At 41.0% G+C, this 57,671-nt stretch carries 46 protein-coding genes and 1 tRNA gene (1 of these 47 running past the window's edge); 33 read left to right on the top strand and 14 right to left on the bottom strand.

The genetic code is table 11. The annotated features are described in order from the left end of the window. Positions 1 to 142: 142 nt before the first annotated feature. The gene (gene lexA, locus B5F08_RS04145) at positions 143 to 736 is read right to left on the bottom strand and encodes a transcriptional repressor LexA (RefSeq protein WP_242968267.1); all 594 of its coding nucleotides are present in this window, start codon (positions 734 to 736) and stop codon (positions 143 to 145) included. A gap of 259 nt (positions 737 to 995) precedes the next feature. On the opposite strand from lexA, the gene B5F08_RS04150 reads away from it, so the two are divergent. The 7 genes from B5F08_RS04150 to B5F08_RS04180 all read left to right on the top strand — a co-directional run bounded on the left by B5F08_RS04150 (position 996) and on the right by B5F08_RS04180 (position 8,015). Continuing rightward, complete coding sequence (locus tag B5F08_RS04150; protein ID WP_087376668.1) at positions 996 to 1,286, top strand: DUF2325 domain-containing protein; 291 nt, start codon at positions 996 to 998, stop codon at positions 1,284 to 1,286. Continuing rightward, complete coding sequence (locus B5F08_RS04155; protein WP_087376670.1) at positions 1,283 to 1,840, top strand: DUF3793 family protein; 558 nt, start codon at positions 1,283 to 1,285, stop codon at positions 1,838 to 1,840. The genes B5F08_RS04150 and B5F08_RS04155 overlap by 4 nt, the downstream gene beginning before the upstream one ends. A 114-nt stretch (positions 1,841 to 1,954) precedes the next feature. After that, positions 1,955 to 2,302 carry a phenylpyruvate tautomerase MIF-related protein gene (locus tag B5F08_RS04160; protein WP_158096212.1) on the top strand — a complete coding sequence of 116 codons (348 nt, stop codon included), beginning with the start codon at positions 1,955 to 1,957 and terminating at the stop codon, positions 2,300 to 2,302. A gap of 13 nt (positions 2,303 to 2,315) precedes the next feature. Then, positions 2,316 to 2,870 carry a phosphodiesterase gene (gene yfcE / locus B5F08_RS04165; protein WP_087376673.1) on the top strand — a complete coding sequence of 185 codons (555 nt, stop codon included), beginning with the start codon at positions 2,316 to 2,318 and terminating at the stop codon, positions 2,868 to 2,870. A gap of 67 nt (positions 2,871 to 2,937) precedes the next feature. Continuing rightward, complete coding sequence (locus tag B5F08_RS04170; RefSeq protein ID WP_087376675.1) at positions 2,938 to 3,390, top strand: methylated-DNA--[protein]-cysteine S-methyltransferase; 453 nt, start codon at positions 2,938 to 2,940, stop codon at positions 3,388 to 3,390. 97 nt (positions 3,391 to 3,487) lie between these two features. Next, positions 3,488 to 4,105 (top strand): TetR/AcrR family transcriptional regulator, encoded by a 618-nt coding sequence (locus tag B5F08_RS04175; RefSeq protein WP_087376677.1) that lies wholly within the window; start codon positions 3,488 to 3,490, stop codon positions 4,103 to 4,105. Then, on the top strand, positions 4,098 to 8,015 hold the full coding sequence (locus tag B5F08_RS04180) for an efflux RND transporter permease subunit (protein WP_087376679.1): 3,918 nt from the start codon (positions 4,098 to 4,100) through the stop codon (positions 8,013 to 8,015). Before B5F08_RS04175 ends, B5F08_RS04180 begins: the two co-directional genes overlap by 8 nt. Positions 8,016 to 8,348: 333 nt before the next feature. Here B5F08_RS04180 and B5F08_RS04185 read toward each other — a convergent pair whose 3' ends face one another. Further along, entirely contained in the window at positions 8,349 to 9,722 is a 1,374-nt protein-coding gene (locus tag B5F08_RS04185; protein ID WP_087376681.1) for a glycine--tRNA ligase, read from the bottom strand. 224 nt (positions 9,723 to 9,946) lie between these two features. Here B5F08_RS04185 and B5F08_RS04190 point away from each other — a divergent pair, with 224 nt between their 5' ends. From B5F08_RS04190 to B5F08_RS04215, 6 genes are all read left to right on the top strand, one after another. Next, a complete protein-coding gene (locus B5F08_RS04190) occupies positions 9,947 to 10,537 on the top strand; it encodes a cyclase family protein (RefSeq protein WP_087376683.1) in 591 nt (196 codons plus the stop codon). Between the two features lie 48 nt (positions 10,538 to 10,585). Next, positions 10,586 to 12,535, top strand: coding sequence for a hypothetical protein (locus B5F08_RS04195; protein WP_087376685.1), 1,950 nt, complete (start codon positions 10,586 to 10,588; stop codon positions 12,533 to 12,535). A 101-nt stretch (positions 12,536 to 12,636) separates the two neighbouring features. Beyond that, entirely contained in the window at positions 12,637 to 13,290 is a 654-nt protein-coding gene (locus tag B5F08_RS04200) for an HAD family hydrolase (RefSeq protein ID WP_087376686.1), read from the top strand. A gap of 16 nt (positions 13,291 to 13,306) precedes the next feature. Beyond that, on the top strand, positions 13,307 to 13,957 hold the full coding sequence (locus tag B5F08_RS04205) for an epoxyqueuosine reductase QueH (protein WP_087376688.1): 651 nt from the start codon (positions 13,307 to 13,309) through the stop codon (positions 13,955 to 13,957). A gap of 352 nt (positions 13,958 to 14,309) precedes the next feature. Then, positions 14,310 to 18,281: an alpha-L-fucosidase gene (locus tag B5F08_RS04210; protein ID WP_087376690.1), complete on the top strand. Its 3,972-nt coding sequence runs from the start codon at positions 14,310 to 14,312 to the stop codon at positions 18,279 to 18,281. Positions 18,282 to 18,542: 261 nt separating this feature from the next. After that, a complete protein-coding gene (locus B5F08_RS04215) occupies positions 18,543 to 19,016 on the top strand; it encodes a DUF2798 domain-containing protein (RefSeq protein WP_087376692.1) in 474 nt (157 codons plus the stop codon). Positions 19,017 to 19,267: 251 nt separating this feature from the next. Here B5F08_RS04215 and B5F08_RS04220 read toward each other — a convergent pair whose 3' ends face one another. The 4 genes from B5F08_RS04220 to B5F08_RS04235 form a co-directional block, all read right to left on the bottom strand. Beyond that, positions 19,268 to 20,383 (bottom strand): ABC transporter ATP-binding protein, encoded by a 1,116-nt coding sequence (locus tag B5F08_RS04220; RefSeq protein ID WP_087376694.1) that lies wholly within the window; start codon positions 20,381 to 20,383, stop codon positions 19,268 to 19,270. Between the two features lie 136 nt (positions 20,384 to 20,519). Continuing rightward, positions 20,520 to 21,296 (bottom strand): pseudouridine synthase, encoded by a 777-nt coding sequence (locus tag B5F08_RS04225; RefSeq protein ID WP_204245156.1) that lies wholly within the window; start codon positions 21,294 to 21,296, stop codon positions 20,520 to 20,522. Positions 21,297 to 21,310: 14 nt separating this feature from the next. Then, complete coding sequence (locus B5F08_RS04230; protein WP_158096213.1) at positions 21,311 to 21,793, bottom strand: DUF4830 domain-containing protein; 483 nt, start codon at positions 21,791 to 21,793, stop codon at positions 21,311 to 21,313. A gap of 66 nt (positions 21,794 to 21,859) precedes the next feature. After that, positions 21,860 to 22,534: an HAD-IA family hydrolase gene (locus B5F08_RS04235; protein WP_087376700.1), complete on the bottom strand. Its 675-nt coding sequence runs from the start codon at positions 22,532 to 22,534 to the stop codon at positions 21,860 to 21,862. Between the two features lie 219 nt (positions 22,535 to 22,753). Here B5F08_RS04235 and ychF point away from each other — a divergent pair, with 219 nt between their 5' ends. The 14 genes from ychF (at position 22,754) to B5F08_RS04305 (ending at position 38,755) form a co-directional block, all read left to right on the top strand. Further along, on the top strand, positions 22,754 to 23,848 hold the full coding sequence (gene ychF / locus B5F08_RS04240) for a redox-regulated ATPase YchF (RefSeq protein WP_087376702.1): 1,095 nt from the start codon (positions 22,754 to 22,756) through the stop codon (positions 23,846 to 23,848). A 685-nt stretch (positions 23,849 to 24,533) separates the two neighbouring features. Next, entirely contained in the window at positions 24,534 to 26,378 is a 1,845-nt protein-coding gene (locus B5F08_RS04245) for a polysaccharide biosynthesis protein (RefSeq protein ID WP_242968269.1), read from the top strand. Between the two features lie 70 nt (positions 26,379 to 26,448). After that, positions 26,449 to 27,654 carry a DegT/DnrJ/EryC1/StrS family aminotransferase gene (locus B5F08_RS04250; RefSeq protein ID WP_087376706.1) on the top strand — a complete coding sequence of 402 codons (1,206 nt, stop codon included), beginning with the start codon at positions 26,449 to 26,451 and terminating at the stop codon, positions 27,652 to 27,654. Next, entirely contained in the window at positions 27,651 to 28,337 is a 687-nt protein-coding gene (locus B5F08_RS04255) for a sugar transferase (RefSeq protein WP_442856056.1), read from the top strand. The genes B5F08_RS04250 and B5F08_RS04255 overlap by 4 nt, the downstream gene beginning before the upstream one ends. A 31-nt stretch (positions 28,338 to 28,368) precedes the next feature. Further along, positions 28,369 to 29,226, top strand: coding sequence for a glycosyltransferase (locus B5F08_RS04260; RefSeq protein WP_087376884.1), 858 nt, complete (start codon positions 28,369 to 28,371; stop codon positions 29,224 to 29,226). Between the two features lie 73 nt (positions 29,227 to 29,299). Then, complete coding sequence (locus tag B5F08_RS04265; protein WP_087376708.1) at positions 29,300 to 30,832, top strand: lipopolysaccharide biosynthesis protein; 1,533 nt, start codon at positions 29,300 to 29,302, stop codon at positions 30,830 to 30,832. Beyond that, complete coding sequence (locus B5F08_RS04270; RefSeq protein WP_087376710.1) at positions 30,829 to 31,926, top strand: glycosyltransferase; 1,098 nt, start codon at positions 30,829 to 30,831, stop codon at positions 31,924 to 31,926. Before B5F08_RS04265 ends, B5F08_RS04270 begins: the two co-directional genes overlap by 4 nt. Next, positions 31,923 to 32,873, top strand: a complete 951-nt coding sequence (locus tag B5F08_RS04275) for a glycosyltransferase family 2 protein (protein ID WP_087376712.1) — start codon at positions 31,923 to 31,925, stop codon at positions 32,871 to 32,873. Before B5F08_RS04270 ends, B5F08_RS04275 begins: the two co-directional genes overlap by 4 nt. 31 nt (positions 32,874 to 32,904) lie before the next feature. Next, complete coding sequence (locus B5F08_RS04280) at positions 32,905 to 33,738, top strand: LicD family protein (protein ID WP_158096214.1); 834 nt, start codon at positions 32,905 to 32,907, stop codon at positions 33,736 to 33,738. Beyond that, complete coding sequence (locus B5F08_RS04285; protein ID WP_158096215.1) at positions 33,735 to 34,586, top strand: hypothetical protein; 852 nt, start codon at positions 33,735 to 33,737, stop codon at positions 34,584 to 34,586. Before B5F08_RS04280 ends, B5F08_RS04285 begins: the two co-directional genes overlap by 4 nt. An 11-nt stretch (positions 34,587 to 34,597) precedes the next feature. Further along, positions 34,598 to 36,079, top strand: coding sequence for an O-antigen polysaccharide polymerase Wzy family protein (locus B5F08_RS04290; RefSeq protein WP_087376718.1), 1,482 nt, complete (start codon positions 34,598 to 34,600; stop codon positions 36,077 to 36,079). Positions 36,080 to 36,165: 86 nt separating this feature from the next. Further along, positions 36,166 to 37,029, top strand: a complete 864-nt coding sequence (locus B5F08_RS04295; protein ID WP_087376720.1) for a LicD family protein — start codon at positions 36,166 to 36,168, stop codon at positions 37,027 to 37,029. 3 nt (positions 37,030 to 37,032) lie between these two features. Continuing rightward, a complete protein-coding gene (locus tag B5F08_RS04300; RefSeq protein ID WP_087376722.1) occupies positions 37,033 to 37,746 on the top strand; it encodes an IspD/TarI family cytidylyltransferase in 714 nt (237 codons plus the stop codon). Beyond that, positions 37,739 to 38,755 (top strand): alcohol dehydrogenase catalytic domain-containing protein, encoded by a 1,017-nt coding sequence (locus B5F08_RS04305; RefSeq protein ID WP_087376724.1) that lies wholly within the window; start codon positions 37,739 to 37,741, stop codon positions 38,753 to 38,755. Before B5F08_RS04300 ends, B5F08_RS04305 begins: the two co-directional genes overlap by 8 nt. A gap of 61 nt (positions 38,756 to 38,816) precedes the next feature. On the opposite strand, the gene B5F08_RS04310 is transcribed toward B5F08_RS04305, so the two are convergent. Next, complete coding sequence (locus B5F08_RS04310; RefSeq protein WP_087376727.1) at positions 38,817 to 40,301, bottom strand: sodium:solute symporter family protein; 1,485 nt, start codon at positions 40,299 to 40,301, stop codon at positions 38,817 to 38,819. 285 nt (positions 40,302 to 40,586) lie between these two features. Here B5F08_RS04310 and B5F08_RS04315 point away from each other — a divergent pair. Continuing rightward, a tRNA-Trp gene (locus B5F08_RS04315) sits at positions 40,587 to 40,662 on the top strand. A 604-nt stretch (positions 40,663 to 41,266) separates the two neighbouring features. Here B5F08_RS04315 and B5F08_RS04320 read toward each other — a convergent pair. The 3 genes from B5F08_RS04320 to B5F08_RS04330 form a co-directional block, all read right to left on the bottom strand. Next, positions 41,267 to 41,806 (bottom strand): hypothetical protein, encoded by a 540-nt coding sequence (locus B5F08_RS04320; protein WP_087376729.1) that lies wholly within the window; start codon positions 41,804 to 41,806, stop codon positions 41,267 to 41,269. Positions 41,807 to 42,009: 203 nt separating this feature from the next. After that, the gene (locus tag B5F08_RS04325) at positions 42,010 to 42,951 is read right to left on the bottom strand and encodes a DUF6304 family protein (protein ID WP_087376731.1); all 942 of its coding nucleotides are present in this window, start codon (positions 42,949 to 42,951) and stop codon (positions 42,010 to 42,012) included. Positions 42,952 to 43,108: 157 nt separating this feature from the next. After that, positions 43,109 to 44,140, bottom strand: coding sequence for an NAD-dependent epimerase/dehydratase family protein (locus B5F08_RS04330; RefSeq protein WP_087376733.1), 1,032 nt, complete (start codon positions 44,138 to 44,140; stop codon positions 43,109 to 43,111). A 157-nt stretch (positions 44,141 to 44,297) separates the two neighbouring features. On the opposite strand from B5F08_RS04330, the gene B5F08_RS04335 reads away from it, so the two are divergent. Then, positions 44,298 to 44,900, top strand: coding sequence for a TetR/AcrR family transcriptional regulator (locus tag B5F08_RS04335; protein WP_087376735.1), 603 nt, complete (start codon positions 44,298 to 44,300; stop codon positions 44,898 to 44,900). A gap of 62 nt (positions 44,901 to 44,962) precedes the next feature. Here B5F08_RS04335 and B5F08_RS04340 read toward each other — a convergent pair whose 3' ends face one another. Next, positions 44,963 to 47,071, bottom strand: a complete 2,109-nt coding sequence (locus B5F08_RS04340) for a glutamine synthetase III family protein (protein WP_087376737.1) — start codon at positions 47,069 to 47,071, stop codon at positions 44,963 to 44,965. A 381-nt stretch (positions 47,072 to 47,452) separates the two neighbouring features. Between B5F08_RS04340 and B5F08_RS04345 the strand changes: the two genes are divergently transcribed. Next, the gene (locus B5F08_RS04345) at positions 47,453 to 48,514 is read left to right on the top strand and encodes a carbamoyl phosphate synthase small subunit (protein ID WP_087376739.1); all 1,062 of its coding nucleotides are present in this window, start codon (positions 47,453 to 47,455) and stop codon (positions 48,512 to 48,514) included. A 56-nt stretch (positions 48,515 to 48,570) separates the two neighbouring features. After that, on the top strand, positions 48,571 to 52,623 hold the full coding sequence (carB, locus tag B5F08_RS04350) for a carbamoyl-phosphate synthase large subunit (RefSeq protein WP_087376741.1): 4,053 nt from the start codon (positions 48,571 to 48,573) through the stop codon (positions 52,621 to 52,623). Between the two features lie 153 nt (positions 52,624 to 52,776). On the opposite strand, the gene B5F08_RS04355 is transcribed toward carB, so the two are convergent. The 3 genes from B5F08_RS04355 to B5F08_RS04365 all read right to left on the bottom strand — a co-directional run bounded on the left by B5F08_RS04355 (position 52,777) and on the right by B5F08_RS04365 (position 54,601). Continuing rightward, positions 52,777 to 53,469: a cytochrome c biogenesis protein CcdA gene (locus B5F08_RS04355; RefSeq protein ID WP_087376743.1), complete on the bottom strand. Its 693-nt coding sequence runs from the start codon at positions 53,467 to 53,469 to the stop codon at positions 52,777 to 52,779. Further along, positions 53,466 to 54,011 carry a thioredoxin family protein gene (locus B5F08_RS04360; RefSeq protein WP_087376745.1) on the bottom strand — a complete coding sequence of 182 codons (546 nt, stop codon included), beginning with the start codon at positions 54,009 to 54,011 and terminating at the stop codon, positions 53,466 to 53,468. The genes B5F08_RS04355 and B5F08_RS04360 overlap by 4 nt, the downstream gene beginning before the upstream one ends. 80 nt (positions 54,012 to 54,091) lie before the next feature. Next, the gene (locus B5F08_RS04365; RefSeq protein WP_087376747.1) at positions 54,092 to 54,601 is read right to left on the bottom strand and encodes a flavin reductase family protein; all 510 of its coding nucleotides are present in this window, start codon (positions 54,599 to 54,601) and stop codon (positions 54,092 to 54,094) included. Positions 54,602 to 55,010: 409 nt separating this feature from the next. Between B5F08_RS04365 and B5F08_RS04370 the strand changes: the two genes are divergently transcribed. After that, positions 55,011 to 56,231 carry an argininosuccinate synthase gene (locus B5F08_RS04370; protein ID WP_087376749.1) on the top strand — a complete coding sequence of 407 codons (1,221 nt, stop codon included), beginning with the start codon at positions 55,011 to 55,013 and terminating at the stop codon, positions 56,229 to 56,231. Positions 56,232 to 56,305: 74 nt separating this feature from the next. Continuing rightward, on the top strand, positions 56,306 to 57,671 hold the 5' portion of the coding sequence (gene argH / locus B5F08_RS04375) for an argininosuccinate lyase (protein WP_087376751.1). It continues 5 nt past the right edge of the window; 1,366 of the gene's 1,371 nt are visible here — the first part of the coding sequence; it begins with the start codon at positions 56,306 to 56,308; the stop codon falls past the right edge of the window.

The raw sequence follows: 57,671 nt of genomic DNA on the forward strand, positions 1-57,671 counted from the left end.
CTCTGTTTTTTCTGTTTTTCTCTATCATTTTTATCACCTGCTTCTATTTTACCACTTTTATCGAAAAAAGCCCAGCGAAAGCTGAGCTTTTTCGACAGGCTGAAGCCGTGTTTTTAAACACGGCTTTTTTGTTTGTTCTGTATCAGTAGTAGCGAAGAAGAGATACTATCTTTCCCAAAATAGTCAAGTTGTCTGTTATAATCGGTTCAAAGGCATCATTTTCCGGCTGAAGACGGAAACGACCGTCCTCTTTGAAAAATCTTTTTACAGTGGCTTCCTCGTCAATTAAAGCAACAACGATGTCGCCGTTTTCTGCGGTATTTGACTGATTTACAATTACAATGTCGCCGTCATAAATTCCGGCATTTTTCATGCTTTCTCCCACAACACGCAGAGCGAAAAGATTTCTGCCACGGCGGAAGCTTTCGCTTATAGGAATGTATGTTTCAACTTCTTCAATGGCAAGGATAGGGAGTCCGGCGGTAACTTTGCCAACGAGAGGGACTTGTGCGGTTGCTCCTATTTTGTTAATTTTAATACATCTGTTGCAGCCTTTTTCCCTTTCGATAAGACCTTTGCTTTCAAGGGTCTTGAGATGGGCGTGTACCGTGGAGGTAGAGTGCAGACCGGTAGCTTCACAAATTTCCCTTACAGAAGGAACTCTTCCTTGTGAATTGCAGGACAAAAGGTAATCGTATACAAGTTTACAACTGTTTCCTAATTGTTTCATTATCATAACCTCCAATCTTATATACATATTATAACATATACTTTTACAAAAATCAAACATTTGTTTTTCGATTTCTTGAATTTTTTGAAAAAAATTTGTGAAAAATTTTTGCTTTTTGTTTTTTTCTGATTGACAGAGGTGAAGAAATGTGATATTATCACTTTAGTTAGACGTAACTAACTAATAGAGCGGTTAATTTTTTAAATGAAATAATATATTTAGACAGTTGAGTTAGCTTAAACAAACCTAAAGGAGGAAAGATTTAATGAGTATCGTTATAGTAGGCGGAAACGAGTGTATGACATGTCAGTATGAAAATATATGTAAAAATTACGGCTGCAAGGCTAAGGTGTTTACTAAAGAAAAAGGAATGTTAAAGAAAAAATTGGGAAAACCGGACCTTATGGTGCTTTTCACCTCAACGGTGTCCCATAAAATGGCACTTTCCGCCTGTAAGGAAGCCAAAAGGTGCAACATTCCTTTGTGCAGATGCAGTGGAAGCAGTGCCTCTGCTCTTCACGATTTGCTGTGCCGCCATGTGGGAGTAAAATCATGAGTGAGATGCTTTTAATAGAACACTGTGCCCCGACCTTGGCGAGAATAAAAACCGCCAATCTTTTTAGCTGTACCTACAGTGACACAAAGACGCTGATATATTTTTTGATATATTGGAATAAAAATCTCAATCCCAAAGGTGTATATTTAAAGCTGATGAAGGCGGCGGGAAACAGGGCTTTGATTTATGTTTTCAGAAAAATGGGACTTGAAAAGGATTTAAAGGATGAACAGGCAAACCGCTATTTAAAAAAATTAGGCTATAACACGGACAGTACAGATGAGGTTCTTAATTTTCTGAAAAAAAGAATTTGCACACAGGATGATTTTCCACACGAAATAGGCTTCTTTTTGGGATATCCCCCGGAGGATGTTGTGGGGTTTATAGAAAATAACGGTAAAAATTTTAAATTCTGCGGCTGCTGGAAGGTGTACAGCGATGTAAACGAGGCGGAAAAAAGATTTCATATGTACAGAAAGTGCAAAGACGTTTACAAAAAGATTTACAACTGCGGAAAGTCGGTAAATATGCTAACTGTTCCTGTAAAAGGCTGAAAATTTCCCAAAATTTACAGGTTTTTGTTGTAAGTAAAAGTGGAATATGTTATTATCTTATTGATATGGTTTTAAAGTCATATGAAGTTTTACTTTGAAAAGGGAGATGTAAATATGCCTTATATTCAGACAAAAACAAATATTCCAATAACAGAGGAACAGGAAATTAAGCTTAAATCAGAGATGGGAAAGCTTATCGAGCTTTATCCGGGAAAAACAGAAAGCAGACTTATGCTGGGCTTTGAGGATAACTGCCGTCTTTGGTTCGGCGGTAAGAACGATACACCTATTGCCTTTGTTCAGGTTATGCTTTTCGGCAACGAGGTAAACAGAGAGGGTGCGGATAAGCTCACTTCGGCAATCTCAAAGCTTTTAAAAGACGTGCTCAATATAGAAAGCAATAAGATTTATATAAATTACAGTGCATTTGCCAACTGGGGCAGCAACGGCGCTAATTTCTGATTGAGGTAAAATTATGAAATATTTTATCGCATCGGATATACACGGCTCATCATTTTACTGTGAGAAAATGCTCAAGGCCTTTGAAATGGAAAAGGCGGATAAAATTCTTTTGCTGGGCGATATTCTCTATCACGGCCCAAGAAACGACCTGCCGAAAAATTATGCTCCAAAAGAGGTTATTGCAATGCTTAATCCTCTCAAGGATAAAATTTTCTGCGTAAGAGGAAACTGCGACACAGAGGTTGACCAGATGGTTCTTGATTTCCCGATTTTGGCGGAATACTGCCTGCTGTGTGAAAAAGGCAAAATGATTTTTGCAACCCACGGTCATAAATTCAATTTGCAGAACAAGCCAAACCTTGAAAAAGGTTCTGTGCTTCTCCACGGACACACCCACGTTCCCGCATGTGTGGAAACAGAAACCTTCACATATATTAACCCGGGTTCTGTGTCAATCCCAAAGGAAAACAGCCGCCACAGCTACATGACGCTGGAGGACGGAGTTTTTCTGTGGAAATCTTTGGAGGATGATTCCTTCGGAGAAATCGAAAAAGAATTTAGATTGTAATTGAAGTAAGAAACATAGATAGAGTTTTTCTGTCTGTGTTTCTTTGTTTTTTGGAAAGGTGATAATAATGATTAAAACTGAATACGGGTATTTTTATTCCTGCTGGGAGGGGGAATATCTTTCGGAGCTTAAATATTTTAGAAATAATGAAACGGGCAATGACTGTGAGCCTATGGATGCAAGGGAAAAAGAGCTGGAAAAACAGCTTAGGGAATATATGAACGGAGAAAGAAAAAGCTTTTCGATTCCTTTAAACCCTAACGGCACACCGTTTCAAAAAAAGGTCTGGAATGAGCTTTTGAAAATCCCTTACGGAGAGGTTAGAACCTACGGAGAAATCGCCAAGGCTGTGGGATGTCCCAAAGGAGCCAGGGCGGTGGGTTTAGCCTGCAACAAAAATCCCATAATAATATTGATACCATGTCATAGAGTGGTTGGAAAAAGCGGCAGGCTTACGGGCTATGCCTGCGGAATAGATGTAAAGGAAAAATTTCTTTCTTTGGAAAATGCAAAGCTTTAAAGAGGGTTGACAAGGATAAACTGTGATATTATAATGGTGACATAATGTCATATGACAGATTGTCGCATGATGTAGAAAAAGGGAAAGGCGGTCAATAATGATAAAGAAAACTTTTTTAAATCTTCCCACGGAAAAAAGGGACAGAATTATCCGTGAAGTAAAAAGGGAATTTGCGGATCATCCTGTGGATAAAATCTCCATAAACAGAATTATCCAAAGGGCTAAAATTTCCAGAGGCAGTTTTTATCAGTACTTTGACGATAAGATGGACTTAATAACCGTTGTCACCGGGGAATTTTCCAATCATATGTATGAAATCATTGCAAATTCAATGAAGGAAAGCGGAGAAAATGTTTTTCAGCTTCCTATTGATATGTTTAACGGAACAATGGAATTTGTACAGCGTGGAAATAATTTTGAAATTTATAAAAATCTTTTTGCCAACATCAAGGCAAACGGAGATGATTTGAGCGAGTATTTTTCCTGTCTTAGCAAGGAAAAGCTTCAGGAATTGTCTGAGATAGTGAACAGAACACAGAAAAATATGGATCAAAAGGAATCTAAAGCCTTGAGAGAAATTCTGTTTTTGGTGTTGAGAGGCGCAATATTTGACGTTTTTGCAAGAGGAAAGGATATAAAGGAAGTCGGAGAATCCCTTGAGATGAAAATAAATCTTATTAAAAAATGTGTCGGGGAGGAAAATCCTAATGGTTAAATTCAGTGTAAAAAAGCCGCTTACTGTTTTTGTGGCGGTTATTCTTGTGCTGGTTTTGGGATTTACCGCATATTTTGAGATGACGCCGGATTTGCTTCCGAACCTTGATTTTCCATATGCGGTTGTCATAACAACTTACCCGGGAGCAAGCCCGGAGCAGGTGGAAACAACTGTGACAAAGCCGCTGGAGCAATCCATGGCTACATTGGATAAGATAAAAAATATAACCTCCACATCCTCTGAAAACTATTCAATGGTTATGATGGAGTTTTCAGAAGATGCAAACATGGACAGCATAACAGTTGATATCCGTGGAAACATCGATAAGGTAAAAGGCTATTGGCCGGAGGAGGTTTCAACTCCTATACTTATGAAGATAAACCCCAATATGCTTCCGGTAACTGTTGCGGCGGTAAGCTATGAGGGCAAGGACACGGCGGAGCTTTCAAACTTTATAAACGACAGCATAATGAACAACCTTGAGGGAGTTGAGGGCGTGGCCTCGGTGAGCGCCTCGGGACTTTTGGAACAGGGCGTAAACGTGGTGATTTCTCAGGAAAAAATCGACGGCGTTAACCAAAAGATACAGGACGCCATAGAGGGAAAGTTTGACGAAGCCAGAGAAGAAATAGACAGCGCAAAAACAGAGATAGACAGCGGACTTGCTCAGGCTCAAAGCGGTCAGCAGGAGCTTGTATACAGCAAGGAACAGCTTGAACAAAAGGAGCAGGAGGCGCAGTCACAGCTTTCACAGGCGGAAAGCGAGCTGGACGCAAAAGCTCAGGAGCTTGCACAAGCCAAATTGCAGCTGATAGAGGGAATAAACCAGATTGAAAGTCAGAAAGAAAGTTTAAACGCAGTTTATTCCCAGGTATTGCAGATAGTTGAATCAAAAGATGAGCTGTTGGCTGCAAGAGAGGAGCTTGCCCAGCAACTTGAGAAGCTGGAAAGCGAGGGCTTAGGTGACAGCGAGGAAGCTGTCGAAATAAAAAATAAGATAGCGGAAATTGACAGCACCTTTGATGCGATAAACGCTATATTGGAACCGCTGGGATATTCAGTAGATACAATAGACGAGGCTGCAACATACCTTGAACAGCAGATAGAAAGTCTGAATACAGCGGAAAAGGAATTGCAGGATAAGCTTGCCCTTACAGAACAGGGGGAAGTTTCCTTACAGCAGGCACAGGATGAGCTGGAAGCTCAGAAAAACAATGTTAATTCCCAGATTCAGTCGGGAAAGAACCAGATTTCCGGAGCGGAAAGCCAGCTCAATTCAACTATTGACCAGCTTAATCAGGCGAAGAGCCAGCTTGACGCATCTTCTGCGGAAATTGATGAGCAGGAACAGCAGGCTCTTGATGGTGCAGACATAAGCGAAACAATAACAATGGATATGGTTTCCTCAATTCTCACAGCTCAGAACTTTTCAATGCCCTCGGGCTATGTAAACGATACAGAGGGAACACAGTACCTTGTGAGGGTTGGAGACGAGTTTTCCGATATAACGGAAATGGAAAATCTCCAGCTTTTCGATATGGGAATTGAGGGGCTTGACCCGATAAAGCTTTCCGATGTGGCAGATGTATTTATAACGGATAATTCCGACGAAATTTTTGCAAAGATAAACGGAGCGGACGGCGTGCTTTTGAGCTTTACAAAGCAGTCAAACTACGCCACAGCCGATGTTTCCGACAATATATCCGAAAGATTTAAGGAGCTTTCGGAGAAATATCCGGGACTTGAATTTATTTCACTTATGAGTCAGGGCGATTATATTCACCTGATTATAGACGGCGTTATAAACAATATGATATTGGGCGCAGTCTTTGCCATTATAGTGCTTTTGTTCTTCTTAAAAGACGTAAAGCCAACCTTGGTTATTGCAGTTTCAATACCTATAAGCGTGATTTTTGCCATTGTGCTTATGTATTTCAGCGGAGTTACACTTAATATGATTTCACTGTCAGGACTTGCAATAGGCGTGGGTATGCTGGTTGATAACTCGGTTGTTGTAATTGAAAATATTTACAGACTGAGAAATTTGGGAGTTCCTGCCCATGCGGCGGCTGTAAAGGGAGCAAAGGAGATGGCGGCTGCCATAACCTCTTCAACTCTCACAACGGTTTGTGTTTTCCTGCCTATTGTGTTTATACAGGGAATTACAAAACAGCTTTTTGTGGATATGGCTCTAACAATAGCCTATTCACTGCTTGCAAGCTTGATTGTGGCTTTGACACTTGTTCCGGCTTTGAGCAGTACGGCTTTAAAGAAAACAACCACAAAAGAGCACAAGTGGTTAGATAAAGCCTTAAAGGCTTACGAAAAATCAATACAGTTTACCCTGCGCCACAGAGGACTTGCACTGCTCGCCGCATTTTTGCTTTTGGTGGGAAGCACCGTGGGCGCATTGGCAAGAGGTTTCAGCTTTATGCCGGACATGAGCAGTAACCAGATTTCAATAACTGCAACTTTGCCTTATGACAGCTCCTATGAGGACACAGAGCAGACGGCGCAGGCTATTTTGGATGTTATGGAAAGCTATCCGCAGTTTGAAACAACCGCTTCAATGGCAGGAAATATGAGTTCTGTTATGGGAATGGCGGGAACTTCCGACAACACAGGAAGCGTAACAGCCTACGGAGTTTTAAAGGACGAATACGCCAAGGACAGCTCCGAGATTTCAAAAAGTCTTGAAAAGGATTTGGAAAATATAAATGCTGAAATAACAGTAAGCGGCGGTTCTTCCATGTCCTCTATGTCAACCCTTATGGGGGGAACAGGCGTTACCGTAAATATTTACGGCGACGATTTGGACACAATGAAGCAGACCGCCGAAAGCGTTGCAGAAACCCTTTCCCAGATAGAGGGAATAGGCGAGGTTGACAGCGGAACAAAGGAAACAACACCGGTTATTAAAATCACCGTTGACAAGGAAAAAGCCTCGGAAAACGGCTTGACAGTGGCTCAGGTTTACGCAGCAGTTAACGAACAGCTTAGCTGGTCAAAAACCGCAACCTCACTTAAAAACAGCGACGGTTCATCCCTGGACGTTATTGTAATTGATGAGAACAAGGAGAATACAACTTCAGATGATATTTCCAATATGACATTGACGGTTACAGGAATGGACGGAGAGGAAAAAGAAATACAGCTTGCTGAGGTTGCCTCCGTATCAGAGCAAACCTCACCTGATTCAATTTCAAGGGATAATCAGAGAAGATATGTTACAGTTACCGCAGAGGTTAAGGACGGCTATATTTTAAGTCAGGTTTCCTCAGAGGTTGAAACAAAGCTGGAAAGCTTTGAAATGCCTGCGGGCTTCTCCTATGAGATTTCCGGAGAAAACGCCTCCACCATGGAAGCTATATGGCAGGTGCTTAAAATGCTTGCCCTTGCCATTGTGTTTATCTACCTTATAATGGTTGCCCAGTTCCAGAACTTCAAGTCGCCGTTTATAGTTATGTTCACAATTCCTCTTGTGTTCACCGGAGGATTTTTGGCACTGCTCATCACCGGCAACGACGTCAGCGTTATGTCACTTTTGGGATTTGTAATGCTCAGCGGTATCATAGTAAACAACGGTATTGTGCTTATTGACTGCATAAACAGACTGCAAATCGACGAGGGCATGACAAAGAAAGAAGCTATTGTAAAGGCAGGAGTTATAAGAATGAGACCTATTCTTATGACAGCCCTTACCACAGTTTTAGGCTTGTCGGTTATGGCTTTGGGAATAGGCACAGGCTCTGAGATGATGCAGCCTGTAGCCATAGTCTGCATAGGCGGACTTATATACGCCACATTTATGACACTGTATATAGTGCCTGTAATGTACGACCTTATGAATAAAAAGCCCCCAAAAGCCGTTAAGGATGAGGACTTGGAATTTGAGATAGAAAATATTTAAAACAATAAGAACCGTGGTTCATAAATTTGAGCCACGGTTTTGTTCTGTAAAAGAATTTTTTGAAATTAGTGATAATAAAATACAACATATAATTCCATAAAAGAAAAAACCGCCACGACTATAAATAACCGTGGCGGTAAAATTATAATTTAAAAATGAAACCCAATCGAGAGCGAGCCATTCCAAAAATTAAGGAAAACGTCTCGCTCGACCTGTGCATAGGCTAATTCCAAATGTTAAGTCATGCAGGTCGGAAATAAAATACAAGGTCTCGCCCGACCTGAAACGGGAGTTAATTTTTAAATCCGCCCTTTGCAGATCGGAAATAAAAAATTAAAATTCGAGTTTTTTCTCGATGTAGGAAACGAGGTCGGAGATTGCTATTCTTTCCTGTGCCATTGTGTCTCTGTCACGTACTGTTACACAGCCGTCCTCAAGGGACTCAAAGTCATAGGTGATGCAGAATGGTGTTCCGATTTCGTCCTGTCTGCGGTAACGCTTACCGATTGAACCTGCGTCGTCGTACTCAACCATGAAGTGCTTGGAAAGCATTTCTCTTACTTCGTCTGCCTTGTCGCCAAGCTTCTTGGAAAGCGGGAGAATTGCTGCCTTGTAAGGAGCAAGTGCAGGATGGAGACGGAGAACAACTCTTGTGTCCTTTTCGTCGATTTCTTCCTCGTCGTATGCGTCGCAGAGGAATGCCAAAGCTACACGGTCAGCACCCAGAGACGGCTCAACAACGTATGGAACATAACGTGTGTTGTCTGTTGGGTCAAAGTAGTCGAGGCTCTTGCCTGAATGGTTGATGTGCTGTGTGAGGTCGTAGTCTGTTCTGTCAGCAATACCCCAAAGCTCGCCCCAACCGAATGGGAAGAGGAACTCGATGTCTGTTGTAGCCTTTGAATAGAAAGAAAGCTCTTCCTTTTCGTGGTCTCTGAGACGGATGTTCTCTTCTCTCAAACCCAGGTTCAAAAGCCAGTTCTTGCAGAAGTCCTTCCAGTAGTAGAACCACTCAAGGTCTGTGTCAGGCTTGCAGAAGAACTCAAGCTCCATCTGCTCAAACTCTCTTGTTCTGAAAGTGAAGTTTCCCGGAGTGATTTCGTTTCTGAAAGACTTACCAATCTGAGCAACACCGAATGGGATTTTCTTTCTTGTTGTTCTTGCGATGTTTGCAAAGTTTACGAAAATACCCTGAGCTGTTTCAGGTCTCAAGTAAAGCTCGTTTTTAGCGTCTTCTGTAACACCCTGGAAAGTTTTGAACATAAGGTTAAACTTTCTGATGTCTGTAAAGTTTGTGCCGCCGCAGTCAGGGCATGCGATTTTGTTTTCTTTGATGAAATCAGCCATTTGCTCCAAAGTCATGCCGTTTGGATCTGCGCCGAAGTCCTCGATGAGCTTGTCAGCACGGTGACGGGTTTTGCAGTCCTTACAGTCCATAAGAGGGTCAGAGAAACCGCCTACGTGACCGGAAGCTACCCATGTCTGAGGATTCATAAGGATAGCTGAGTCAAGTCCTACATTGTACTTGCTTTCCTGTACGAATTTCTTAAGCCATGCCTTTTTTACGTTATTTTTGAATTCAACACCGAGAGGGCCGTAGTCCCAAGTGTTGGAAAGTCCGCCGTAAATTTCAGAGCCTGAGTAAACATAGCCTCTGTTTTTGCATAAAGCAACAATTTTTTCCATAGTCTTCTTACTGTTATCCATTGCCTATTCCTCCATAAGTTATTATAACAGATGTATACCTTTTAATAGTACATTTTCATTCCCTTAATGTCAAGGAGAATTTTATATTTTTATGGAATATAGTGACGGTTTCAACGGAAAAAATATAAAAAGCACCTTGTTGTTTTATGAAAATATGTTATAATTATTATGAATACAACTATAGTATCTTTGAAATTATGAGATACATATGAGGGGGCTTTCAGATGATAATTCATGATATTTCAAGGGACCTCAACGGATGCGAGGTTTATCCGGGCGATCCTGAAACCCAGATTCGATTTCTGAAACATCTTGACAACGGGGATGAGTATACACTTTCTGTTATAGGAACTTGCTCTCATGCGGCTACCCATATAGACGCACCAAGTCATTTTTATGCAGACGGACGTACCCTTGACCAGCTTCCTCTTTCTACTTTTTACGGTAAATGTACGGTGATTACAATAAGCGGAGTTTTGACCGGCGCAGATATGGAAAAGCTTTTGCCCTACTGCAAAAATAAAATTTTGCTTCACGGACAGGGAAAGGCATATATTTCCTCAAGCGCCGCCATTGTGCTTTCTGAAAGCAATGTGAGCCTTATAGGCACTGATGCTCTTTCAATAGCTCCGGAATTTGACGAGGAAAAAACACATCTTGAGCTTGCAAAAAGCTCTATTGCTGTTTTGGAGGGTCTTGACCTTGAGGGAATTGAGGACGGAGAATATGTGCTCAGCGCATTTCCTATAAGAATTTCAAAGGTTGAAGCCGCACCGTGCAGGGCTATTCTTTTTCAGCAGGAAAAAGGATTTTAAACTGAAAACAGACGGAACTTTATTTTACGGTTATGGAAGGTGATATAATTGAAAAAAGTCATATCAATATCTGTAGCGCTGGTTATCCTGTTATCTACAGTATTTCTGTTTTCGGGATGTAACTGGGGAGGCTTGCAGGTAACCTCAAAGCTTACTATTGACGAAAATTTTAGCGGAAGCAGAACGGTTACTTTTGCTGTTCCGGAGTCTGTGTATTCGGAAAATCTTGACAGTAATATAAAAGAGGCGGCACCTGTAACTGAGGACGGCACGGTTACTTTGGGATATTCCGATTTGGAAGAGGGCGGAACAGAATATACACTCTCAATATATTTCAGCTCTCAAAGCGATTATGTTTCAAGAATGGAAAGTCTTTTGGGAAGAGATGTTTCCGTAAATCTTGCCCAGCCCGATAACATTATGGCTAAAGGTGTGAGATATACCGAAAATTTCAACACAACAGAGCTTTTGGCATGGCTGGAACCGGTGCTTGAAGAGGACGACAAGGCTTTTGGAATGTCCCTTGAATGTAAGGGTACAGTAGCAGAGATAGAGGGCTTGGAGTACGAAACAAAGCCTACAATGGATATAAACACCATTGAGGGTCAGCCTTTGCAGTCAATAAAGGTGTATACAAAAAACAATAAAGACGGAACCTACGACAGAACATTTACAATACTTATGGATTCCAACCTGTATAAAACAGTGGGAAATCAGATAAACTTCTACTTTGAAGCGGCAACCGATACGGAAATAGCAGACAGCCTCCGCTGGACAGAGGTTGATAAAAGCCAGCAGTATCAGGTTGTTTATACAGGTCTTGATATGCAGCAGCTTATAAGCGTCACCAACAGAATGTTTTCTGTAAACGATATAACAATATCCTACGGCGACACAGATAACAGCAGTACCCCGTTTATTGAGGGTCTTGCCTTTGACGAGAAAATCAATCTCAACGCCTATGTGGGAGATAAAAACGGAAATGTTCCAATAAGCTATGAATATGTTCTTCCTGAGGAAACAACCCACGGAACAGCAACTGTTTTAAATACAGGCATTTGGGAGGAACAGGGCGAATGGAGCGGCAACCTTTATTCCTTGCAGTATGAGGGAAACTGTGTTGACATATCCATAAAAGACGGTATCGAATTTCCTGTAGAGAAAATTCAGTACACACTCCAGAGAATAGGCGACGACAACTACCGCAGAGTTACCGAGATATACTATAAAAAAGATGAGGAAAGCCAGTTCTCCGGTGCGGAATACGCCTGCGATTACTTTACAAACAAGGGCGCAGACGCACAGACAAGAACGGAAGATGAATTCGAGGTTTGCAGCCTTTCAATAAAGGGTTCTGCAATAGAACTGAGCATAGCGGAAGCCCAGCTTTTCGGTGGCGGAAACTATTTCAGCCAGACCGTAAGCAATCCGGCTTTGGACATAAGGACAATGACGGAGATCAGAGATTATGTATATATAGCTCCGCTGCTTACAGAGATGAATAAGGAAATTCCTGTTTACTACACAGTATTGCCAAGCGATGATTACAAGGTAAATTATCTTACCGGAACCGACAGCGGCAATGCGGTGAAGAACGAGGACGGAAGCATGACAATCACAATAAAGAACGGTATTTCCGATATCTATGTGGTTCAGTCAACGCCTCATGTGGGAAAAATAATAATCTATATTGTCATTTCAGTTTTGATTACTGCGGCATCTCTGTATATTTTGAGAAAGCTTTATTACAAGAATAAACGTCTGGAAATTCTCGCAAAGAAAAAAGGAGAAGAGGAAAGCTCAGAGTTTATAAAGCTTTCCGACCTGTCTTCATTCCAAAAGGGTCAGAAGATACTGAAAAGCACAGGAAAGAAGATTAAAAAACAGGGAAAAGCTTTTTCCGACTCACGAAAGAAAAAACAGGAAGAGAGAATAAAGAAAAGGGATTTGGAGTTCTTTAACGACGAACTTTACGATGATGACCTTGACGACTTTTGATTTTTCTATAAAAATGTGATATTATAAGAAAAACACCGGCATATGCTCAGCAAGGCTTTATATGCCGGTGTGGTTTTTAAAATGAAAAGAGGACATTTTAAATGTATAAGATAGTTGTTTTTGATTTGGACGGAACTTTGGTAAATTCAATTACAGACCTTGCGCAAAGCGTAAACAAGGGCCTTGTAAAATGCGGACTTCCCGCTCATTCCGTGGAGGAGTACAGATATTTTGTGGGAAACGGCAGAGAGGTTATGCTGAAAAAAGCCATGGGTGAAGAAAACTACAACGACGCCAACAAAGCCGACATAGTGAGAAGTACTTTTGACACGGAGTACGCCGCCCACAGCCTTGACAATACGAAACCATATGAGGGTTGTCTCGAGCTTCTTTCAGAGCTTGACAAAATGGGTATAAAAACAGCGGTTTTGTCAAATAAGCCCGACGAGTTTGTAAGCCGTTTGGTATGCACTCTCTTTCCTAACCATAAATTTGACGCCGCATGGGGTCAGAAGAAAGAGTACAAGAGAAAGCCCAGCGGAGAGGGTCTTTGCGCAATGCTTGAAAAGCTTGGACTTGAGAAAAAAGACTGCTTCTATGTGGGCGACAGCGACGTTGATGTTTTTACGGCTCTTGACGCAGGAGTTGATATGTGCGGAGCTGAATGGGGCTTTCGTGATAAAGAGGAGCTTATAAAAGCCGGCGCAAAAATCACATGCAAAACCCCTTTGGAACTTTTGAACTTTATTAAATAAGAAAGAGGCTTTATATATGAACCCACAGGAAACAAAAAATGTTCCAAAAAGAAATTTTCAGAGGGAAATGGATAAGCTTCTGGAAAATATGAAAAATTCGGGACAGGTAAAAAAATTGTTTTTACACTGCTGCTGTGCTCCTTGCAGCAGCTATGTGCTGGAATATCTGTCAAACTATTTTCAGATAACCGCTTTCTTTTATAATCCAAATATAGATACGGACGAGGAATACTCCTACCGTCAAAGGGAATTGATAAGATTTATAAAGGAAAAAAACTTTGAAAACCCTGTTGAAATAGTCTGCGGCGATTACCGGCCGGAAAAGTTTGAAGACATAGCCAAAGGGTATGAGGACTGCAAAGAGGGCGGAGCAAGATGTATGCGTTGTTTTGACCTTCGACTCAGGGAAACCGCAAAGCTTGCAAAGGAATACAATGCGGACTTTTTTGCCACAACACTTACCGTAAGTCCCTTGAAAAATGCCCAGGCAATAAACGCAATAGGGGAGAAAATAGGAAAGGAATTTGAAATAGAGTATTTGCCCTCTGATTTCAAAAAGAAAAACGGCTACAAAAGAACAATAGAGCTTTCCAGAGAATTTGATTTGTACAGGCAAAATTTCTGTGGGTGCTCCTATTCAAAAAACCAGCAGGAAAAGATTGATTGAAAAATTTAGATTATAAAAAAAGGAAAAACACCCTTTTTAGAACGGCTAACCTTAATATAAGGTGAGCCGTTTTTATTTTTAGTTTTTGCAAATGGAATTTTGATAAGTATATTTGTTTTATATTGTTTAACCTAACAAAAAATCATACCAATTTAAGGGATTTGTAAAAAAATACAGATAATAAAATAATAAAAATAAAATTTAACGTCAAATACAACAAATTATTTGATTGATATTTGTAGAATGTGTCTATTGCAGAAAAATTGGGCTTGGTGTAATATGGTATTGAAGAAAATTATATACCGCAGTATATATAAAATCAGCAGACATTTAGAAAAGGAGTGTTTTAAAGATGAAGAAAAAGAAAATGCTTAGTGTTCTCATGTGCGGCTGTATGCTCATGGGCAGCATTGTTCCTTTGGCAGGAGCATCAGCAGCAGAAACCTATGCATATGACGGTTATGTGGATGATTCAGCGGCAACAGGAGCATCTGCCGACATACCGTCATGGGGAGCTTTGCCAAATGACGCACAGCTTAAATATCACAAGGACGGTCTTGCAGTATTCTGTCATTTCGGCCCGAACACATTCAACGGTATTGAATGGGGCGAAAACTACGGTACAAAAACACCAAATGAAATTTTTACATTTGCCCAAGACGCGGATTTTGACGCTGAAACAATTGTCAAAACAGCAAAAGAGGCCGGTGCCGACAGACTTATGATAACTGCCAAGCACCATGACGGATTCTGTATCTGGGATTCTGAGACCACAAATTATGATATTGCGGAAACAGACTACTTTAAATACCACCAGGAGCTTGATGACGGCAACGGAGATATTCTTAAAGAAATTTCCGATGCCTGCACAAAGTACAATCTCGACATGGGTCTTTATCTTTCACCTTGGGATATTCATGAGCAGAACTACGGCTGTTTTGGCGACCAAAATAATAACCCGAGTGATAACGGTGCATACACAGATTATAACGAACTGTATCAGGCACAGATAAGAGAAATCTGCACAGCCAAAAACGATGACGGAACATACAAGTACGGAAACAACAACCCGAACCGCTCAGGCGACAGATTTGTAGAGTGGTGGATGGACGGCGCAACAGGAAGCGGTGCATACTATCAGACATATGACTGGGAGGGAATTTTCTCTGCTATAAGAGAGACAAACCCGGATTGTCAGATATTCGGTACTCATAAGGCCGGACCAGAGCTTGGAAGTACAGGCGGTATCCACTGGATTGGAAACGAAGCCGGTATTGCTGCAATAGAAACATGGGCAAAGGTTAACAAGGGCGAAAGTTATGAAGATAAAGAGCTGTATCCGAGAGGCGAAGGCGGAGCTATTATCGGTAAGGCAGAGGGAAACAAGTGGAGCGTTCCTGAAGCTGACGCAAAGCTTTTGAATGCCGGATGGTTCTGGAGTCAGTCAAAGCAAAGCTCATTGCTTTCTATGGAAAAGCTTGGAAACATGTACTTTAACACAATCGGCAGAGGTGCTGTTTTGCTTCTCAACGTATCACCGAACAGCTCAGGTACTCTTGATGAGAACCAAAAAAACCGTCTTCTTGAATTCGGTCAGTCCGTAAAAGATATATTCACAACAGATTTGACAGAGGCAGATGGCGTAACAGTATATGCAGATTCAATCTATAAGAATTCCGAAACATACAAGCCTTCAAACCTTATCGACGAATACACACTCAACACTTCCGTAACAAAGGAAGAGAGAGTTTACGACGAAACCTGCTGGGCTCCTGAAGACGGTGCAAAGGAAGGCTCCGTAATTATCGACTTGGGTTCAGAACAGACCTTCGATACAATTAAAATTGAAGAATACATTCAGAAGGGCCAGAGAATTTCTGAATTTACAATCGAGTACATGAACGAAAGAGGTCAGTGGAAAGAGTTCTATTCAGGAAAGACAATCGGTTCTCAGAGCGTAACAAGACATGCTCCTGTTACAAGTTCTCAGATTAGAATTACAGTTAAGTCCGACTATGCAACACCTATCCTCAACGATGTAGGTATTTACAAAGGACCTGAAACTTTCGAGCTTGAGGCTGACGACAACATTGAATTTATAGTTGATGAAAGCGAACTCGATTACAAGTCAATTAAAGATGCTACAAGAACAGGTTCATGGCAGACTTCCGACAATACACATTACTGGTCAGCAGGAACAAATTCATCTGTAACATTTAAGTTTACAGGTACAGCTTTCTATGTAAAGGCTATTGAAGACCCGAACCACAGCTCCTTTGAAGTTGTAGTTGACGGAAAGTCAATGGGAACTGTAAATCTTAACAACTCAACAAGAATAGAAAATAAGATTGTTTACTATTCAGATGATATCGGTTATGGCGAACACACTGTAGAGCTTAAGACTCTCAATTCCAGCGGAAAGACATGTATAGACGTTTACGGAATTTACGGTCTTAACATAGAAGAGGGTATCTTCGAAGTAGGAAACCTCACATATGATATTGCAGAAACAGACACAGTTCAGCTTGAGGTTGTCCGCAAGCACGGAAGCAAGGGCGCAGCAACTGTAAACTTCAGTACAACAACAGGAAGCGCTCAGCAGAACATGAACTATGAGTACAAGGACGGAACCTTGGAATTTGCAGACGGCGAAACATCAAAGGTAATTGACGTTAAGATTTATGCCCATAAGGACACAACCTCAATGCTCAACTTCTACCTTGATATAAACACAGCAGAGGGCGCTCGTCTTGGACTTAACACAAGAGCGGTTATCAATATTCATCCGGCAGACAAAACTGCAACACTTGAATCTCTCAATGCTCTTATTGCAGAGGCAAAAGCACTTTTGGATAATCCGGCAGTTACAGAAGAAGCAAAAGCTTATTTGAACGAGAAAATCGCATTTGCTGAGAAAGCAGCAGCACAGCCTGACGCAGAACAGTCAGTTTACGGCGGTGCTACAACAGCTCTCCAGATGGCTATAGACAATGCTGGTGTTGATTCATCAGTTCTTAACCTTGCAGTTTCAGGAACAGTTGCATTTGAAGCAGAGGATGCAAAGCTTGAGCAGGCTGTAGCAGGCGACAAGAACATCCATATTGTTGAGGGTGACAATTATTCCGGCGGCAAGAAAGTTGGCTGGGTAAAAGCAGGCGACAAGATAATAATTCCTTTCTATGCAGAGGCAGCAGGCACATATACAATGGATATGTACGCTCAGTCAGGAAGAGTAGAGGGAAGCGGCTATACATCAAATAAATTTGATATTTCAGGAACAAATGTAGAAGAAACATCAGTAGAATTCTATGGTTCTGTAGATGCTCCGATTAAGAAGTATACATGTGAAATCGTAGTTACAAAGAGCGGCGCAGGCGAACTTGTTTTGACAGCAGCTGCTGACCATGATGGTCCAGATGTAGATAAGTTTGAATTTACTTGCAAGGAAATCAGTCAGGAAGGCTTGCTTGTACTTCCTACAGACGGTTCAGAGGTATCCTTTGAAGCTGAAGACGCACAGCTTGTTCCAACAGTTGAGGATAATGAGCATCTCCATACAAAGGAAAGCAGCAAAGCATCAGGCGGAGTTATGCTTGACTGGTATATGGCAGGCGATAAGGTTATAATCCCATTCTATGCTGAAAAGGCAGGCACTTACAATGTAGATATTTATGCTGAGTGCGGAAGAGTAGAGGGAACAAAAAAGCCTAACAGACTTTTGCTTACAGGAAAGAAGATTGAAGAAGATGAACTTGATTTCTATGGTTCATCTGCAACAGCACCTCAAATCGAGAAGCGTAGCTATCAGATTGTTGTAACAGAAAGCGGTATAGGCGAGTTGGTATTCACAGCAGCTGAAGGCTATGATGGTCCAAACCTTGATAAGCTTGTATTCTCTTTGGATGTACCTGTAACAGTTGATAAGACTGCTCTCGATGCAAAGATTAAAGAGGCAGAAGCTATTGAGAATGTTTACACAGCTAATAGCTTTAAGGCTCTTACAGATGCTATAGCAGCAGGTAAGGTAATATTCGATAAGGACGATGCTCAGCAGGCAGAGGTTGATAATGCTGTAACAGCTATCACAGAGGCAATCGAAGCATTGGCATACAACAGCGGTGATACAGACCACGACGGAGCATTGAGCATTAGCGATGTAACAGCTATTCAGTCACATATTGTAGATAAGGCAGTTGAAAACTTCGATGAAAAACTTGCCGATGCAAATAAGGACGGAAAAATAAATATTATCGACGCAACAACCGTACAGCTTGTAGTAAGCGGAAAGTATACTCTTGATGGCGACGGAAATATTGTACACTGATAATTAAACACTTATAATAAGGAAAAGACCGGAATTTCCGGTCTTTTCTGTTTTGTGGAAAGTATATATATTATTAGGAATGAAGTTACTTATTTTGTCACAAAGAGAAATCAAAAAATACTTACGAGGGAAATATTCGCTGTGATATAATAAATATAAAGAATTGCAGTCGCAGTGAAAGGGTAAAGTAGCGAGACGAGAGTCTTGCTGCTTTATTTTTTTGCCGCAATTCGGGTTATAATAAAGAAAAGGGGTATAATTATGCCAAAGACAAAATTTCAGAATGTGATTTTTACTATTATCATGGCGACAATCATGGTTTACGGAATGATTGTCTACAATGTAGCACTTAACACAGGGGGAGTAACAAACCAGACATTTTTATTGGCACTCCATGAAATGCCTATTATGGTTCCGGTAGCCTTTGTGCTGGAGTTTTTTGTGGTTGAAAAGCTTGCTTCACGCCTTGCGTTTTCTTTTATGCGTACAACAGACCGCCCGCAGTTTATTACATATGCGATTTCCCTTATGATAGTGTGTATTATGTGTCCTGTTATGAGTTTAATTGCAACTTTGCTTTTTAAAGAGCCGAGCTTCGGAACATGGATTCATACTTTTGGCTGTAATTTTCCTATGGCTATGTTCTGGCAAATGTTTTACTGCGGCCCACTTGTAAGACTTATTTTCCGAACAATCTTCCGCAAGCAGATAAAGGAACAGAAAAAAGAAGCTTGATTTTTTAATCCTGATATTTTTAAATATAAAATAACCGTGGTTCAAAAGAGCCACGGTTTAGTTTTTATATTAAAAAAGCATAAATAAAGATGAGCTATTCCTAAGATTTAACAAAAGGTCGTATACACCGTGTGCAAAACCAAATTTATAAACATCAGTCATGCACGTAGATATAAAAAATAACACACCACAGCAAAACTGTTGTGGTGTGTTGTAAAAAATCCGATGTGACCGCACTCAGGATTTTATAATCAGTTAGTAATTGTCATCTCTGTTTCCTTATCAAAGATGTGAATCTTGTTAACATCAAATGCAATCTTGATTGTGTCGCCAACCTTAGCAGTTGATGTAGGAGCAACTCTTGCTGTTACAGGAATGTTAGCAACGTTTACATAGAGATAAATCTCAGCACCCATAAGCTCTGTAACGTCAACAGTAGCTGTAATGCAAGCACCCTGACCTGCCTTCTGGAGGAACTCAGGATCATCATAGATGTGCTCTGGACGGATACCGAATCTAACTTCCTTGCCAACGTACTTCTCGAGGCAGCCGTTCTTATTCTTAGAAGCAGGAAGAACGATTTCGTACTTGTCGAACTTGAGAGCCAAGTCAGAACCCTTCTTAACAACAGTTGCGTCGATGAAGTTCATTTGAGGTGAACCGATAAATCCGGCAACGAACTCATTGCAAGGCATGTCATAGAGGTGTTGTGGTGTATCAACCTGCTGAATGAAGCCGTCCTTCATAACAACGATTCTTGTACCCATTGTCATAGCCTCTGTCTGGTCATGAGTAACATAGATAAATGTTGTGCCGAGTCTCTGATAAATTCTTGAAATCTCTGTACGCATCTGTGCACGGAGCTTAGCGTCCAAGTTTGAAAGAGGTTCGTCGAGAAGGAATACCTTAGGATCTCTAACGATAGCTCTACCCAAAGCAACACGCTGTCTCTGACCACCGGACAAAGCCTTTGGCTTTCTGTCGAGGTACTGAGCGATACCGAGGATCTTTGCAGCCTCTTCAACTCTTCTCTTAATTTCATCCTTAGGAATCTTTCTGAGCTTAAGACCGAATGCCATGTTCTCAAAAACTGACATATGAGGATAGAGAGCATAGTTCTGGAAAACCATTGCGATATCTCTGTCTTTAGGAGCAACGTCGTTGCAGCGAACATCGCCTATGTAAAGGTCGCCCTTGCTGATGTCTTCAAGACCAGCAACCATTCTCAAAGTTGTGGACTTACCGCAACCGGAAGGACCAACCAAAATAATAAATTCTTTATCCTCGATTTCAAGATTGAAGTCTGTAACTGCTGTTACGCCGCCGTCATAAATTTTGTAAATGTGCTGTAAAGATACATTTGCCATATTAAATAACCTCCAAATTAGTCCGGACTCTGCATTGCCGAACTTTGTGTTATTATTGTAACACTTTTAAAAAAATATTACTACCCTATTTTTAACTAAATATTTTCTTTATAATTTAGACAATATTACCACATTGTCAAAATTGTTCCATGTTTAAGTATATTTTTGTATCAAAAATGAGATTTTTCTCATGTTTATACAAAAATCTCGATTCTCCTCGTTCCAAATTATTATCTAAAACGAGATTTCCGATTGACAATCTTTCTAAAAATATCACCTTTAGACCGACAGCCAGGAACATTTTTTTCACTTGGTGGAATTTTCCTTCACAAATTTTTACAAATCCCACATTTGATTTTAACGTGCCGCCGAAATAATTTTTATACGGTTCATCCAGCGGACATTCTGTATAAAGATTAGCCGGCAAACACTGTGTTCCGTCCTCAAACACTATTCCTTTTTTGAATTGCTCTATGTGTTCTTGGGTAATAATTCCGTCTGTTTCAGCTCGGTAAAGCTTGTACACGTGCTTTTTAGGGGAAAGCATGTTGTGGGCAAAGTCGCCGTCGTCGGTTATAATCAAAAGTCCGGTGGTGTCTTTGTCCAGTCTGCCGGCAGGAAAAAGCCCACGTCTTTTCATATTTTCCGGCAAAAGGTCAATAACCGTTGGGGCGTTTTTGTCGTTGGAGGCCGACAAAACCCCTGCGGGTTTGTTCATCATTATGTAAACATATTTTTGAAAATTGAGAATCTCGCCCTGTACGGAAATTTCGTCCTTTTCCGGGTCAAACTTGCTTTCCGGCTTTTTTTCAGGTTTTCCGTTTACGGTGACGAGTCCGTTTTTTATAAGTTTTTGAACTTCTTTTCTGCTTCCCACATTCTGAGAAACAAGTATTTTGTCAAGTCTATCCATTTTAATTATCCTTTTTATGCTTTGTCACCCAAGAAATTCAGAAGCGGCTCATCAATTCCGCCTGTGTTTAAGTGGCCGCCCACCACCTTGTCCCTTATAACAATAAGAACGGCGTAATATTCCTGGCGGTTATCCGTAATAATTGGATAAATTCTCTGCTGAGCATTTTGACCCTTGTATTTTGAAAGGTCAAGTCCCTGAGATTTCTGGAGATTGTTGTACTCTTCATAAAGACTGTCAAATTTTTCGGGAATGATAATCTCACGCTGAACACAGTTTGTAAAATCCACATTCAAACCGAATTGCCTGAAAAAGGCTGTTGTTTCTTCCTTGTCGGAAACCTTCAAGCTGTATTTGCCCAGATTTTCTACCTGTGCCGTTTCAGGCTGGAACACGCCAAAAGCAAAAAATATCCAAATAATTGCAAAAAGCACGGTAAAGGAGCACAGAAATGTAACTGCGGCAAGCTTGTTCATCTTAAAAGATGCGGCAAACATATACATCACCTCTAAAAATATTCTTTGTTGATGTATATGTTTCTGAAAAGCCTTAAATGACAGATTTTATTCAGTTAAAAATTTTAAAATATCCATAGGTGTGTCGGCAAAGTTTTTTCCGCCTGATTCAACCATCAGATTTTTATTGCCGTATCCGTAATTTACGCCGATAAAATCTATTCCTGCTGCTAAAGCTCCCTTTGTATCATAAAAGGTGTCGCCAACCAGAACCATTTTATCGTTTTCGCTGAGTCCCAGCTCTTTTCTTGCGTATTCCACAATATCCTTTTTGTCCTTGCGGCTTCCGTCCAGGTTTGAACCACAGATTTTGTCGAAATAATCATATGCGCCGATTATTTTTATAACATCCTCGGCGAAAGGCTCGTACTTAGAGGTTGCAACTGCGATTTTTGCGCCGCTGTTCTTTAAAGCTGTGAGAAGCTCCTCTATGCCGTCATAAAGCTTGTTTTTGTATTTTCCAACTGTGTTGTAAATTCCACGGTAAATTTCTGTTGCATTTTCCGCTTCTTCCTTGGTCATGGAACAGAGATTCATAAGTGTGTTGATAAGAGGAGGGCCTACATAAACGCTATAGTCGCTTAAATCCGGCACAGGCTGTCCCATCTTTTTTAATGTTTCCTCAAGGGAATATCTTATTCCCGGTGCGCTTTCGCTTAATGTTCCGTCAAGGTCAAACAAAACCGCTTTATATTTTATTTTCAAGTTTTTTTCGTGTGCCATAAAAACACTTCCTTATCTTTTCCTTTTCTATATTAAAGGCATTTTCAAAGGGATATTACTGTTGTATAACAGCAAAATTTGTGATATAATACCTTGTAATGCGAGAATTTTTCTCATGCTTTAGAGATTGAGGCGGTAGATTTTTAAACAGCCGCCCACCAATAAATAATACATTATCGCTTGAAAATAATCAACCGTTTTTATGAAGGAGTAGATAAAATGAAGCTGGGTATCGTTGGTTTGCCTAACGTAGGAAAAAGCACACTTTTTAACGCTATAACAAATGCAGGCGCACAGTCTGCAAACTATCCTTTCTGCACAATAGAGCCAAACATCGGCGTTGTTGCAGTTCCGGACTCAAGACTTGACAAGCTTGCTGAAATGTACGACCCTGACAAGTACACACCTGCAACAATCGAATTTGTTGACATTGCAGGACTTGTAAAGGGCGCATCAAAGGGCGAGGGTCTTGGAAACAAGTTCCTTTCTAATATAAGAGAATGTGACGCAATAGTTCATGTTGTAAGATGCTTTGAAAATGACGACATTATCCACGTTGAAGGAAGCATCGACCCGGTTCGTGATATAGAAACAATAAACCTTGAGCTTATTCTCTCCGACGTTGAAATTATCAACCGCAGAATAGACAAGGCTCAGAAAATGACAAAAGCCGACAAGAAATATCAGGCAGAGGTTGATTTCTTCACCCGTGTACGTGACGTTCTCAACGAGGGTAAATCCGCCCGCAGTGTTGAATGTACAGAAGAGGAAAAGGAGCTTCTTTCCACAGTTGCTCTCCTCACCAACAAACCTATTATATATGCCGCAAACATGAGCGAAGAGGATTTCTCCAACGGAATAGAGAACAACGAGGGCTTGAAAAAGGTTGAAGCAATCGCCGCAGAAGAGCACGCAGCAGTTTTGCCGATCTGCGCAGAGATAGAAGCCGAAATCGTAGAGATGGACAAAGAGGAAAAAGAGATGTTCCTTGCCGACATGGGACTTGCAGAGTCCGGTTTGGACAGACTTATAAAAGAGTGCTACTCTCTCCTGGGACTTATTTCCTACCTTACCGCCGGCAAGCCTGAGGTAAGAGCATGGACAATCACAAAGGGAACAAAAGCTCCGCAGGCAGCAGGAAAAATCCACTCCGATTTCGAGCGTGGCTTCATCCGTGCCGAGGTTATAGCATTTGACGACCTTATGGCATGCGGAAGCATGACCGCCGCAAAGGAAAAAGGCCTTGTAAGAAGCGAAGGCAAAGACTACGTAATGAAAGACGGCGACATAGTCCTCTTCCGCTTCAACGTTTGATTTTTAGTTCCGCCTTGCAAAAGTCAGACTTAGAAATAAACGTCGTTTCAAGGCGGGCGAGACCTTATTTTCTATATCCACCGTGCATGACTTGTGTTTATAAATTAAGTTCTGCACACGATGGGCGAGACGTTTTGTTAAGCGACTTGGAATGACTCGCTTGCATTTGGGTTTGAATTTTAATAAGTAAAAACAACAACCGTGGTTCTTAAATTTTGAACCACGGTTATTTTTATATTTATTCTTATGTAATCATCAAATTGTAGGATTAGATAGTTCCATAAAGGAATAATAAATAAAGATAATATTTCTAAAAAGTAAAAATAAATAGCTTTTGAATTGATATGAGATAGAAAAGAGTTGTTCAAAATGATGAATTTTATGGAAAGGAAAGTTCAAATTAGCATAAAATAAAATCTTCTTTCTGAACTTTTGTGATATTTTTGTTCATTTTATATATGTCAATTATTGAGAAGGTACTGTGTTTTATACAGTTACTTTGTCTTTTTTTCCGAAAAATACGTGATGTAATGCGTGATGTATTGATTTTTAAGGGTTGAGGTGGTAATATATGATATAGTGTAAATTATGTGTAAAAAGTGTTTTGGGAAATTTTTTAAAAACTATAGGGAAATATAAATGTTTTAAGACTCGATATTATTAAATGAAATGCGAGGAAGGTAATTTGAAAAATTTGGGACAGAGAAAATTGATGCTGATGGGGATTGACCTGTTGGTATTGGTGGCAGCCTGTGTTATTTCGTATTTTATGGTTGTGTTCACCGCCCATATTCCGATGACAACGAAAGGTGTATTCTGGAACGCTTCTGTTTTTATAGTATGCAACATGCTTTCACTTGTAGCGTGGGGCACATATAATAAGGTTTGGCGTTATGCTGATATAATAGATTTAATTTATTGTGTATTCAGTGTGCTGTCGGGTACGGTTATTTCCGGAGTAATCCTGATTGTAGCACAGCAGTTAGAAACGGTAATGTACCCGATTATTGCCGGCGGCATTTCAGTTTTGGCAGTGATTGGAGCGAGATTTTTATATTTATATTTGGTTGATACGTCGGACGCACGTATGAACAAAGCGTCAAAACAACGCTCTATGATTATAGGCGGAGGACAGGCATGTCAGAGTATTTTAAGAGAAATGATGAGTATACCGGGATGTGCTTATACGCCTGTATGCGTTGTAGATGATGATAAAGAAAAGATAGGAAGAAGTATTCACGGTATCAATGTTTACGGGCCGACAGATGAGATACCAAAGCTTTGTAAAGAGCATAAAATAGAGGCTATTTTTTTCGCAATTCCATCCTGTGACAAGGAGGAAAGAAAGAGGATTTTGCATTTATGCTCTACAACAGGATGTAAGGTTAAGATACTGCCTTATATTCACAAGCTGATTTTTGAAAAAGAATTGATTTCTCAGGCACAGGATATAAGAATTGAAGACCTTTTGGGAAGAGAGCCCACACAGTTTGACAATGTGCAGGTGGAAAATCTTATAAACGACAGTGTTTGCATGGTAACAGGCGGCGGTGGCTCCATAGGTTCAGAGCTGTGCCGTCAGATAGTACAGTATAAGCCTAAAAAGCTTGTGCTTATAGACATATACGAAAATAATGCCTATAGTATTCAGCAGGAGCTTTTGAGAAAATACGGAAACACACTGCCTTTGGAAGTGCGTATTGCTTCTGTACGTGATTATGAAAAAATGGACAGACTGTTTGAGGAGTATCATCCGGATTTGGTATTCCATGCGGCGGCTCATAAGCATGTTCCTCTTATGGAGGACGACCCTGACGAGGCTGTAAAAAACAATATATTCGGTACGTTTAATGTGGCAGGCCTTGCCAATAAATATAATGTAAGGAAATTTGTTTTGGTTTCTACCGATAAGGCGGTAAACCCTACAAATGTTATGGGAGCTACAAAACGCTGCTGTGAGATGATAGTTCAGTACAATGCAGAAATTTCAAAGGGCACTGAATTTGTTGCAGTTAGATTCGGAAATGTTTTAGGCTCAAACGGTTCTGTTATTCCTTTATTTAGAAAGCAGATTGAAGAGGGCGGGCCTGTTACTGTAACTCACCCTGACATTATTCGTTATTTTATGACAATTCCTGAGGCTGTTTCACTTATTTTGCAGGCAGGAGCCATGGCAAAGGGCGGAGAAATTTTCGTGCTTGACATGGGCGAACCGGTTAAAATAACAACCCTTGCAGAAAATCTTATCCGTCTGTACGGAAAAGAGCCTTATAAGGATATAGAAATTAAATTTACCGGCCTTAGACCGGGAGAAAAGCTTTTTGAAGAGCTTTTGATGAATGAAGAAGGATTAAAGTCTACACTTAATCATAAAATTTTTATAGGAAAGCAAATACATGTAGATACGGAAGAATTTGATAAAATGCTTGAAAAACTGCACGATACAGTAGAAAAAGGCGATACACATCAGCTGCTTTGCTGTTTGCAGGCATTGGTTCCGACTTTTTCGTGTTCTCGTCTATCTGACTAAAAGATGTAATGAAAGCGGAGCGGATGAAAAGTAATTTGTTTTCGCTTACGCAAAGAAAGGACGTTTAAAAATGCTAATTCCATTTTCACCACCCGATATTACAGAAGCAGAGATTGCAGAGGTTGTCGATACCCTGAAAAGCGGCTGGATTACCACAGGACCAAAGACAAAACAGTTTGAAAAGGAGATTGCTTCCTTTTGTCACACTGAAAAAGCGGTCTGTCTGAACTCAGCTACTGCTTGTTTGGAAGGAGTGTTACATTTTCTAGGCATTGGAGCGGGAGATGAGGTTATTACAAGTGCTTACACCTATACAGCTTCAGCAAGCATTGTGTGTCATGTAGGCGCAAAACTTGTTCTTGTTGATACTGCTCCGGGTTCCTGCGAGATGGACTACGAACAGCTGGCAGAAAAAATTACGGAAAAAACAAAAGCTATTATTCCTGTTGATTTGGCAGGAGTTGTTTGCGACTATGAAAAAATATATGAAATTGTAAATGAGAAAAAAGCAATGTTCCGTCCTGCAAACAAGGTGCAGGAGGCTATGGGACGTATTGCTGTTATTGCCGACGCTTCCCATGCTTTCGGTGCAATGAGAAAGGGTAAAATGTGCGGAGAAATTGCCGACTTTACAGCTTTTTCTTTCCATGCCGTTAAAAACCTCACAACAGCAGAGGGCGGCGCAGTTACATGGAGAGAAATTCCAAACTACAGCTCCGAGGAGATCTATCGTTTCTTTATGCTTTATTCTCTTCACGGACAGACTAAGGATGCTCTTTCAAAGACAAAAGTTGGACAATGGGAGTATGATATCCTTTTGCCTGGATATAAATGTAATATGACAGATATTATGGCGGCTATTGGTTTGGCACAGCTGAGAAGATATCCGTCAATGCTTGAAAGAAGAAAACATATCGTTTCTATGTATAACAAGGCACTTGAAAATATGCCGGTTAGAGTACTTAATCACTATGATGATGACCATCAATCCAGCGGACATCTGTATTTGGTTTATATGCTTGGCAAGAGTGCAGAGGAAAGAAACCTCATTATTGAAAAGATGGCTGAAAAAGACATTGCAACAAACGTACATTATAAGCCGTTGCCTTTGCTTACAGCTTATAAGAATCTTGGATTTAAGATTGAAGATTATCCAAATGCTTATGATTTGTATAAATGCGAGATTACTTTGCCGCTTCATACAAAATTGACAGACGAACAGGCAGAACGTGTAATAAATACATTTGCAGGCGTGCTCAAGGAGTCGAATAAATGATTATGAAAAAATGGGACAAGCTTCCCGATGTTATGAAAACTGATGAGGTAAAACCGTATTATCTTGCATTGAAGAGGAAAACGGCAAGTCTGATAATCAAAAGAGTGTTTGATATTATAGTTTCTCTTATTCTTTTGATTTTGCTGTCACCGGTGTTTCTTGTAATAAGTATCATGATAAAAACCGACTCAAAGGGGCCGGTCATGTTCAGACAGGTTCGTGTAACCCAGTACGGAAAGACATTCCGTATATTTAAGTTCCGTACAATGGTTACAGATGCGGAAAAGCTTGGCACACAGGTAACAGTTGACAACGACAGCCGTATTACAAAAACAGGAAACCGTCTGCGCAAATGCCGCTTAGATGAAATACCTCAGCTTTTGAATATTTTAAAGGGTGAAATGTCATTTGTAGGAACACGCCCTGAGGTTGAAAAGTACGTAAACTGCTATACTCCGGAAATGATGGCTACATTGCTTTTGCCTGCCGGTGTTACATCAACTGCAAGCATTGCTTACAAGGACGAAGACCGTCTTTTAAAGGACGCTGTTTCCCCGGACGATGTTTATGTTAAGCAAATCCTGCCGGAAAAAATGAAGTATAATCTTGAGTATTTGAAAAATTTCGGATTTTTCTATGATATTCGTGTTATGATTCGAACTGTGACAGCGGTAGCAGAATAAGCACGGTAGGAGATATATGGAGGAAGATCATATGGGAAGAGATGAGAAGTTCCTGCAAACAAAAGAGCCGATTTCCGTTTTAATGTCTGTTTATATAAAAGAAAAGCCCGAATATCTGCGTGAATGTTTTGAAAGTCTTTTGAAACAGACAGTACAGGCAGATGAATGGGTTGTTGTAGAGGACGGACCGCTGACAGATGAGCTGTACAGCGTGCTGGACGAATATGAAAAAAAGTATGAAAACCTTATAAAGAGAGTCCCTCTTTCTGAAAATATAGGTCTTGGACTTGCATTGAAAGAGGGCGTGGTAAATTGCAGCAACGAGATAATTGCCAGAATGGACACAGACGATATCTGTGTCCCCGAGAGATTTGAAAAGCAGCTGAGGGAGTTTCAGCAGGACAAGGATCTTGATATCTGCGGAAGCTATATTATCGAATTTGAAGGGGATGTAACCAATGTTCTGTCGGAAAGAAAGGTTCCCCTTACAAACGAAGAGATTATAGCTTACCAAAAAAGAAGAAGCGCATATAACCATATGACGGTAATGTTTAAAAAGAGTTCCGTGCTTAAAGCCGGAAATTATGAACATGCGCCGCTTATGGAGGACGACATGCTGTGGACACGCATGATACTTTCCGGCGCAAAGGGAAAAAACATTGCAGAGCCTTTGGTGTATGCCCGCACAGGCTTGGCGATGATTGAACGAAGAGGCGGATACGCATATTTTAAAAAGTATAAAGCCAGCAGAAAAAAAGTGTATAAGCTTGGACTTGCCTCTTACGGAGATTATATGTACACATTGGGTGTACAGTTTGTAGTTGCTTTAATGCCGAAAAAAATCAGAAAATGGATATTTATTAAGCTTCTGAGAAAACAACAGGACTGATTAAAAGTCAGTAATTGAAAGAGTTGTTTAAACAATTAAATTTCTGCATTGTTTTTGAAAGGAGTTGATTACTTTGGAACGAACAAGAAATTCCGCAATCAATGCGGTGGCCGCAACTGTTGCGCAGACTATAAATATAGTAATTACATTTGTTTCAAGAAGAATTTTTTTGATGATGCTTGGCGAAACACTGCTGGGTATCAACAGCTTATTTACGCAAATTTTGTCGATGATGTCTTTGGTGGAGCTGGGAATCGGTCCTGCCATTGTTTACAGTCTTTACAAACCTCTTGCAGAAAACGACCGAGAGCAGATCGGCGCAATTATGCGATTGTACAAGAAAATCTACACAATACTGGGATTTGTAATTTTGGGAATCGGATTGTGTCTGACGCCCTTTATTAAAAGCTTTATAACAGGTGATATTTCCAGTGTGGAAAATATCTATCTTATATTCTTCTTGTTTGTTTTGAATTCATCTTTTTCATATTTTAATTCATACAAACAAAATCTGATTATTGCAGATCAGAAAAAATACATCACGATTATTTATCACTACGGCTTGTATGTGGCTATGAACGTACTGCAAATTGCCGTTTTGGTTGCTACAAAGAACTTTATTCTGTACTTAGTTATTCAGATTATATTTACATTACTGGAAAACGTACTGCTTTCCATAAAAACCAAGAAAATGTATCCGTATCTCAAGGAATACAAGGACTGCAAGATAGACGAAGGCATTATGAAGAATATGAAGCGCAATGTTAAAGCTCTTGTTTTTCATAAGGTAGGCGGTGTGTGTGTTTCTTCAACGGACTCATTGATTATTTCCAAGTTTATCGGAATTGTAACGGTTGGTATGTATACAAACTATGTGTATGTAACCAACGCATTTTCAACCCTTATCACACAGCTGTTTTCCTCCATAACCTCAAGTGTGGGAAACTTCAACGCACAGTCCACCCAGGAAGAGTCCTTTGAAGTATTCAAAAAGGTTTACTATTTCAACTTCCTGCTTATGGGTGTAATTTCCGTGTGCGTGTACTGTTTGATAAGCGACTTTATCGCCGTTGTATTCGGTGAAAACATGCTGTTGAGCCAGCTTGTTGTTACATTGCTGGTTTTGAAATTTTACATGACAGGTATGCGTTCTTCTTTGCTGACATTTAAAGAAGCAATGGGTATTTATCACGAGGACCGTTTCCGCCCGTTGGCTGAGGGACTTGTAAATCTGGTGGTTTCCATTATTTTAGCCCCGCATCTTGAGCTTGTGGGCGTTTTGATAGGCACTATATGCAGCCATCTTTTTGTAAATATGTGGATTGAACCTTTGGTATTGTACCGAAACGGTTTCGGAAGAAAAACCGCCAGCTATTTCATTTCCTACACAGTTTATCTTTTGAGCCTTGTGGGCGTATGCGCAGTGACAATGCTTTTAAGCTCCTGGATAGCTGTTACATCATTCTGGATGCTTATTGTCAAGGCAGTGGTTGTAGGTGTGGTTTCCCTTACGCTGATTATAATTGTTTCCCTTATTTTAAATAAGAAAGAGTTCCTTTATTATTTAGATTTGTTTAAGAAGATTATAAAAAGGAGAGCGTTATGAGTAGGAAAAAGCTTGCCGTTGTGATCAACGATATCACCACAATGGGCGGAGTTCAGAAAATTTGCAGTGTTTTGTGCAGTGAATTTGTCCGCATGTATGATGTTACAATAGTAAGTCTGGGAAAGACAAACCAGTCTTTTTATTATGATTTTCCAAATGATATTAAGGTAATATATACAATAAGAGAAAGTGTTAGAATCCGCCAGCTTTTGGCGGATTCCCGCAAAAACCTTAGAAAGGTTTTGAAAAAGAATAAGTACGACTGTGTATTGTCTTTGGGAGTGATTGCAGGCTTCATAACATCACTTGCCAACATCGGAATAGGCAGATACCATGTGTTTGCAGACCATGGCGCCCTTTGCAACCAGCTTGATGATAAAAAGGCGACTTTTTTCAGAAAGGTTACCGCAAAATGCGCCGACCGCATAGTATCTCTTACAAAAACCACAGAGAACGACTATCACAAGATTTTCAAGACCCCTAAGGATAAGCTTTTAACCATACCAAACCCTATAGAGGATAGTTTCCTTAATAGGGATATCCCGTACAATCCCCAAAACGGTACGGTGCTTTCCGTAACACGTTTTTCGGAGGAAAAGGGAATTGATTTGCTTTTAAAGATAGCAAAAAAGGCTGTGTCCATTGAACCTGACCTTAAATGGAAGGTTTACGGGGACGGGCCGGAATTTGATTTTTACAAAGAACAGATAGAAAAAGAAAATTTAGATAAAAATATTTTGCTTATGGGTTCAGCTACGGACTTGAAGCCGGTTTATGAGGACGCAGCGGTTTTTGCTCTCACCTCATACCGTGAGGGATTGCCTGTAGTTTTGCTGGAGTCATTGGCAAAATGTCTGCCTATGATTAGCTTCGATGTAAAAACAGGGGCTAACGAGATAATTGCAAACGGTGAAAACGGTTTGCTTGTCCCCTGCTATGACACCGAGCTTTTTGCCGTTAAAATGGTGGATTTACTGAGAGATTCAAAGCGTTTGGAAGAGATGTCCTTAAATTGCAGGGAATATCAGTCAAAATTTTTGCTTTGCCATGTTGTAGAAATGTGGGACGATGTAATCAGCAGAGGTGGAAAATGAAAATCAGTATTGTAATGCCGGTTTATAACGTCAGCGAATATCTGCCTAAAGCCATTGACTCAGTTTTAAAGCAGACCTTTAAGGACTTTGAACTGCTGTTGATTGATGACGGCTCTAAAGACGATTCAGGCAAAATATGCGATGAATACGCAAAAAAAGATTCAAGAATAACCGTATTCCACAAGGAAAACGGCGGACTTAGTTCCGCAAGAAACTACGGTATAGAACACGCAAAGGCGGAGTTTATAGGATTTATAGACAGCGATGACTTTATCAGCGAAAATATGTATGAGCGACTTTATGATGCGATTACTTCAAATTCAGCCGATATGTCAATGTGCAGAGTGCTGGACTGTTACGGCGGGGTTATTCCAAAGTTTGAATCTTCCGACAAGGTGGAGGTTTACACAAGGGAAGAGGCAATGAAGGAAATTTTGATTGCCGAAAAAGCCAGCGTATGGGCTGTAAATAAGCTCTATAAAAAGAGCCTGTTTGATAATGTGCGCTATCCTGTGGGGAAAATAACAGAGGATGGATTTGTTATTTTGGACCTGCTTTCACAGTGCAGCCGTGTTGTCCTTGTAAATGATGCGGTTTATTATTATATTCACAGGGAAAACAGTATCACCACCACAAAATTCAGCGCTAAAAATTATAACACCATAGAGGCTTGGGAGAGAAACTATGAGATTGTAAAGGAAAACTTCCCTTCCGTTGAATACGAAGCTAAAATGCGTGTTATCTGGGCGTATTTTAATGTTCTTGATAAGATGATTGATTTGAGTGATCCCGAGGACATAAAAAAGCGCCGTGAGATTATAAAATATCTACGCAGTAATTTTTCTTTTATTATGAAATGTCCGTATTTCCATAAAAGCAGAAAGCTTTCAGCTGTGGTTCTTATGGTCAGCGGCGGACTTTACAGAAAGCTTATTGCTTTTAAATAAGAAGTAAACCGATAGAGAAATGAGGTTAAATATGGGTCAGGAAGTAAATCAGGAGCTTAAACAGTTACAGGAACAGCTTGCTGATGTATTGGAACAGATGATTGCTGTATGCAAACGCCATAATATAGATTACTACATGGCATGGGGCAGCTGTCTTGGTGCAGTTCGTCACAATAATTTTATTCCCTGGGACGACGATATTGATGTTTACATCCCTTATTCACAGCTTGATAAGTTTAAAGAATACTGTTTAAAGGAGCTGCCAAAGGATTATTTTTATCAGGATATGGAAACAGATCCCAATTATTTTTTGGTATATCCTAAGGTGAGAAAGACGTCCACAACCTCCATGAATAAAAAGGACAGCGACATTCCTATGAACTGGGGAATAGGAATTGATATTTTCCCGCTCTTTGATGCACAGCTGCCTGAAAAAACAGAAAAAATCCAGAAAAGAGTTACCCTTTTAAGAAGAATGGGATATTTGCCCTACTATGCAATAAAAAAGGAGGGCATCTATCAAAAGGTGATGGCTGTTTTCTATGGTATAGCAGGAAGAAAGAGAAAAAACCGCTGGTGCAAAAAGCTTTTGGACAGCTTTCAGACCACAGGCGATTATTATATGGATATGGAGGGGGACAAGGTTATGTTTCATCCCAAGGAGTGGTTTACTCCCGGATGTGAAAAGCCTTTCGGTTCTCTTACCGTAAAAGTTATGAACGGTTATGACGGATATCTGACGAATGTATACGGCAGTGATTATATGGTTGTGCCGAAAAAAGGCTCTGCCGCTTACTATTCACACGATGGCGTCATTATTGACTGTGAGAAATCATACAAAAATTATTTGACACAGAAGGAATGATTTATTTGAAGAAAATCTCTTTATTGTTAGCTTTTACAATGATTTTATTCTGTTTCACGGGCTGTCAGAGCCAGGAAAACACATCCTTAAAACGTGAAAGACAAAAGCCAAAAGCCGCAAGCGTTGCTTTTTCTTCCGCTATTGAGGAGACAGAGGACGGAGTAAACGTTGTATATCTCGGTGTTGGTGTTGATAAGGACGGTAAGATTACCTATCTTTCAATCAACCTCAATGAATTTAAGGGCGATGATACAAATGTCATGTCCGTAAAGGAGCAGGGAGAGTCCTATGGCTTGTGCTATGAGGGCTATAAGGGCGACTGGAGAGACCAGATGGAGGCCTTTGAGGATTACGCAATAGGAAAGTCCATGACAATAGACCAGCTTCTTGAAACAGAGCTGGATGAAAACGGTGTTCCCGTTGAGGACAGCGACCTGTTTGCCGCATGTGAGATTGACCTGCACCTTGCAATGGAAGCACTTGAAAGTGCAAAGGATAAAATGCATAAGATGGACACATACAGCCCTGTAATTTCTCAGTATGTATACCGTACAGAGGACGGCTTCGAGCTGAGCATTATGCTGAATACCAAGGACCAGTATGAGAAAATAAAATATGTTGAAATAGAGCAGTATGATATAATCGGACATGAAGCTATAAGAAAAAATGAGGAAGAGATTGAAAAGCTTGAAGATGGAATTTTAGGACTTACAAACTACGAAGTCTGCCATCTTGAAACCTATGACGCAGGCGATGGAATACACAATTCACTTCCTATGGAAAACAGCTTCTTGGGAGATATTTCAATAAATATAGGTTTCTTAAAAGAGATGTATAGAAAAATATAGGTGGATAACATATGGACAAACTGAATTTAAAAAAATATTTTTCAAAGTCCGGTGTGATATTCTCAGCTGTATATCTGATACTTTTAGGCACATATTGGTATTTTTCAACTACAGATTTATACAATGTATTGCTTTGCAATTTGCTTTTGATTTTTGCGTGCAATATAGTTTACGGAGCAGTAAATTACAAAAAGAGAGTGATGTTCCTCTTATTTAATGTAATGATTTTTATGTTTCTGCTTTCAAGACCCACTATTTACATGCTAAGACAATCTGCATGGTACAATATATTCGGGCCTACCACAAATATAACAGCCTTAAACTGTATTTTGTTCAGTATGGTTGCATTGCTTTTGGGAACTGTAGCTGCCGAAAAATTATTTCCACGTTTACGCCGAAAAGAGAAAAAAGCAAGAAAGAAGCTTCCTAAGATAGACTTAAAGGTTATGGGTATTATAACCTTTGTGGTTATGGTTGGCTGTTTGCTCTGTTTTGGTATAAAAGAGCTGGACGCCCTGCTGTTTATGAGAGGAAAAGCCTATGAGGCGTATTATTCTGAATATCAGCCGAGAGTTCCTTATATAATCAATCTGGTTGCCGGATTTTACGATTTCAGCGTGTTTGCATTTTTGGCTACAAAACCAAACAAGAAGATAAGCTATGTGGTTTTGGGAGCATATGTGCTGTCCGGTATTCCGATGCTTATTATCGGACTTAGAAATCCGTTTATGCTGAAAGCAGTTTTTGCCTTTGTGTACTTTGTAATACGCAACAGAGAGCGTCTGCCAAAGGGCAAAAAGTGGATTGGAAAGATTGAAAAAGCTATGATAATAATCGCCATTCCTGTGGTTATTTTGGGAATGGGTGTTATGAATTACCTGCGTTCCGGAGAGGCTGTTGACTTAAACCCCTCAGAAATTGCAGTAGACTTTTTGTTTAAACAGGGTACAACCTACGACACTGTGCTTCAGGGAATAGCCTATGAGGACTGGATTCCCGGCGAGCCGAGATACTTTTCTTTCGGCCCTCTTTACGATAATTATGTATACGGCAAACTGGGCAACATTGTTTTGGGAACAGACCCGGACTATATTGGTTCAGGCAACTGCTTTAGAAGTGCCTATAACAGTCACAGCTTTGCCCACGCCATATCCTATGTGGTTCAGGGAAGCAGTTACCTTGCCGGAGAAGGAAGAGGAACATCCTATGTGGTGGAAAATTATGTGGACTTCGGATATGTCGGAGTGTTTATAATAAGCTTCCTATTAGGTATGTTTATAGCCTTCCTATGGAATTTATTCGGGCGTTTTTGGCTTTTGAATACCGTCATACTTGGAGTTTTTGCAAGCCTGCCTCTAATGCCCAGAGAAACAACGCTGTACGCCTTTATGGATGTGCTGGATTACCATTTCTTTGTGTTTATAATCGGCATTGTGGTGTTGTACGGCGCAGTTATGCTTTTAAAAAATAAATTAAAAAAACAGACGGACTGAAAATCATAAATAACGAATAGGGTATTAAATAAAAAAGCAGAAGCCTTGCGGTTTACCTGTAGGGCTTTTACAGGAGGAGAACTGAAATGGGCGAGATTTCTTTACGTGAGCTTCAAAACAAAAGCCTTGAAATCGCTTTGTATTTTAAGGATTTTTGCAACGAGCACGGTCTTTTGTTTTACATGTGCGGAGGATGCTGTATAGGTTCCCTGCGCCATAAGGGTTTTATTCCGTGGGACGACGACGTGGATGTTTTCATGCCGAGAGATGATTATGAAAAGCTCAAGGAGCTTTGGCCCAAATACGCAAATACGGAAAAATATGCCTGCGTTTATGCGGACAAGAACCGTGTTGACGGAAACCTGTTTGTAACAATCCGTGACAATGAAACTACAGCCATTAAGCCCTATCAGGTGGACATGGATATAAGCCACGGCGTTGCGCTGGATGTGCTTCCCCTTGACGGATGGCCTGACGGAAAAATGAAAAGAAAAATGCAGGTGTTCTGGGCTCTTGTTTATTCTCTTTACTGCGCACAGACAGTGCCTGTAAATCACGGAAAGGCTGTTTCAGTTGCAGGTAAAATTGCTTTGATGCTTGTGCCTTCCAAAAAGCTGCGCTACAAGCTTTGGAAGCTTGCGGAACGCAAAATGACAAAATACCCTATAAAGGAATGTAATTACATTACAGAGCTTTGTTCAGGCCCTTATTACATGAAAAAACAATATCCCCGTGAAGCTTTTGACAAGGCAATTTGGGTTGACTTTGAGAATGTGAAAATGCCTATTCCTCAGGGTTACGACGTGTACCTGAGAACCGCTTTCGGCGATTATATGAAATTGCCTCCAAAGGAAAAGCAGAAGCCTCACCACGATGCGATTTTTATTGATTTGAATAACTCCTATAAAAAATATAAAGGTGTTTACTATTTAAAGAGAAAGGATGGATAATATATGATATTCGGAGCAATCCTTGCCGGCGGCGTTGGAAGCCGTATGAAAATTGCCGACAGACCAAAGCAGTTTTTGCCTTTGGGTGAAAAACCTATTCTCATTCACACACTTGAAAAATTCCTGCTGTGCAGCCGTTTTGAGAAGATTTATATAGGCGTTCATGAAAAATGGGTGCTGTACGCAAAGGACCTTATAAAGAAATATATTTCCGAGCCTGAGCGTGTTGAGATTGTTGAGGGCGGAAAAGACAGAAACCTGACAATCATGAGCATTATAGACGGAATTGAAAGAGATTACGGAGCAAGCGACGACCATATCATCGTTACTCACGACTCAGTTCGTCCGTTTGTAAGTATCCGTATTATTGAAGAAAATATCGATGCTGCGCTGAAGTACGGTGCATGCGATACGGTTATTCCTGCAACAGATACTATTGTTCGTTCTGATGACGGAAAGTTTATCACAGAAATTCCTGAACGCAGACTTATGTATCAGGGACAGACTCCGCAGAGCTTTAATATGTCCCTGCTTAAAAACACATATAACTCCCTTTCCGATGAGCAAAAGGCAATTTTGACGGATGCCTGCAAGATTTTGGTTGTTGCAAATATTCCTGTAAGCCTTGTTCAGGGAGATGTTGCAAATATGAAGATTACTGCCATAGAGGATTACCGTGTTGCCGAAGCAATGGCAGGAGGGGAAAAGCGTGATTAATTCTATTTATCAGCTTGTAAGTCCTCACGTATTTTCAGTAAAATACCAGCAGATTGCAACAGAGGAAGAAAAGGTTATAGTTCGTCCCGAGTATATGGCAATATGCCATGCCGACCAGAGATATTACAGAGGACTTAGAAATGCCCGTGACTTGGCAAAGAAGCTTCCAATGGCTTTGATACACGAGTGCGCCGGCGTTGTAATAAAGGACAACAGCAACACTTTTAACGTGGGACAGAGGGTTGTTTTAATCCCAAATGTTCCCGGAGATTCCATAAAGGGAATTTATGAAAACTATGCGCCAAACAGCGGATTTTTGTCCAGCGGAAAAGACGGCTTTATGCGTGAGCTTGTGGCAATAGATCCCGACAGAGTTGTGGCATACGATAAAATTTCACCTACAACAGCCGCCATTACGGAATTTATAAGTGTGGCTATGCACGCTGTTGCACGTTTTGAAGCTTTGGCACATGAGTACAGAGATGATATAGTTGTATTTGGCGACGGAAGCCTGGCATTTGTGGTTTCTTTGGTTTTGAAAAACGCATTTCCAAAGTCAAAGATTACAGTTGTGGGTATGACTCCTAAAAAGCTTGATTTGTTCGGTTTTGTTGACAACACCTACCTTGCAAACGAGCTTCCGGAAAATTACCGCTGTGACCACGCCTTTGAGTGCTGCGGAGGAGAGGGCAGTCAGTCCGCTATCTCCGATATAATCGCCCATATCCGCCCACAGGGTTCAATTATCCTTATGGGAGTAAGCGAAAACCCGGTTCCTATTTTTACCAGAATGGTGCTTGAAAAGGGACTTACCATTGTTGGCAGCAGCCGCTCCGGCAGAGTGGATTTTGAAAGGGCAATAGCCATGATGTCTGACAAGGATATACAGACAAGACTTTCTTCCATTATTCAGGAGGACGAGGCTGTATGCACTATTAAAGACATACACAGAGTTTTTGAAACAGATTTGACAACACCTTTTAAAACAGTGTTTAAATGGAATATATAAAATAAAGCCGCTGTGAGAATTTAACTCACAGCGGCTTTAATATTGGGTTTATATGAATTTATTAAGCAGCTTTTCCGTCGTTTGCCTCAGCCTCAAAGAAAGCCTCGCTGTTTGCAGGTTTTTTTGAAAGAAGTGTTCCGATAACACAGAAGATAAGTGAAGCAATCATTGCGGCTATTCCGCAGGCGGCTGACATTCCTGAGTCAAGACCTACAGCCTTTGAAATTATGGTCAAAACTATTGCCACAATCAAACCGCCTATCATGCCGCACCATGCGCCTGTTTTGTTCATTCTCTTCCAGTAAAGTCCCAGTATGTACGGTGCAAGGAATGAACCTGAAATACATCCCCATGAGAATGACATAAGCAAAAGTATGGGCGACTGCTGTACAGCTATCAGATAAGAGAAGAAAATAAATACAAGGCAAAGAACTCGTGTAAGCACAAGGGCTTTTTCTCTGCTCATTTTTGGGAAAATAACAGATGAGATAATGTCCATGGTTATTGAAGAGCAGGAGGTGAGTGTAATTCCCGAAAGTGTGGAAACAGATGCGGAAAGCACCAAAATAAGCACGATACCCAGCAAAACTGTTGGAAGTGACTGAACCAAAATCTGAGGAACAATCAAGTCGTGATTTCCTGAGGGAACTTCCTCGAAGAAAAGTCTTGAAAGAGAGCCAACGAAGTATGCGCCCACTGAAATTACAAGGCAAAATGCTGTTGAAACGATAGTTCCTGTTTTAATGGACTTTTTGTCTGCAATACCGTAGAATTTGTGAACCATCTGAGGCATTCCCCATGTTCCGAAGCTTGTAAGCATAATAAGACCGATAAGTCCTATCCAGAAGCTTGGAGTTGTGGCGTCCATTCCCGCCTCGTCCATTTTTTCAAGGAGATTTGGAATACCCTCTGTTATTCCTCCCACCTGCTGAGAATTCATTATAAAGAAAATCATGGCGACAATTCCGCCTACCATAACTATGCCCTGGACAAAATCGGCGGTGAGGGAAGCAAGGTATCCTCCCAAAACCAGGTATACTGCGGCGACTATGGCGATAACAGCCATTGCGGTCTGATAGTTTATGCCCAGCACGTTTTCGCACAGGTAACTGAGTCCCGAGTAAACGGAGGCAGAGTATGGGGTCATAAATATGAATATGATAACAGCGGCGTAAACCTTCATGGCTTTGCTGTTGTAGCGTTTTTCAAAAAGCTGAGGCATAGTTTTTATTTTCATTCTGCGTGTTACCGAGCGTGTGCGCTCTGCAAGAAGCTTCCACGCCAGCCATGCGCCGAAAATTGCATTGCCAAGTCCTATGAGAACTGCCCAGAGTCCGTAATCCCAACCGGATTTTCCTGCATAACCTATGAAAAGAACAGCGGAAAAATATGTTGTTCCATAAGCGAATGCGGATTTCCAAGGCCCCGCTTCTCTTTTTCCGACAATAAAGGAAGTGAGGTTTTTAACTTTTCGTGCGCTCATTATGCCTATAAAAGCCATAACAGCGATGTAGATACCCAGAATTAACCAGATTACCCAATCCATAAAATCGTCCCCTTTTCTTTTAAGTGTATACTATATCCGGTAGGTTTATCGATTAAAAGCTTTAAACCGATAAAGTAATGGTGGTATTTTAGCATTATTTCACCTGTTTGTCAAGGGATAACTGCATATTTTTCATAAAAAACGAGAAAAAGAGAGAAAAACTGTAAATGATATTAAAAGGAACGGGATATAGGTAAAATAAATGAAAGAAAAATACAAAAAAGGCTTGACAATTATAGATAAAAAAGGTATAATATCACACGTACCGATTTTCGGGAGATAAATAGGGGTATAGCTCAGTTGGTAGAGCAGCGGTCTCCAAAACCGCGTGCCGAGGGTTCAAGTCCTTCTGCCCCTGCCAAAAACAAAAGCCATTCGTATAAACGGATGGCTTTTTATTTTATATACTCTAAAAATAGAACAGCAGAAGGACTTGAAAGGGCGTTAAGAAAACAGTCCAGTGGACTGTTTTTAGCCCGTAGCGTTTATGGGAGATTTCCAGAAAACGTGAACCATTTTGACGATATGAGGTTAATTTAAAAATAAAACGTATTCTGCCCCTGCCAAAAATAAAGTCATTCGTATAAACGGATGGCTTTTTCTTTATATATCCTAAAAATAGAACAGCAGAAGGACTTGAAAGGGCGTTAAGAAAACAGTCCGAGCAAGGTGATTTAAAAAAAGAGGGTTCAATCCGCCGGAACAATGAAGTTTTGTAAAAATATAAGTCTTGTCCGGCGGAAACAAAAGATTTAGCCCGTAGCGTTTATGGGAGATTTCCAGAAAACGTGAACCATTTTGACGATATGAGGTTAATTTAAAAATAAAACGTATTCTGCCCCTGCCAAAATCAAAACCATTCGCAAAAGCGAGTGGTTTTTTCTTTTTCTGTATAAAAAACAAAAGCCGTCCGTTGTTACGAATGGCTTTTTTGTAAGATGTAAAATTAAAGAAAAAAGTTTTTATTAGGTGGATGATTGTTTTCTGATTTCTAATATTTCCTTGTTAAATTTTTCTAAAAATTCTTCTGAGTTAATCCAGTCAAAATCAAAGCCCGATAAATCATATAACGCCCTTGCGCAGATATACTCGTACATTCCGCTGTCCTCGCTTTTATAAATAATAAGATATAGCGGCTTCATGGCGATATCACCCATACCGACAACTTTTTTATAACGCTCTTTTTCAAATACTCTTGTAAATCCCTCGGTAAACATAATTTCCGGATTTTGCTGTTCTTCTTCTATCACTTCATCGCATAGGGCTTGAAGTTCTGCGGCTATTGTTTCTAAGGTTTCGGTGTCGATATTTTGCATTAGTAATTCTTCGTTGACTCCGTTCTCTGTAATTTCAGGCCATTCTGTTGAGGTTTCTGTGTTGATAGATGCAGACAGGTCATTGCTTTCAGAAGAAGATTGAGTGCTTACTGTATTGTCTGTTTCCTGATTGCAGCCGGAAAACACTAATAATATGCTTAATAAAAATATAGCCGTTATTTTTTTCATTTTAATATTTCTCCAAAGCTTAGATAAACTGATTTACTTTGTATTTTTGCCGTTGCTTTAATTTTAATTACAATGATTTATTTTGTCAATGAATTAAATTATATTAAAAAATATACTGTAGTTTTGGTTTGTTAGTTAATAGCGTTTCCGTAAACAGATTTTGTGAATAATCTCATAAAAGAATGATTAAAGATATCATGGTATCATTTTTTATATTTATCTAAAAAATAAAGAAAATCGTTGTATGTGAAAAAATCCTCTGTTTGTATTTTGTAATCATTGCAGCAGAATGTGCTTTTTCTCAGGCGGTTTTGTCTTTCTTTTTCTATATCTGCGGTGTAGCGGCATACATCCCCGCAGTTTTTGATTGTCACTTCCTTTGTGCAGAAAATTTCATCCGGATAATTTCCGTAGGGACAAAAATTTCCGTGGCGGCAGGTTACACAGCATTTTATGTAAACGCCCTTTGGAAGCTGGTTTTGCATTTCTGCAAAAAGCTCGTCAAAATTATAATATCTTTTTTGTGAAAAGTAGTTTTTACCGTCAAACGCAAATGAAAGACAGGGTTCTAAGTCCTCGGAATATCTGCCATCGTATTGAACAGTTGCCTCCACTGTTTTTTCACCTTCTTGAGTCATAAGAATAAGCGTATCTGTAATATTATTCTCATACTCATACCATGCCGGTTTTACAAATTCTTCCCATTCCACTAAGATGTTGGAAGCGGTACACTCTGCTGAAAACACGCCTTGCGGATAAATAATTTCTAAGAAATACAGGCTGTCGTTTTTTTCGAAACAGTTGAAACGAAGCCCTTTTTCCTTAGTGTTTTCTAAAATAGTGTTAAACTTTTCTTCGGCTTCTGTTCCATAAAGGAAGATATCAGTAATTTTTGTTTCTGTTTTGGTGTTAGGGTCATATTTTGTATACCCCAATTCTTTATATGATTCAATTTTAAAATCTTGAAATGTTATCTTAGCAAGTGAAAGCTCCATATCCAAATTAAATGGATTGTTTGCAGAATTTTTGTGTATACATAAATACATTGTTTTAAGAACAAGAGCTTCTTTTTCTCTTAGGCTTGAAATAATAGATGTATCGTGAAATTCAAAGTCGCCGGTTTGATTTTTTGATATATATCTCATTTGATTCCACCCCTCTTTTTGAATCTATAATAATATATCGTGTGATTATTTTCAATAATATATATTATAAAAACAGCGTCAGCGGACTGGTTACAATTCAGTCCGCTGACGTTGTTTTTTGAAATTAATACATACAAATGGTAAATAAATCTGAATTTTAACAGGAGGACTTTCCTGATTTGTGCTGTAGTTTGCCTCCGGCTAGTACCCCGGCACGTCGGATATAAAAAAGAGTGTCGGCGATGGTGGTTTTTATGTCACGGGGGTGGTAGCCGAGCTCTTTTGTGGCTTTTTCGTGGGAAAATTTGTCGTTGGCGGTGAGGGTGTGCAGGGAGTACTTTGTGTATAAAGGTCTCCTTTTTCTGATTTCTGCGGCTTTTCTCAGAAAAGGCTCTGCCATTTTTGCCATCCACATGGGGAGTACAGGTATTCTTTTGCCGCCGCCTATGGTTTTGGCTAATGCAAGAATGTCCTTAATCTCGTAATGTCTGTTTGAAAGAATGTAACATTCGCCCTGTCTGCCTTTTTCCGCCGCAAGCAGACAGCCTGCCGCAACATCACGGACGTCAACAAAATCATATCCGCCTTTGACACATGCGGGAAGCTTGCCTTTTATATAATCCTTTACAAGCTGTACAAGATGGTTGCCGGAATTGTCGTATGGACCTAAAATTCCGGAGGGATGTACCACAACGGCGTTAAGTCCCTCTTTTGCGGCGTCTAAAACAATCTGGGTTGCCTCGGCTTTTGTCTTTGCGTAGCCGCCGATTACTTCATCCGGTGAAAAATGAGAAATTTCCGTAAGAGTTTCGCTTTTTTCTCCCTCGGGTATGGCATGTACGGAACTTACATATACAAGTCTTTTTACTTTGTATTCTTTGCAGAGGTCTACAATGTTTTTTGTTCCGCCTACGTTTACCTGACGAAGCTTTTCAGATACGTTGTTTTCTATGCTGATAATGCCGGCGGTGTGGATTACGTAAACCTCACTGCCAAATGTGTTTTCAAAAAGGGGACGCAGTGTTTCAGGATTTGTAACGTCACCGAAATAATAGTTGACTCCGGCTAAATATGGATTTTCTCCGGGAAGAATTAAACCTCTGACCTGATTTTTCCTTTTGTCTATAGTTCTGAGAATAGTGTTTCCTAAATGTCCGTTTGCTCCTGTGATAATGTATGTCCTGTTCATAGAAGTCAACTCCTTAACCAAATAATAAACATAGTGTTGATTTAATTCTTCGATTGTATTATAATAGCTTTATTGTAGATTATCAATCATCAGATTTTTCCATGCTGTGAAGATATACGACAGAAAAGCAATATCTGTTGATTTAGGGGGAATTTTCATGAAAACAACAAAAAATGACCACAGAACAAGGGTAACAAAAGCCATGATAAGAAAAGCTTTTACCACGATACTTAGAAATAAGCCTATCCAGAGTATCTCTATAAAGGAGCTTTGCGAGCTTGCTCAAATCAACAGAAGCACTTTTTATTTTCACTATACGGATATTTACGACCTGTTAAATCAGATTGAGGAGGAAATGTTTGAGGGTATAAAAACCGCTTTGGAACCTATTGTTGCTTCCGAAGAGGGAAACCCCAATTACCTTACGGTGACAACAGGTATATTTCAGTGTATCAAGGATAACGCAGATTTATGTATTGTAACTTTGGGCAATTACGGCGACAAGGCTTTTGCAATGAAGCTTATTGACTATGGAAGAACGCTTTGTGTTGAGAATTACGGAAAATTTTATAAGAACGCAACTCCACAGAAGCTGGAATATTACTACACCTTTGTAAGCGCAGGATGTATAGGACTGCTTCAAAAATGGTTTGAAGACGGCTTGGTGATGACCCCGGCGGAAATAGCATCAATGGCGGAAAATCTTATGATGTACGGAATGGGTTTTCTTGAGAATGACAGAAAAACCGAAAATAACTGAAAATAAAAATTCCCCACAGGAAAAATTTATTCCTGTGGGGTTGTTTGTTATGGAGAATAAAATCAAACGCTGGTCATCAGTTCGCCGTAGGATGGGTATGGCCAGTATTCGGCGGAGGTGTTGACCTCCATGTCGTCGCAAACTGTGCGCATATCACGCATAACTGTAAGCACATTGCCGCATACATATTCGGAGAGAGCCTGTATCTGCTTTTCGCTGTGGTTCTTTGTGTGCTTTTCAACCTCTTTAATGTGGAATTCAAGCTGCATAAGCTTGCTGTAACATTCCTCAAGGTCAAAAGAAAGCTTTTCGATGAGCTCTGTTTCAACTGTTGTTGAAATGTTAGGCAAAATCTGCTTCTTTGCAATGGCTGTATCTGCAAGTGACTTGATGTATTTTGTAACTGCCGGAATAATGTCACGCTTAACCATTTCAGTGAGGGTCAAGGCTTCGATGTTAACAACATTTACATAGTTTTCAAGGAGAACCTCGTATCTTGCGTGGGTTTCAGCGGGTGTGTAAATCTTGTGCTTTTCAAAAAGGTCAATGTTTTTCTTGCTGATATAGTAAGGCATTGCCTCAGGCATGGTTCTTAAATTCAAAAGTCCACGTCTTTCAGCTTCCTGAACCCAGTCCTCGGAGTAGTTGTTGCCGTTGAAAACTATTCTGCGGTGCTCTTTGTATGTGCGCTTGATTATATGTCTTACAGCTCTTTCAAAGTCGTCGGCTTTTTCAAGCTCGTCGGCAAACTGTGAAAGTTCTTCGGCAACGATTGTATTTAACATAATATTTGGGCAAGCTATATTTATGGCTGAACCCAACATTCTGAACTCAAATTTGTTTCCGGTAAAGGCAAATGGGGAGGTTCTGTTTCTGTCGGTGGTGTCCTTCTTTATTTCGGGGAGAACATCAACTCCCATTCCCATTTCAATTCTGCCTTTGCTTTCGTATTCCTTGTCACGGAGCATAGCTTCCAAAACTGCTTCCAAATCTCCGCCGATAAACATTGAAACTATTGCGGGAGGAGCTTCATAACCGCCTAAACGGCAGTCGTTTCCGGCACTTGCAACGGATACTCTCAGCAAATCCTGATATTCGTCAACGCCCTTGATTACAGCGGCAAGAAAAAGAAGAAATTGCAGATTCTGTTCCGGATTGCTTGATGGGTTGAAAAGATTTTCACCTGTGTTGGTGGAAAGTGACCAGTTGTTGTGCTTTCCTGAACCGTTGACACCTGCAAATGGCTTTTCGTGGAGCAGGCAAACAAGACCGTGCTTTTCAGCCACCTTCTGCATAATCTCCATGGTGAGCTGGTTGTGGTCGGTGGCAAGGTTTGTGGTGGTGAATACCGGTGCAAGCTCGTGCTGAGCAGGAGCTGCTTCGTTGTGCTTTGTCTTTGAGTAAATGCCGAACTTCCAAAGCTGTTCGTCCAAGTCCTTCATGTATTCGGAAACCCTTGTCTTTATAGAGCCGAAATAGTGGTCCTCAAGCTCCTGACCTTTCGGAGCCTTTGCGCCGATAAGGGTTCTTCCGGTGAAGATAAGGTCACGTCTTTTTTCGTAAACCTTTTTGTCAACAAGGAAATATTCCTGTTCTGCGCCTACGGTGGTGATAACACGTGTTACGTCCTTTTTGCCGAAAAGATGCAGAACTCTTACAGCCTCGTGGCTTATTCTCTCCATTGAGCGGAGCAATGGTGTTTTCTTATCGAGAACCTCTCCTGTGTAGGAGCAGAAAGCTGTAGGAATACAAAGGGAACCGTCCTTGATAAATGCATAGGAGGTTGGGTCCCAGGTGGTGTAGCCTCTTGCCTCAAAGGTAGCTCTTATTCCGCCGTGAGGGAAAGAAGATGCGTCAGGCTCGCCCTTGATAAGAGCTTTTCCTGAAAACTCCATGATAACCTTGCCGCCGTCGGTTGGTGTTATAAAGCTGTCGTGCTTTTCGGCGGTGATACCGGTCATAGGCTGAAACCAGTGGGAATAGTGAGTGCAGCCGTGCTCAATAGCCCAATCCTTCATGGCGTTGGCAACTACGTTTGCAACGGAAATATCCAGTGGCTTGCCGTCCTGAATAGTCTTTTTTAAAGCTTTGTAGGTTTCTTTTGGCAACCTTTGTTTCATTGTTGTGTCGTTGAAAACAAGACTGCCGAAGTATTCGGTTACCGGTGTCATAATCTTCTCTCCGTTCTTTATAATATAGGTTTGTTTAAACTGCAACGGTGTAAAAAAGCAGGGAAAAAGATGTTAAACCCTGCAAGTATATAGAAAAATTATATCTTCATTGTGCATATAAGTCAAGTTTTTTTGACCGGTGATTATTATGTAAGAAATAGTCGAATATCTGCCTGTAATTTTGTTTAATATACTGTAAAGGAAATAATTTACATATGAAATAAAAAAAGATATAATATAATTATGCATAGTACAGTGGGCTGATATAAAAAAATATTACTAATTTTCTTTTACGGAAAAATCAATAGTGAAAAATATATTAAAATATCCAGTTGATGATGTACTGTACGTCAAAAATCTATTTGGAAAGGGAAGAAATCTATGGGTGATAAAGCGTATTTGATTTTGGAAGACGGCACCGTGTTTGAGGGCAAAGCCTTTGGTGCAAAAAAAGAAGCAGTGGGAGAACTTGTTTTTACCACTTCTGTAATCGGTTATATGGAAACACTCACCGACCCTTCTTATTTTGGTCAGGTGGTTTTACAGACATTCCCTTTGGTTGGTAATTATGGTGTTATTCCCTCTGATAAAGAGAGCGGTACACCTGTTTTAAATGCATATGTTGTACGTGATTGGTGCCAGGTTCCTTCAAATTTTCGCAGTGATGGAGAGCTTGACACCTTTTTAAAAACAAACAATATCCCGGGACTCTACGACATTGACACAAGAGCTTTGACAAAGATTATCCGTGAAAAGGGCGTTATGAACTGCAAGCTCTGCTATTCACTTGATAATAAGGAAAAAGACCTTGAAGAGATTAAGGCATATGAAATTAAGGATGCTGTTAAATCCGTAAATCCTCAGGGCGGAGAAATCGACGGCAAGGGCGAAAAGACTGTAGTTGTTTGGAACTTCGGTATGAACCACAGTATTGCAGATTCTCTTGCACAGTGCGGACTTAATGTTAAGGTTGTTCCTGCTGATACAAAGGCAGAGGAAATCGCTTCTATGAATCCTGACGGCGTTGTACTTTCCGACGGTCCGGGCAACCCTGCTGAAAACACAGAGATTATCGAGCAGGTAAAAATTCTTATGGATAAAAACATTCCGGTTATGGGTGTAGGTTTGGGTCACCAGCTTATGGCTCTTGCATGCGGAGCAAAGACAGAAAAGCTTCACTACGGTCACAGAGGCTCAAGCCAGCCGGCAAAATTCAGCAAAAACGGCAGAGTTTACATTACAAGCCAGAACCACGGCTATACTGTAAAGAGCGAAACCTTGCCTGATTACTGCAAGGTTGTATTTACAAACAGCAACGACGGCAGCTGCGAGGGTATCGAGTACGAGGGAAAGAACGCTTTCTCAGTACAGTTCCACCCATCCTATGCCGACAGATGCGGCACAGGATTTGTGTTTGATATGTTTAAGGAAATGGTAGGCTGAACCTAAAGAGCAATACACAGCCCAAGACTAAAATTATGCAAAAGGAATGATGATTTATGCCACTTAGACCAAATATAAAAAGAGTTCTCGTAATCGGTTCAGGTCCTATCGTTATCGGACAGGCTGCCGAGTTTGACTATGCGGGCACACAGGCATGCCGTGCCCTTAAAGAAGAGGGCTTGGAGGTTATCCTTGTAAACTCCAACCCGGCTACAATCATGACAGACAACGCAATGGCAGATAAAATCTATATCGAGCCATTGACACTTGATACAGTTAAGAGAATTATCAGAAAAGAGCGTCCGGACAGTGTTTTGTCAACACTTGGCGGACAGACAGGTCTTACCCTTTCCATGCAGCTTGCAAAAGAGGGATTTTTGGACGAGTACGGCGTTCAGCTTTTGGGCGCAAAGCCTGAAACAATCGACAAGGCAGAGGACAGACAGATGTTTAAAGACACAATGGAGTCCATCAACCAGCCCTGTATCCCATCTGAGGTTGTTCACAGCGTTGACCACGCTTTGGCATTTGCAGAGAAAATCGGCTACCCTGTAATTATCAGACCTGCTTTCACCCTTGGCGGAACAGGCGGCGGTATCGTTAACAACGAGGAAGAGATGAGAGAAATCGCAGGCAACGGTCTTGCACTTTCCCCAATTCATCAGGTTCTCGTTGAGAAATGCGTATCCGGCTGGAAAGAAATCGAGTTCGAGGTTATCAGAGACAGCGCAGGCAACGCAATTACAGTCTGCTCAATGGAAAACTTTGACCCGGTTGGCGTTCACACAGGCGACAGTATTGTTATCGCTCCTGCTGTTACACTTTCCACAAAGGAATATCAGATGCTCAGAACAGCAGCTCTCGACATGGTTGAGGCTTTGGGCGTTGAAGGCGGATGTAACTGCCAGTTCGCCCTTGACCCTGAGAGCATGAAGTATGCGGTTATCGAGGTTAACCCACGTGTATCCCGTTCTTCTGCTTTGGCTTCAAAGGCTACAGGTTACCCAATCGCAAAGGTTGCTGCAAAGATTGCAATCGGCTATACACTTGACGAAATTAAAAACGCAGTTACAGGCACAACATACGCTTGCTTCGAGCCTGCTGTTGACTACGTTGTTGTTAAGTTCCCGAAATGGCCTTTCGACAAGTTTGTTTACGCAAAGCGTCAGCTTGGTACACAGATGAAGGCAACCGGTGAGGTTATGGCTATCGCTCCGTCCTTCGAGCAGGCTATCATGAAGGCTGTAAGAGGTGCAGAGATTTCCCACGACACACTTGACGACAAGAAGTTTGCAAAGCTTTCAGACGCAGAGGTTGAGGAAAGACTCCACGTTTGTGACGACCTGAGAATTTTCTGTGTATACGAGGCAATCAAGAGAGGAATTTCCATTGAGAAAATCCACGAAATCACAATGATTGACGAGTGGTTCCTCAGCAAGTTCGTAAATCTTGCAGAAATCAGCAAGGTTATGAAATCAGGGGAGCTTAACGAAGAGATTTACGAGAAAGCTAAAAATTACGGCTTCCTCGACAAGACAATAAAGCAGTTCACAGGCAAAGAGATTGAAAATCCTCTTGTTCCTGTTTATAAAATGGTTGACACCTGTGCCGCAGAGTTTGCCGCTGAAACACCTTACTTCTACTCAACATTCGATGAGGAGAACGAAGCAGAGGAGTTCATCAAAGAGAAAAACAGCGACAAGCAGACAATCATGGTTCTCGGTTCAGGTCCAATCAGAATCGGTCAGGGTATCGAGTTCGACTACGCTTCAGTTCACTGCGTATGGGCTTTGAAGAAAGCAGGCTACGATGTTGTTATCGTAAACAACAACCCTGAAACAGTTTCCACAGACTTTGACACAGCTGACAGACTTTATTTCGAGCCGCTCACCAACGAGGACGTTATGGGTATCATCAAGACCGAAAACCCAATCGGCGTTGTTGTTGCATTCGGCGGTCAGACAGCTATTAAGCTTACAAAGTTCCTCAACGATAACGGAATCCAGATTCTCGGTACTTCAGCAGACGCTATCGACATGGCTGAGGACAGAGAGCGTTTCGACGAGCTTCTTGAAATGCACCACATCAGACGTCCAAAGGGCTTGACAGTTATGTCAACAGAGGAAGCTTTGAGCGTTGCAGAGAAAATCGGTTATCCGGTACTTTTGAGACCTTCCTACGTTCTCGGCGGTCAGAACATGATTATCGCTTTCAACGAGGCAGACGTTAAGGAATACATGGCAATTATTCTTGCACAGAATATTGAAAACCCTGTGCTTATAGATAAATACCTCAGCGGTACAGAGCTTGAGGTTGACGCAATCTGCGACGGCGAAGACGTGCTTATCCCTGGTATCATGGAACACGTTGAGCGTGCAGGTATCCACTCCGGTGACTCTATTGCAGTATATCCTGCATGGAATATCTCCGATGAAATGACAAAGAAGATTGTTGAAAGTTCAAAGAACCTTGCAATCTCTCTCAATACAAAGGGTCTTGTTAACATCCAGTACCTTATCTATGAAAACGAGCTTTACGTAATCGAGGTTAACCCACGTTCTTCAAGAACAATTCCTTACATCAGTAAGGTTACAGGCGTTCCTATGGTTGAGCTTGCAACAAGAGCAATGCTTGGCGAAAAGCTCAAGGATATGGGTTACGGCACAGGTCTTTACAAGAAGAGCTGCTATGTTGCAGTTAAGGTTCCTGTATTTAGCTTTGAAAAGCTTATAAACGTTGATAACCACTTGGGACCGGAAATGAAGTCAACAGGTGAGGTTCTCGGTATTGCAGGAACACTTGAAGAGGCTCTCTACAAGGGTCTTATCGCAGCCGGTTACAAGATGAACAAGACAGGCGGCGTATTTATCACAGTAAGAGATTCCGACAAGGCTGAAATCGGCGACGTTGCAAGAAAGTATGCTGACCTTGGATTTAAGATTTACGCAACAGAGGGAACAACATCAGTTCTCAAGGATTACGGTATCGACGCAACACCTGTTAAGAAGATTCACGAGTCCGACGAAAATACACTTACACTTATTGAGAGCGGAAAGATTCAGTACGTTATTTCCACATCCTCAAAGGGCAGAATCCCAACAAGAGATTCAGTTAAGATCAGAAGAAAGACAGTTGAAAGAAACATTCCTTGCCTTACTTCAATCGACACTGCAAACGCTTTGGCAGACTGCCTTAAGAGCCGTTATTCTCAGATGAGCACAGAGCTTGTTGATATCAACAACATGAGATCTGAGAGAATGAAGCTCAAGTTCTCCAAGATGGAGGGAACAGGAAACGACTACATCTACTGCAACACATTTGAGCAGTCATGGATTAACAATCCTGAGTGCCTTGCAGTAAGACTTTCCGACAGACATCACGGTATCGGCGGCAGCGGTCTTATCCTCGTTGCACCTTCAAAGGTTGCCGACGCTAAAATGAAGATGTTCAACTCCGACGGCACAGAGGGCAAAATGTGCGGCAACGGTATCCGCTGCGTAGCTAAGTACCTCTATGACAACGGTATCCTTGATATAAACGAGAAATCAGAGCTCACAATCGAAACACTCAGCGGTATTAAGAACCTCAAGGCCTATACACAGGACGGAAAGGTAACACGTTTGAGAGTTGATATGGGCAAGGCAAGCCTCAAGGCTTCTGATATTCCTGTTACAGCAGACAGCGAAACAGTTATCAATAAGCCAGTAGAAATCGACGGCGAAACCTACAACATTACCTGCGTTTCAATGGGCAACCCACACTGCGTGGTTTTTGTAAACAATGTTGACGGCTTCGACGTAGAAACAGTAGGCAAGAAATTTGAACACCACGAGATGTTCCCTGACAGAGTAAACACAGAGTTTGTAAAGGTTATCAACAATAAGACTCTTAAAATGCGTGTTTGGGAGCGTGGCAACGGTGAAACCCTCGCTTGCGGAACAGGCGCATGTGCAGCAGTTGTAGCAGCCTGCGAAAACGGTATCTGCAAGAAGGATGAGGATATCACAGTTAAGCTCACAGGCGGCGAGCTTACAATCAGATACACAGACGACACTGTATATATGACAGGCGACGCACGTCTTGTATTCGAGGGTGAAGTAGAAATCTAATAGTTATTTTGGCAAAATGCTTAAATAAATAATTTATTCTAAAGTCGTTCTAAGCAAAATCAAGGGCAGAACTCAAAAGGTTCTGCCCTTGAATATTTTTTATAAAAAAACATCCTATGGCGCATACCATAGGATGTTTTGTATGTGTAAAATTTAAAAGCCCAGATAAAACATGTAGAAAGCTATCAAAAGCAGAAGCGTTCCCAATACGATGTTTAAAGCTTTGCTGAGCTTTCCGTATTTTTCACTGGCGGATAGCTTCTGTACAAAGCCTACGGAGGTTCCGGCAATGACCGTTAAAGTTCCATGGCCTATGGAGTACAAAAGAAGTAAAAGAGTTCCCCATAAAATACTTCCGCTTCCGGCAACTATAGCCAAAAGTGCCACAAGCACCGGTGTGGAACATGGTGAGGAGAAAACTCCGCCCAGAATTCCCGCCAAAAATGCCCCGATAAAACCACGCTTCTTATTTTTTGAAACTAAGTAGGTGGAGGGGATAAAATTAAAAATTCCGTAGGTTTGAAGTGCAAGCAAAGCCATAAGAACGCCTAAAACAATGTACCACCAGCCTGATGCCGCACCTATCATTCCTCCTAAGGTTGAGGCGATAACGCCTAAAGCCGTGTAGGTTATAGCCATTCCCAAAGCAAAGGTCACCGAAAGTAAAAATGAACGCTTTGTGTCACGCTGTTTTGTTCCTCCCACATATCCCATAACCAATGGTATGGTGGAAAGGGAACAGGGGGTAAAAGAGGTGAGAACTCCAGCAAGCACGGCAATCAAAGGCGCAAGCCAAAAGCTTTCAGTTATAAGTCTTGAAAGGGATTGGAGCCACTGGTCTATCATGGGTTTTCTGCCCCCATTTCCTCAAGTATCATGTAGAGCTGTTCTGCGGAGAGATATCCCTGGTGGGTGGTGAGTGCGTGCTCTCCCGTATCCCTGTGGGTATACATTGTAAACTGTATCTGCGAGGCCAGCTCATCGCTTGGTACAAAAGGATTGCCGTTTTTATCGTAGAGAACCTGAGTGGGCACTACCTGTATAGGAAACTGTCCGGCGATTTCAGGACTTTCCATTGTGTCAATATAATGGACAAATGCCTTGCCCTTCATTGCGTTGTGCACAGCTTCAAGCTCAGGAGCCATAAGCTTGCAGGGCTGACAGTAATCTGCGCCGAAGTCAATAATAACCGGCTTGCCCTGAGAGGTCATTTCATCAATGTTGAGTTCAGTTATTGTAAGGTCTGGACTTTGCTCTATTGTTTGGGCAGAGTCGCTGTTTTTTACAAAGAATATAACTGCCGCTATAAGGATAATCAAAAGAGGTGCGGCTACCTGAATTATTCTTTTTGATTTTTTTGTGTTTGCCTGGACGGGTTTGCTGCTCATCGGTTCATCTCCTTTAAGTGAGTTAGTCAAGACTATTATATTTTACATAAGGAGATGTGTCAACAGATTATGTGACTTAATCACTCTTTTACCAAAACAGAAACAATCTCGCTCATGTACATTTTGTGGTAATCGCCGTTGTACCACTTAGTAACATCTTCTGTCAGTGCGCTTTCCTCATTTAAGAACTGTGCATACATCTTTTTGCAGATGAAGACAACCTTTGCTTCTTTAAAATATACTGCGCCTGTTTCATCGTCAACAACAGGTGTAAGACCTGTTTCCTTTACCTTGTCGTAATCTCTGCCGGATTTTGAACCGCAGAACTTCAATGCGTCCCTGTACTCCTCGTCAAAAAAGCTCTGGGTGTAGTAATCGCCATTTTCAATAAATTCAAATGTGTATCTCTGAGGACGGATGTAGGCTGTAGCCACAGGCTTACCCCACATTATGCCAACGCCGCCCCAGCTTGCGGTCATTGTGTTGAATTTTTCCTTGTCTCCTGCGGTGATAAGCATCCAGTCCTTGCCGATAAGCTTAAAAGGATTTGCGGTAAGTTCTTCTGCTGTTATTTTTTTGAAATCAGACATATTTAATTCCTCCAAAAAATTTATTTTGCGGTAAAAAGAGTTGATTTTTACCTTTTATTCTATGCTGATATTGTACCACAAATTTGAATTTTTTAAAAACACATGGAAGAATATGCACTGTATATGTATAAATAACCGTGTGTATTGCATATAAAAAATTTAAGGAAACAGGCTGTAAATGGTCTTTTGCAGAATGAATACTTTAAAAACCACGGATTTTTCCGTTGTTTTGAATATAAAAACGGAAAAAGTTGAGGCTAATATATGATATTATACAAAATACAGCTATTCTGAATATTTATGCAAAAAACTCTTGATTTTCTGTATAAAAGGTGTATAATAATAGCCATGACAGGAAAACACAGACAAAATAAAAATTGTCTTTTCATAATTTACGGAGGGATTTTCAATGGAAAAGAAAATTAAAAAAGTTGTTCTTGCTTATTCAGGCGGTCTTGATACTTCAATCATTATTCCTTGGCTCAAGGAACATTACGACAACTGTGAGGTTATCGCAGTTTCCGGTAACGTTGGTCAGGGTACAGAGCTTGAGGGTCTTGAGGAAAAGGCTTTGGCTACAGGCGCATCAAAGCTCTATGTTGAGGATTTGAACAAGGAGTTTGTAGAGGACTACATCTGGCCTACACTTAAAGCAGGCGCAGTTTACGAGGGCAAATATCTCCTCGGTACATCCTTTGCACGTCCAATCATCGCAAAGAGAATCGTTGAAATCGCTAAGGCTGAGGGCGCAGACGCTATCTGCCACGGCTGCACAGGTAAGGGTAATGACCAGGTTCGTTTCGAGCTTGCAATCAAGGCTTATGCACCTGACATGACAATCATCGCTCCTTGGAGAACTTGGGAGTTTAAGTCCAGAGAAGAAGAAATCGCATACGCAGAGGCTAAGAAAATTCCTCTTAAGATAAACAGAGAGACAAACTACAGCAAGGATAAGAACCTTTGGCACTTGAGCCACGAGGGTCTCGACCTTGAGGACCCGGCAAACGAGCCTAAGTACAACGAGCCAGGCTTCCTTGAGATGGGCGTTTCCCCAGAGCAGGCTCCTGACAAGCCAACCTATGTTACAATCAGCTTTGAAAAGGGTATTCCTTACGCTATCGACGGCGAGAAGCTGGGCGCTGTAGAAATCGTTGAGAAGCTCAACAAGCTGGGCGGCGAAAACGGAATCGGTATCACAGATATCGTTGAAAACCGTCTTGTTGGTATGAAGGCGAGGGGCGTTTATGAGACTCCAGGCGGCACAATCCTTTATGCTGCACACAGCAAGCTTGAGGAAATCTGCCTTGACAGAGATACACAGCACTACAAAGAGCTTGTTGCAAACCGTTTTGCAGAGCTTGTTTACTACGGTCAGTGGTACACACCTCTCCGTGAGGCTCTCTCCGCTTTCGTTGATTCAACACAGCAGTATGTAACAGGCGATGTAAAGCTTAAGCTCTACAAGGGCAACATCATCGACGCAGGCGTTACAAGCCCGTATTCACTCTATGATGAGGAAATCGCAACCTTTGACGAGGATGAAGTTTACGACCAGAATGACAGCAAGGGCTTTATCAACCTGTTCGGACTTCCAATCAAGGTAAGAGCTCAGAAGGGTCTTATTAAATAATTAACAATTTAAAATTCTATAAAACAAGGGGCAGGGTCACCTGCCCCATAAATTGATTATCGGGGTAATTTATTATGAAGCTTTGGACAGGAAGATTTAAAAAAGAAATATCCAAAACAACTAACGATTTTAACAGCTCCATATCCTTTGACAGCAGAATGTACCGAGAGGATATCGAGGGCAGCATCGCTCACGCAGAAATGCTTGGACAGTGCGGAATTATCACAATGGAAGAGAGCAAGGATATCCAGCAGGGACTTAAAGGAATTTTAGAGGACATAGAAAAAGGCGACCTTAAAATAGATATGGAAGCCGAGGATATACATACATTTATAGAGGGCGAGCTTACCAAAAGACTTGGCGCAAACGGCAAAAGACTTCACACAGCAAGAAGCAGAAACGACCAGGTTGCAGTTGATATAAAGCTTTATCTTAAAAAAGAGGTAAAGGAAATCGAAGAGCTTGTAAAAGGTCTTATCAGAGTAATTGCCAACAAGGCTGAAAAATACAGCGGAACAGTTATGCCGGGCTATACTCATCTTCAGAGAGCACAGCCTATCACTTTCGGCCATCATCTTTTGGCTTACGGTGAAATGCTTCTCCGTGACCTTTCCCGTCTTGAGGACTGCTATAAGAGAATGGACGAAATGCCTTTGGGAAGCTGTGCGCTTGCCGGCACAACCTATCCTATAGACAGAAACATAACCCGTGAGCTTTTGGGCTTTGAAAGAATTACCAACAACTCACTGGACGGAGTTTCCGACAGAGATTTCTGCATGGAGCTTGCCGCTGACCTTTCAATAATCATGGTTCATCTTTCACGTTTCAGCGAAGAGATAATCATGTGGTGCAGCTGGGAATTTAAGTTTGTTGAGCTTGACGACGCTTTCTCCACAGGCTCATCTATAATGCCTCAGAAGAAAAATCCGGACATTGCAGAGCTGGTAAGAGGCAAGAGCGGCAGAGTTTTCGGCGATACAATGACACTTCTCACAGTTATGAAGGGTATAGCTTTGGCATATAACAAGGATATGCAGGAGGATAAAGAGGCTATATTCGACGCAGTTGACACAGTTAAGATGTGCCTTACCGCATTTACCCCAATGCTTGACACAATGAGGGTAATTCCTGAAAATATGAGAAAAGCCGCCGCCGGCGGATTTATCAACGCCACAGACTGCGCAGACTGGCTTGTTAAAAACGGTTTGCCTTTCCGTGACGCTTACAAAGCAACAGGCGAGCTTGTTGCAAGATGTATCGAACTTGGCACAGACCTTGAAAATCTCCCTATGGAGGAATACAAAAAGGTTTGCGACCTGTTCAATGACGAGGTTTACAACGCTATTTCCCTTGAAAGATGCACAGACGACAGAAAAGCATACGGCGGCCCTGCAAGGGAAAACGTAAAATATCAGGCTGAATTGTTAGGAGAAAAGGTAA

Origin of the sequence: Anaeromassilibacillus sp. An172 (assembly GCF_002160515.1) — a bacterium.
GTDB lineage: Bacteria > Bacillota > Clostridia > Oscillospirales > Acutalibacteraceae > Limousia > Limousia pullorum.

Coding starts and splice junctions, on each gene's coding strand:
- B5F08_RS04215 (WP_087376692.1), top strand. CDS start 18,543: ATGCCAAAGACAAAATTTCAGAATGTGATTTTTACTATTATCATGGCG.
- B5F08_RS04310 (WP_087376727.1), bottom strand. CDS start 40,301: ATGGATTGGGTAATCTGGTTAATTCTGGGTATCTACATCGCTGTTATG.
- B5F08_RS04320 (WP_087376729.1), bottom strand. CDS start 41,806: ATGAAAAAAATAACGGCTATATTTTTATTAAGCATATTATTAGTGTTT.
- B5F08_RS04275 (WP_087376712.1), top strand. CDS start 31,923: ATGAAAATCAGTATTGTAATGCCGGTTTATAACGTCAGCGAATATCTG.
- B5F08_RS04150 (WP_087376668.1), top strand. CDS start 996: ATGAGTATCGTTATAGTAGGCGGAAACGAGTGTATGACATGTCAGTAT.
- B5F08_RS04205 (WP_087376688.1), top strand. CDS start 13,307: ATGAACCCACAGGAAACAAAAAATGTTCCAAAAAGAAATTTTCAGAGG.
- B5F08_RS04330 (WP_087376733.1), bottom strand. CDS start 44,140: ATGAACAGGACATACATTATCACAGGAGCAAACGGACATTTAGGAAAC.
- B5F08_RS04355 (WP_087376743.1), bottom strand. CDS start 53,469: ATGATAGACCAGTGGCTCCAATCCCTTTCAAGACTTATAACTGAAAGC.
- B5F08_RS04225 (WP_204245156.1), bottom strand. CDS start 21,296: ATGGATAGACTTGACAAAATACTTGTTTCTCAGAATGTGGGAAGCAGA.
- B5F08_RS04290 (WP_087376718.1), top strand. CDS start 34,598: ATGGACAAACTGAATTTAAAAAAATATTTTTCAAAGTCCGGTGTGATA.
- B5F08_RS04230 (WP_158096213.1), bottom strand. CDS start 21,793: ATGTTTGCCGCATCTTTTAAGATGAACAAGCTTGCCGCAGTTACATTT.
- B5F08_RS04155 (WP_087376670.1), top strand. CDS start 1,283: ATGAGTGAGATGCTTTTAATAGAACACTGTGCCCCGACCTTGGCGAGA.
- B5F08_RS04335 (WP_087376735.1), top strand. CDS start 44,298: ATGAAAACAACAAAAAATGACCACAGAACAAGGGTAACAAAAGCCATG.
- B5F08_RS04285 (WP_158096215.1), top strand. CDS start 33,735: ATGATTTATTTGAAGAAAATCTCTTTATTGTTAGCTTTTACAATGATT.
- B5F08_RS04300 (WP_087376722.1), top strand. CDS start 37,033: ATGATATTCGGAGCAATCCTTGCCGGCGGCGTTGGAAGCCGTATGAAA.
- B5F08_RS04295 (WP_087376720.1), top strand. CDS start 36,166: ATGGGCGAGATTTCTTTACGTGAGCTTCAAAACAAAAGCCTTGAAATC.
- carB (WP_087376741.1), top strand. CDS start 48,571: ATGCCACTTAGACCAAATATAAAAAGAGTTCTCGTAATCGGTTCAGGT.
- B5F08_RS04370 (WP_087376749.1), top strand. CDS start 55,011: ATGGAAAAGAAAATTAAAAAAGTTGTTCTTGCTTATTCAGGCGGTCTT.
- lexA (WP_242968267.1), bottom strand. CDS start 736: ATGATAATGAAACAATTAGGAAACAGTTGTAAACTTGTATACGATTAC.
- B5F08_RS04365 (WP_087376747.1), bottom strand. CDS start 54,601: ATGTCTGATTTCAAAAAAATAACAGCAGAAGAACTTACCGCAAATCCT.
- B5F08_RS04200 (WP_087376686.1), top strand. CDS start 12,637: ATGTATAAGATAGTTGTTTTTGATTTGGACGGAACTTTGGTAAATTCA.
- yfcE (WP_087376673.1), top strand. CDS start 2,316: ATGAAATATTTTATCGCATCGGATATACACGGCTCATCATTTTACTGT.
- B5F08_RS04190 (WP_087376683.1), top strand. CDS start 9,947: ATGATAATTCATGATATTTCAAGGGACCTCAACGGATGCGAGGTTTAT.
- B5F08_RS04170 (WP_087376675.1), top strand. CDS start 2,938: ATGATTAAAACTGAATACGGGTATTTTTATTCCTGCTGGGAGGGGGAA.
- ychF (WP_087376702.1), top strand. CDS start 22,754: ATGAAGCTGGGTATCGTTGGTTTGCCTAACGTAGGAAAAAGCACACTT.
- B5F08_RS04260 (WP_087376884.1), top strand. CDS start 28,369: ATGGGAAGAGATGAGAAGTTCCTGCAAACAAAAGAGCCGATTTCCGTT.
- B5F08_RS04345 (WP_087376739.1), top strand. CDS start 47,453: ATGGGTGATAAAGCGTATTTGATTTTGGAAGACGGCACCGTGTTTGAG.
- B5F08_RS04360 (WP_087376745.1), bottom strand. CDS start 54,011: ATGAGCAGCAAACCCGTCCAGGCAAACACAAAAAAATCAAAAAGAATA.
- B5F08_RS04175 (WP_087376677.1), top strand. CDS start 3,488: ATGATAAAGAAAACTTTTTTAAATCTTCCCACGGAAAAAAGGGACAGA.
- B5F08_RS04340 (WP_087376737.1), bottom strand. CDS start 47,071: ATGACACCGGTAACCGAATACTTCGGCAGTCTTGTTTTCAACGACACA.
- B5F08_RS04210 (WP_087376690.1), top strand. CDS start 14,310: ATGAAGAAAAAGAAAATGCTTAGTGTTCTCATGTGCGGCTGTATGCTC.
- B5F08_RS04250 (WP_087376706.1), top strand. CDS start 26,449: ATGCTAATTCCATTTTCACCACCCGATATTACAGAAGCAGAGATTGCA.
- B5F08_RS04270 (WP_087376710.1), top strand. CDS start 30,829: ATGAGTAGGAAAAAGCTTGCCGTTGTGATCAACGATATCACCACAATG.
- B5F08_RS04255 (WP_442856056.1), top strand. CDS start 27,651: ATGATTATGAAAAAATGGGACAAGCTTCCCGATGTTATGAAAACTGAT.
- B5F08_RS04185 (WP_087376681.1), bottom strand. CDS start 9,722: ATGGATAACAGTAAGAAGACTATGGAAAAAATTGTTGCTTTATGCAAA.
- B5F08_RS04280 (WP_158096214.1), top strand. CDS start 32,905: ATGGGTCAGGAAGTAAATCAGGAGCTTAAACAGTTACAGGAACAGCTT.
- B5F08_RS04180 (WP_087376679.1), top strand. CDS start 4,098: ATGGTTAAATTCAGTGTAAAAAAGCCGCTTACTGTTTTTGTGGCGGTT.
- B5F08_RS04160 (WP_158096212.1), top strand. CDS start 1,955: ATGCCTTATATTCAGACAAAAACAAATATTCCAATAACAGAGGAACAG.
- B5F08_RS04325 (WP_087376731.1), bottom strand. CDS start 42,951: ATGAGATATATATCAAAAAATCAAACCGGCGACTTTGAATTTCACGAT.
- B5F08_RS04235 (WP_087376700.1), bottom strand. CDS start 22,534: ATGGCACACGAAAAAAACTTGAAAATAAAATATAAAGCGGTTTTGTTT.
- B5F08_RS04220 (WP_087376694.1), bottom strand. CDS start 20,383: ATGGCAAATGTATCTTTACAGCACATTTACAAAATTTATGACGGCGGC.